We start from the raw sequence: 56746 nt of genomic DNA on the forward strand, positions 1-56746 counted from the left end.
GATGGAAGTTCATTGGTGCAGGTTCCCCCGTTGCAAGTTCCTGCCGCGGTGTGAGCGGGCGCCGCGGCAGGGCTGGATTGGCGCGGCCAGAAAGCCGCGCCAAAGCTCATTGGCCGGTGCGGACCTTTGACCAGGTGCGGGTGTACAGGCGCTCGGTCTTGCGGTCCTGCAGCACCGGGGTGGTCAGCATCTCCATCGTCGCCTCAGTCGGATAAACGGCGGGATTGCTGGTCAGCTCCGGGTCGATTTCTGCCTGGGCGCTCAGGTTGGCGCTGCCGTAGCGGATGAAGTTGGCGTTCTGCGCCGACACCGAGGGCTGCAGCAGGTAGTTCAGGAAGGCATGGGCTTCGTCGACGTTTTTGGCGCCTGCCAGGATGGCGAGACCATCAAAGTCGAGCAGCGTGCCTTCCTCCGGGATGATGTATTCCAGCGAGACCCCGTTGCCGGCCTCCTTGGCGCCATCCGCGGCCCAGTAGGCATCGCCGCTCCAGGTCAGGCCGAGGCAGGCATCGCCGTCGGACAGGGCGGCAATAATGCCATCGGTGGAAATCTGGGCGATGTTGTCCCGGATCGCGCCGATATGCGCCCCGGCGGCGGTGATCTGATCCTTGTCGCTGGTATTCGGGTCCTGCCCCATATCGATCAGCGCGGCACCGATCACGTCGATCGGGGAGTCCACGATCATCACGCTGCAATCGGCCAGCTTGCCGGAGATCTCCGGATCAAACAGCAGGTCCCAGGATTTGGGGTGGTTCGCACCCAGCCGCTCTGCCAGCTTGCCGGTGTTATAGGCGATGCCGAAGGTCCACCAGTTGTAAGGCACCAGGTATTCGTTGCCGGGATCGAAGGTTTCGATCAGCCCGGCGATCTTGGGCCAGACGTGCTGCAGGTTTGGGATCTTGGATTTGTCGATTTTCTGCAGCACGCCGGCCGAAATCAGCCGCGCGGTGCCGGTGGAGGAGGGAACGATGATGTCGTAGCCCGAGCTGCCCGCCAGCACCTTGGTTTCGAGCATCGCGTTGGAATCGTAGGTGTCATAGGTGACGTCGATGCCGGTTTCCGCTTCAAACGCCTCGATGATCGCGGGGTCCAGATAGTCGCTCCAGTTGTAGATCACCAGTTCGCCCTCTGCCGCCGCGGCGGCGCCCCAGATGGCGGCTGTTCCGGCCAGCAGGCTGGTTGTCAGCTTGGATTTCATGGTTCCCTCCCGTGTTGGGTTTCTGATTGCTTCTCTTTTGGGATGCGGGCCTCAGGCCCGCTCCTGTTCCAGTTCGAGTCCCTGTTCCAGCAACTCCCGGGTGGCGCGCTGGACGCCTTCGGTCAGCATGTCGAACATGTTGTCGATCTGCGCCTCGGTGATCACCAGCGGCGGCGAGAAGATCGCCATGTTGCCATAGGGGCGGACCATCAGGCCCAGTTCCTGGCAGCGGGCATCAATCACTGAACCGATGGTGGCGTCGATTTCGGGGCTGGGTTTGCCGTCGCGGGTCAGGGTGCATTCGATGCAGCCCACCAGTCCCATGCCGCGCACATCCACGATCAGCGGCAGGTCCAGCAACTGCTGCAGGCGTTTCTGGAAATGCGGGGTCACCTTGCGGACGTGTTCCAGGATGCCGTCGCGCTCGAAGATCTCGATGTTCTTGAGGCCCGCGGCGGCGCAGACCGGGTGGCCGGAATAGGTGTAGCCGCTGGTGAAATAGACGTCCTTGGAGACATCGCCCTCGATGTCCTCGAACAGCCGATCGGAGAAGATCGCGGCCCCCATCGGCGCATAGCCCGAAGTCAGACCCTTGGCGCAGGTGATGATGTCGGGGGTAATGCCGAACAGCTCCTCGGAGGCGAACCAGTGGCCGAGGCGGCCGAAGCCGGTAACGACCTCATCCGAGATGTAGAGCACGTCATGCTTGCGGCAGACCTCCAGGCAGCGCTTGTGATAGCCAGCGGGCGGCACGATAACACCGCCGGAGCCCAGCACCGGCTCTGCGATGAAGGCAGCGACATTGTCCGCGCCGAGGTCCAGAATGGCGTTTTCCAGATCCGCCACCTTTTCATCCAGGAAGGCTTCGATGCTCATGCCCTGGGGGCGGCGGAAGGCGTTCACATCTGGCAGGAAATGCGGGATGGACTGGTCGGTGTCGAACCACTGGCGCTCGCTTGGCTTGCCGCTGAGCGAGGCGGTCAAATAGGTGCCGCCGTGATAGGCATGCGCCCGGGTGATGATCCGCTTCTTGGACGGCTTGCCCAGCAGGTTGTTGCGGAAGTGGACAAAGCGGATGGCGGTATCCACCGCGGTGGAGCCGCCGGTGGTGAAATAGACCCGGTTCAGATCGCCCGGCGCCCGTTCGGCAATGGCGTGGGCAAACTCGGCGCTCACCGACGTGGCCTCGGAGAAGGGGGAGCAATAGGCCATCTTGCGGGCCTGCGCCGCCATCGCATCAGCGATTTCCGTGTTGCCATAGCCCAGCTGCATGCACCACATGCCGCCCGGCCCGTCGATCACCTTGTTGCCGTGCTCATCGTAGACATAGATGCCTTCGGCATACTCGCTGAACGTCCTGTCGGCTTTTCCGGCGCCCTGGACTTCCAGCCCTTCCCACGGATGGAAGTAGTTCTCCTTGTCCCAGGTTTTGAAGTTTTCGAAATCGTTTCCAAGTTTGGTCATCTCGCCCTCTGTCCGGGATTGTTGCTCTCGTGAATGAACGTTCATACATTAAAGGCATAAGTGAATGATCGTTCATTGTCGATGGAAATTTGGTGCAATCCCGGGCATGGTGCCGGAAAGGCGGCGGGCCTGTGGCAAACAAAAGAGGGGCGGGCAGATGGCAAGTGCTGAAGAAACAAAGAAAAAGCGGAAGGTCGACAAGGGCCTGCACCGGGAGGTGCTGCTGGAGGCGACCGCCAGCGTGATCCTGAAGCATGGCGTCAGCGGCACCACGATCAGCCGGATTCAGGAGGAATCCGGGCTGTCACGCGGCATGATCAACCTGCATTTCCAGTCCAAGGACAATCTGATTCGCGAGCTCGCCATCCATATGACGCAGGAATACAACGACGCCTGGCAGAGCTTTACCAGCCAGGCACCGCAAGCGGTCAGTACGCCCGAAGACGCGGCGGCCCGCCTGCAGGCGCTGTTTGCGACGGATTTTTCCGAAGCAGTCCTGAATGAGCGCAGCGCCCGGCTGACCTTCGCCTTCCGCGCCGAACCCGATTTGCAGGCACTAGGAACAGGCTACATCGAAACCCGCGGAACCGAACTGCACGACCATGTGCGCCGTTGCTGTCAGGTGCTGTGCGACGCCTGCGGCACCCAAGGCGATCCCGAAAAGGTCGCTATGGCCATCATGTCGCTTCTGGAAGGGCTGTGGACTGACTTTCACGCCCACCCCGGCGAATTCAGCAGAGAAAATGCGGTTGAAATCTGCCGGACCACCGCCCGCGCTTTCTTCCCCGGATACTTCTGAACGGCCCGTACAGGCAGGCCGCCATCTCTAGCCCGGAGGTGGTGCGATAAATGCACTTGGGGTGCAAAATGCCGGGCGGTTTTGGGGAGAATATGGTACGCCCGGGAAAGTCACCGGGCACTGGCCAATCCGCCGGCGCCGCAATCAGGCAGAGGAGCCGGGCCATGAAAACCGTAGACAAGGCGATGCTGCTGCTGCGCCAGTTTTCACTGGAGAGCCTGGAAATCGGCTTGAACGATTTGGCCCGCGCCACCGGGCAGGACAAGGCGGTGACGCGCAGGCTGCTGCTGGCTCTGAGCAAGCACGGGTTCATTGAACAGAACCCGGAGACCCGGAAATACCGGCTGGGGCACGAGTTCCTGGCGCTGGCGCGGCTGCGCGAGGCGACGGTGCCGATGGTCAAGGCCACCCAGGTGGTGACGCAGTGGCTGTCGGCGCAGGCAAACGAAACCGTGCATGTCGGCATCCCCGGTGAAACCGGCCTGGCGACGGCCTCCTTCACCCTGCCTGCGCGTGGCAACGTGATCAACCTGAGGCCTGCGGAAACCTATCCGTACCATTCTTCCTCCTCCGGGCTGGCGTTCCTGTCGTTCTGTTCTCCGGAAACCCGCGAACGGCTGCTGAAACTGAAACGGGAGAAGCTGACGCGGTTCACGGTGACCGATGAAGAGGAACTGAGGGATGTCATCCGTGAAACCCGCAGCCGCGGCTATGCCTGTGCCCGCAACACGGTCGAGATCGGGGTCGCCAGCGTTGCGATGCCGTTTTTCACCGGCGGCAAGGACCCGGCCGGCACCGTTGCCATCGCGGTTCCCGCCCTGAACCTGGACGAAGACCGGCAGGAGGAACTGGCAGGGCTGCTGAGAACGGCCATCGGGAAACTGGAGACCGCATTGACGGGTGCACCTTCCGGTCAAGTTGTTTAGAGTGGTGCAATAAACGCACCATTGGTGCGGAAAATTTTGGGAAACCGATTCTCTCTGTCACAAGATCTGCAGCTGAGCGGCTGAAACCTGCCCCCCGCAGTGCTTTCCTGCTTCCGGTCTGAAACCTGCGGATCGCCTGCACCGGCGGGCTGAAAGAGAGATTTGATGGCTCACAAACTCCCGGACCACGCCCCTGTGGTGATCATCGGCGGCGGTATCATCGGCGTTTCGACGCTGTACCACCTGGCGAAACGGGGTGTGCCGGCTGTTCTGATCGAACGGCGCAAGGTCGCCAGCGGCACCACCTGGCACGCGGCAGGGATTGTCGGCCAGCTGCGCGACAGCACCGCGCAGACCGAGCTGGGCAAATACACAGCCCGGCTGTTCCGCGAGCTGGAGGAGGAAACCGGCCAGGCCACCGGCTATAAGCCCAACGGCACCATCAACCTGGCCATCGGTGACGTCCGGCACGAGCAGCTGCTGCGCAGCCACGACCACGCCGTTCGCATGGGGATCGAAAGCTTCCTGCTGTCCCGCGGAGAGCTGCAGGAGAAATGGCCCTGGATCGAAACCGGAGACGTGAAATCCGCGTTCTTTGTGCCGTCCAACGGCCAGGTGAACCCGCTGGACGTGACCGTTGCCATGGTCAAGGGCGCCAAGGGCCTGGGCGCCCGGCTGTTCGAGGACACTAAGGTCAACCAGCTGGTTGTCCGAAACGGCAAGGTCGCAGGCGTTGAAACCGATCAGGGCGTGATCGCCACGGACAAGGTGCTTTTGGCCGGCGGCATGTGGAGCCACCTGTTTGCCAAGGCGCATGGCGTCACCGTGCCGCTGCACGCAACCGAGCATTTCTACATCGTGACCGAGCCGGTCGACGGGCTGCCGAAGGATCAGCCGATCCTGAATATCGCCGAGGAGCGGACTTATTGGAAGGAGGACACCGGCAAGCTTCTGATCGGTTCCTTCGAGAAACACGGCAAGCCCTATGGCGCTGACGGCATCCCCGAGGATTTCGAATTCGACGAGCTGCCTTTCGACATGGATCATGTGGAGCCGAACCTGGAGAAGATGTTTGAGCGGATGCCGGCGCTGGGCGGGATGGGTATCCAGACCTTCTTTAATGGTCCCGAAAGCTTCACCCCCGACGGCCGCCCCTACCTGGGGCCGGCCAGCGAGATCAAGGGGCTGTATGTGGCCGCCGGGATGAACTCCAACGGTATCCTCAATTCCGGCGGCGTCGGGCTGACGATGGCGGAATGGATGACCGGCGGCGAGCCGTCCCGCGGCATGGGGCCGATGCTGGCGCGGCGGGCGCATCCGTTCCAGCGCAACACGAAATACAACCACGACCGCAGCGCGGAATCGGTGGGCTTTCACTACGGTGTCTCCTGGGCGGGGCGCCAGGTCTACAGCGCCCGCGGCGTGCGCCGGGTGCCGCTGCATGACCGCCTGCAGGCCGCCGGCGCCACGTTTGCTGAACGGATCGGCTGGGAAATGCCAATGTATTACGATCCGGACCAGAAGGGCTGGAACGAAGAGCCGAACCTGTGGTGGAAGGACTGGTCGCCGCATGTCGAGGCGGAATGCCTGGCGGCGCGGGACGCGGCAGTGCTGATCGACCAGTCGATGTACGCCAAGATCCAGGTCCAAGGGCCCGATGCGGTGCGCGCTCTGAACCGGGTCTGCGGCGCCGAGATGGACGTGGATACCGGCACCTCTGTCTATACCCAGTTCCTGAACAGCCGCGGCGGTATTGAGGCCGATGTCACCATCACCCGCACTGCGCCGGAGAGCTTCATGGTGATCACCGGCCACCCCAGCCAGATCCGCGATCAGGCCTGGATCCGCGACCACGCCGACCCGGAGTGGCGGTTTGAGATCTTCGATGCCACCTCTGCTTATGGTCTGATCTCCATCCACGGGCCGAAGTCGCGTGAAATCCTGTCCGCGATTTCTGGCGACGACCTGTCGAACGCGGCGTTCCCCTTTGGCGCGGCGCAGGAGATCGACATGGGCTATGCCCGCGGCTGGGCCATCCGCCGGTCTTTCCTGGGCGAGCTGGGCTATGAGCTGATGATGCCGACCGAATTTGTGGCCGGCGTGTATGAGGCGCTGATGGAGGCGGGTGAACCGCTGGGCCTGCGGCACATGGGCATGTTTGCGATGAACGCCTGCCGGCTGGAAAAGGGCTTCCGCCACTTCGGGCACGACATCGGCGAGGACGACACCCCCTATGAAACCGGGCTCGGTTTTGCAGTGGCGCTTGGCAAGGACGACGATTTCCTCGGCAAAGCCAGTCTCGCCGCGCAGAAGGCAGCCGGCCCGGCAACGCCTTACCGGACCGTCTCCTGCATCGCCGAAGGTGTCGGCGCCAAGGACGGGCCCTATCTGATCCACAATGAACCTGTGTGGAAGGATGGCGGGATCGTGGGCCATGTTACCTCGGGCGACTGGGGGTTCCGTCTGCAGGCAATGGTTGGGCTGGCAAGCCTCCACCGTGAGGGAGGCGTCAGCAGGTCCTGGATCGACGAGGGTGGATTCGAGGTGCAGATCGCTGGCAGGATATACCCGCTGAAGGTGCAATTGGCGCCTTTCTATGACCCTGGGGGCGAGATTATGCGGGGCTGAGCCGCGACTGGGAGGGAAGACGACATGACCAACAAGACCATTCTGGTCATCGGCACTTATGATACCAAGAACGCCGAGCTGGAATTTCTGGCACAGAAGATCCGCGACCTAGGCGGCGGGGTTCTGACCCTGGATGTCAGCGTGCTGGGCGACCCGGAGCAGCCCACCGACTTCTCCAAACATGATGTGGCCAGGGCCGACGGCAGCTCTATCCAGGCAGCGATCGATAGCGGCAGCGAGCATGTGGCGATGAACATCATGTCGGCGGGCGCCTGCGCGCTGGCCCGGGAGCTGCACGGTGACGGCGGCATCGACGGGGTAATCATCCTGGGCGGCACCATGGGCACCGACCTGGCGCTGGATGTCTGCCAGGCGCTGCCGGTCGGGGTGCCGAAATATGTGGTTTCCACCGTCTCCTTCTCGGCGCTGATCCCGGCGGAACGGCTGTCGCCGGATATCCAGATGATCCTCTGGGCGGGCGGTCTCTACGGGCTGAACAGCATTTGCCGGTCCTCCCTTGCCCAGGCGGCGGGGGCCGTGCTGGGTGCTGCGCGGGCTGCCGAACCTGCGGTCAGCGGGCGGCCGGTGATCGGCGTCACTTCGCTTGGCACCTCCTGCCTGAAGTACATCAAGATCCTGAAACCGGAGCTGGAGCAGCGCGGCTACGAGGTGGCGGTGTTCCACGCCATGGGCATGGGCGGCATGGCGTTCGAGCAGATTGCGGCGCAGAACGGCTTTGTCTGCGTGATGGATTTTGCGGGCTGCGAGCTGGGCAACCTGATGGCCGGTTCGGTGGTCAACGCCGGCCGTGACCGGCACCTGTCGGCAGGCCGTGCAGGCATCCCGCAGATCGTTGCGCCGGGCTGCATGGATCTGATCGACTTTGCCGGCTGGCAGGAAATCCCGGCCCAGTTCGAGGGCCGCCCGATCCACACCCATAACAAGCTGGTCAAGAACACGTTTTACAATGCCGAAGAGCGCCGCGAGATCGCCCGCGAACTGAACCGCCGGCTGGGCGAAAGCAAATCCCCCACGCATCTGATCATCCCCAAGGGCGGGATCGAGGAATGGGACCGCCCCGGCGGCGACTGCCACGACCCTGAAGGGCTGGCAGCCTTCATCAGCGAGCTGAGCGCCACTGTGGCGCCCTCTGTTCAGGCAACCGGATTGGATGCCCACATCAACGACACCGCCTTCGCGCATACAGCGCTGGAGATCCTCGACCGCTGGGTGGCGGAAGGGACTGTCCCGCCGGGCAAGGCATAACCGGCCGAACAAAATAAACATCAAAAGGGAGGACCTAATGAAACTCAAACTAGCAGCCGCTGCGGCCTTACTCAGCGCTACCGCCGCTATGGCGGAGTATCCGGAAAAACCGGTTTCCTTCGTGGTGCCCTGGCCGCCGGGCGACCTTGAGGACGTGCTGACCCGGATGATCGCCGACAAGTTCCAGGAAATGTACGGCGTTCCTGCGGCGGTGGTGAACAAACCTGGCGGCGGCGGCGGCCCGTTCCCCGGCGCTGTCGAAGTGGCCAACGCACCGGCGGACGGCTATACGGTCGGCTCCTTCGTGATCGGGGTGCCCGTGGTCGGCCCTGAGATCGGCATTCCGGAGCTGAGCCCGAACCCCTTTGATCCGGTCGGCATCTTCCTGACCTATCCGTTTGTGGTCGCGACCCTGGCGGACAAACCCTATGACACCTGGGAAGAGCTGTCGGCCTACGGCGCGGAGAATGACGTCTCGCTGGGCCACTACGGCTCCTTCCTGGCACCGACCAAGGTAACCTTTGCCGCGGCCATCAAATCCGGCTTCGATTTCACCAGCGAAGCGGCCTACGACCTGTTGGACTGCAACGTGCTGGCCTCGGGCGACGTGGATGTGGTGAACGGCACCCTGCAGACCCTGCTGCCCTGTATGGACAGCATCAAGATCCTGGCCAGCATCGGTTCCGAGCGCACTGCGCTCACCCCGGATGTCCCGACCATGGCCGAGGTTGTTCCGGGCCTGGAGCTGTCGCTGTGGAACGGACTGTTCGTGCACAAGGACACCCCGGCGGACGCGCGCGAGAAAATCGCCGCCGCTGCCCAGGCTGCGCTGGAGACCGAAGCCGCGCAGAACCTGATGAAGGAAACCGGTGTGCTGCTCTACTGGAAGGACGCCGAGGCCTCTGCCAGCCAGATCGAGAAGGACATCACCGATCTGGCCGAGGTCAACGCGCTGGTCGGCGAATAACAGGGACCGGGGCGCCGCGCTGCGCCCCGGCATCCGCCGCGGCTTGAGGAGGGCGCTGCGATGACACGCATCAAGTATTTTCAGGAGCTGTTTCAGCGTTACCGGCGGCCCGGCGACCTGGTCTTTGCCGTGGTGTTCCTGCTGTTCGCGCTGTTCCTGCTGAGCCAGCTTGGCGAGCAGACCAAATGGGTGAAACGCACCAAATGGTTCGGACAGCCGTCGCTGTGGCCCAGCATAGCAGTCTGGGGCATGGTGATCTTCGGCGCCTTCCATCTGCTGGGCTCGATCGTTTCTCCGCGCATTTACGGCCGGCTGAAGGAAGTCGTGTTCTGGCTGAGATCGCTTGAGTACGTCCTGTACTTCCTGGCCTATGTCGCCATTGTCCCGCTTTGCGGCTACCTGCCATCAACGATCCTGTTTGCTCTGTTCCTGACGTTGCGTGCAGGCTTCCGCCGCCCGCAGCACCTGACGCTTGCTGCGCTGTTTGCTGTCTGCGTCGCGCTGATCTTCCGCGGGTTCCTGCAGGTGAAGATCCCCGCAGGCGAAATCTACCAGTATCTGCCCGAGGCGATCCGCGCCTTTGCGCTGACCTATTTGTGAGGCCGCCATGGACACGCTTCTTTCCGGTTTTCAGATCCTGGCCCAATGGGAAGTCCTGATGGCGCTGGCCATCGGCTCCATCGGCGGCGTCATCATCGGCGCGCTGCCGGGGGTCGGACCCGCAGTCGCCATCGCCATCCTGCTGCCCGCCACCTTTGCGTTCGAGCCCATCGTCGGGCTGACCCTGCTGCTGGGTATTTACGGCAGCTCGATGTACGGCGGTGCCATTCCCGCCATTCTGATCAATACCCCGGGCACGCCGGTCAATGCGCTGACCACCTATGACGGCTACCCGATGACCAGGCGCAAGGAGGGCCACAGGGCGCTGTCGCTGGCCTATACGGCGTCCTTCTTCGGCGGCATCTTCTCTGTCATCTGCCTGATCCTGCTGTCGCCGCTGCTGGCGGTTATTGCCCCGCATTTCGGCAGCCGCGAGATCTTTCTCGCCGCGTTCATGGGCATCCTGCTGGTGGTGGTTGCGCACCGCGGCCAGACCTTTGCCGCCGGCATGCTGGCCTGTTTCGGCATCTTCCTGAACACCGTCGGGCTGGAGCCGGTGAAATACACCAAACGCTTCACCTTCGACCAGTCCTGGCTGTCTTCCGGGTTTGACCTGATTGTCGTGGTGCTGGGTCTCTTTGCTCTCAGCCAGGCGTTCCTGCTGCTGATCGAAAAAGACCATGCCCCCGGCGATGCCCATGTGCAGGGCAGCATGCTTGCGGGCATGAAAGAGCTGCTGGGGATCAAGCGCATTGCCACCGTCTCCTCCTCCCTTGGTGTGCTGATGGGCATGATCCCCGGCGTCGGCGAGTTCACCGCGCAGTTCCTTTCCTACACCTACGCGCAGAAAACCTCGAAAAACCCGGACGCCTTCGGCAACGGCTCTCCCGAAGGCCTTGTCGCATCTGAGGCAGCAAACAACGCTGTTCCAGGTGCGGCAATGATCCCGCTTCTGGCGCTGGGCATCCCCGGCGAGGCACTGACCGCAATGATGCTGTCGGTGTTCTATGTGCACAACGTGATCCCGGGGCCGCAGCTGTTCGAAACCCAGCTGGATTTCGTGATGGCACTGTATCTAGCGCTCATCCTGCTCAATGTGATCGTGCTTGTGTTCCTGCTGTTCTCCACCAACCTTCTGCTGAAGATCATTCAGATCCCGACCCGTTTCCTGGGCATGATGATCCTGACGCTGTCCTTCATCGGCGTCTATTCGCTGCGCAATTCGATCACCGATTGCGCCATCGCCGCGGGCTTCGGCGTGTTCGGGCTGATCCTCAAGCGGCTGAACCTGCCGATCGTGCCGATCATCCTGGGCATGGTCCTGGGTGGCATCATGGAGGTCAAGCTGCGCGCCGCGATGGCGGCGGTGAAAACCCCCATCGATTTCATCAGCCGCCCCATCGCCGCGGTCATCTTTGTGATGATCATCGGGATCCTGGTGCTGCACGTCCGCACCCTGATCCGCGAGCAGAAGGCCAAGCAAAAGCCGGAGCCCGTCGGGCCTGACTACGAACATTCCAGCCAGCAAGGGTAACAGCATGCTGAACCAGAACGAAATCAACGCCCTCCGCCAGCTGGGGGTGCCGGCGCAGGGCCATTTCATCGATGGCGGGCCGCAGGCTTCTCTGACCGGCGGCACGCTGGAGGTGATTTCCCCGATCGACGGCCGGCCGCTGACCCGCCTGGCCGAAGGAACCCCTGCCGATATGGAGCGCGCCGTCGCCTCCGCCCGGGCGTCCTTTGAGGCGGGCCACTGGTCCCGCATGGCCCCTGCCGCCCGCAAGAAGGTGCTGATGAAGCTGGGCGACCTGATCGAGGACCGGGCGCTGGACCTGGCGGTTCTGGGGGTGCGCGACAACGGCACCGAAATCAGCATGGCGATCAAGGCCGAGGCGCTGTCGGCCGCTGCCACCTTCCGCTACTACGGCGAGGCAATCGACAAGGTCTATGGCCAGGTTGCCCCCACGGCGGAGAACGTGCTGGCCCTGGTGCATCACGCGCCGGTCGGGGTGGTGGGGGCCATCGTGCCCTGGAACTTTCCGCTGATGATCGGCGCGTGGAAAATCGCCCCGGCGCTGGCGGCGGGCAACTCGATTGTCCTGAAACCTGCTGAAAGCGCCTCGCTCAGCCTGTTGAAGATCGCCGAACTGGCGGTCGAGGCCGGCCTGCCGCCGGGCGTCTTCAATGTGGTCACAGGCAAGGGCAGCGTGGTTGGCGAAACCCTGGCGCTCAGCATGGACGTGGACATCATGGTCTTCACCGGCTCCGGCGCCACCGGGCGGCGGCTGCTGGAATACTCGGCCCGCTCCAACCTCAAGCGCTGCTATCTGGAGCTGGGCGGCAAATCCCCCAACATCGTCTTCAGCGATGCGCCGGACCTGGCCGAGGCGGCCAAGGTTTCGGCAGCGGGCATCTTCCGCAATTCTGGCCAGGTCTGCGTGGCCGGGTCGCGGCTGCTGGTGCAGGAGGACATTGCCGAGGATTTCATCGCAGAAATGGCCCGCCATGCCGAGGCTTTCCGCGTCGGCGACCCGCTCGATCTCGCCAGTCAGATCGGCGCGGTGCATTCGCTGGCGGAGCTGGAGGCCAACCTGGAGTTCGCCGCCCGCGCCGAGACTGAGGGGGCCGAATTGCGCAGCGGCGGCCAGCGCATCCTGGAAGAGACCGGCGGCTTCTACATGCAGCCCACCATCATGGCCGGGGTGAAACCGCAGGACAATCTGTTCCAGAATGAGGTGTTCGGCCCGGTGCTGGCCGTCACCACCTTCAAGGATGAAGAGGAAGCAGTCCGCCTCGCCAATGCCACCACCTACGGCCTCTCCGCCGGGGTCTGGACCGCCAACCTCAGCCGGGCGCACCGGATGGTTTCGGGCATCCGTGCCGGCATCGTGCATGTGAACACCTACGGCGGCTCTGACCTGACGGTGCCTTTGGGCGGGGTCAAGCAGTCCGGCAACGGCCATGACAAATCCCTGCACGCTCTGGAGAAATACTCCGACCGCAAGTCCGCCTGGATTCAGCTTTGACACGAGGAAACGCCATGACACTGTCCCCCAGATCCCAGGATCTCATTAACCGGCGCGCCCGGCTGCTGGGGCCGAATGTCTCCACCTTCTATGATGAGCCGCTGCATATCGTCAGGGGCGAGGGCGTCTGGCTGTGGGACGCTGGCGGGCACAAGTATCTGGACTGCTACAACAACGTGCCGCATGTGGGCCACTGCAACCCGCGGGTGGTGGAGGCGATCTGCCGCCAGGCAGCCACGCTCAACACCCACACGCGCTACCTGCACGATGGCATTCTCGACTACACAGAGAAGCTGACCGCCACCATGGATGCCTCGCTCGACACCGCCATCCTGACCTGCACCGGATCGGAGGCCAACGACATTGCCCTGCGCATGGCCGAGGCAATGACCGGCAAGCGCGGAATCGTGGCAACCGACGCGACATATCACGGAAACACTGCGCTGGTCAGCCAGCTCAGCTGCTCGAACACGCCAACGGTCGGGTTCGGGCTGGCGCAGTACTTCCGCTTTGCCGAGGCGCCGGACAGCTACCGGAACCCGGATCCGGACGGTACCAAATTCGCCGCCGCCGTGGCGGAACAGATCGCCGCGCACGAAGCGGCGGGCACCGGCTTTGCCGCGCTGGTGATCTGCCCCTTTTTCCTGAACGAGGGCTTCCCGAACCATCCCGGCGGATGGCTGAAGCCCACGGCAGAGGTGGTGCGCAAAGCGGGCGGCTTGCTGATCTGCGACGAGGTGCAGTCCGGCTTTGGCCGCACCGGCACCCATATGTGGGCGCATCAGAAGATGGGCGTGGTGCCGGATGTGATGACGCTGGGCAAGCCGATGGCCAATGGCCATCCGGTCGGCGGTGTCGTCACCCGCGGTGAAATCCTGGCAACCTTCCGCTCGGGCTACCGTTACTTCAACACCTTCGGCGGCAACCCGGTGTCCTGTGCCGCGGCGATGGCGGTGCTGGAGGAGATCGAGGACAAGAACCTGCTGGCCCATGCCGAGGCTGTCGGCGCCCATGCCCGCACCCGGCTTACAGCGTTGCAGGAAAAATATGATGTCATCGGCGATGTGCGCGGCTCCGGCATGGTGTTTGGCGCCGAAATGGTGCTGGACCGCGCCACAAAGGAGCCGGCCAGCGCCTTCACCGACCGGGTGATCAACGCCATGCGCCACCGTGGCATCATCCATTCCAAGCTGGGCCGCCACAAGAACACCCTGAAAATCCGCCCGCCGATGCCGTTCTCCAGGGAAAACGCCGACCTGCTGTTCGATACGCTGGATGAAGTTCTGGCCGAAATCCCGGTGCAGCCGTGACCGCCGCAGTGGAGAAATCCCTGGCGCTCTGGGGGATGGAGGGCGCGGCTGCCCGCCTGATTGCCACCCGCGAAAACCAGGTCTACCGGGTGGATCACGGCAGCCGGTCTTATGCGCTGCGCTTGCACCGCCCCGGCTACCGGACGGACGCAGAGCTGTGGTCGGAACTGCAGTGGATGAACGCCGCGGCGGAGGGCGGCCTGAATGTGCCCGCCCCAATCCCTTCGGCTTCGGGTGACTTCCTGCACGTGGCCGGCGGAGTCCAGGTCGATGTGCTGACCTGGCTCTCCGGCGCTCCGGTTGGCAAGACGGGCGAGGATCTGGCCGCGGCCGACCGCGCCGGGCTGCTGCACGGCATCGGCCGGGAGATGGCGCGGCTGCACGCGGTCTCCGACCGCTGGACGCCGCCAGAGGGCTTCAGCCGCTGGTCCTGGGACCGGGACGGCTTGCTTGGCGAAAACCCGGTCTGGGGCCGGTTCTGGGAAAACCCTTCTCTGACGGCAGAGGACCGCGCGCTGTTCCTTGCCCTGCGCAGGGAAGCCGGTGCCGAGCTGCAGCAGCTGGAGGGCAAACTTGATTATGGCCTGATTCACGCCGATCTGGTGCGCGAAAACGTGATGGCGGACGGCGACAAGCTGCAGCTGATCGACTTTGACGACAGCGGCTTCGGTTTCCGGCTGTTCGATCTGGCCACCACGCTGCTCAAGAACATGCGGGAGGCCGACTACCCGGCGCTGCGCGGCGCACTGATTGCCGGCTACCTGTCGGAACGGGCGATCGACCTGGCGGCACTCGATCTGTTCATCGTGCTGCGCTCGGCAACCTATGCGGGCTGGATCATTACCCGCATGGACGAACCCGGAGCCGCCGATCGCAATCAGCGGTTCATCAGGTCCACCCGGACGCTGGCGCAGGAATATCTGGCAAGAAAGGGTATCCAGCCATGACACGCTTTGAAGGCAAGGCCGCGATCATCACCGGCGCGGGCACAGGCATCGGTGCCGCCACGGCCCGCCGGATTGCGGCTGAGGGCGGCAATGTGATCCTGACCGGCCGTCGGCTGGAACCGATCGGAAAAGTGGCGGACAGCTGCGGCGGCATTGCCGTGGCAGGGGATGCCGCCAGTGCAGAGCATATGGAGTCTCTGGTGGAGCTGGCCCGCGACCGCTGGGGCGGGCTGGACGTGATGGTCTGCAATGCGGGCGGCTTTGGCTTCGGCACACTCACCGGGATCAGTGATGAAGACTGGGCCGCCGCGGTGCAGGCCAATTTGAACACGGCAATGGTTTCTGCCCGCGCCGCCATGCCGGCGCTGAGGGAACGGCGCGGCAGCATCCTGATGATGGCGTCGATAGCTGCCCTGGCGGCCGGGCCAGAGGCCTGCGGCTATGTCACCATGAAACACGGGCTGCTGGGGCTGACCCGGTCGATTGCCCGCGACTATGGCAGGCACGGCGTGCGCTGCAACGCGATCTGCCCCGGCTGGGTCCGCACCGAAATGGCCGATGCCGAGATGGCAGAGCTGGTGGAGCGCCGGGGGCTTGCTTCCATCGAGGACGCCTACAGCCTGGTCACCCGCGACGTGCCGCTGCGCCGCCCGGCCACGGGCGAAGAGGTTGCCGCCGCCGTTGCGTTCCTTTGCTCGCAGGAGGCTGCCATGATTACCGGGGCCGCTCTGACGGTCGATGGCGGTGCGGCGATTGTCGATGTCCCGACATTGGCGTTCTGATTTCACCTGCTTGCTTGCGGCTCACCGGATTGGATTTCCACCTCCAACCTGCCAGGAAACCCTTTCCGCCCGCTGGGGAAACAGCCCGGTCGCCGGTTGTTGCCTGACTTTCGCCTGATCACGCATCGAAACGGCGGAACAGCCTTAACATCGCGCGCCTTTTCCTTTGAACTTTAAGGAGGCCCAGCCAAAGAGTGACGGGTCACAAGCCTGGTGCTGATGCAGCTCGATCGGCCTTCCGATTTGCCTTCAACCATTGCCGTCAGTTCGCACGCCGCCTTGCGTCCCATTTCACGGTGCGGAACATGCACGGTTGTCAGGGCAGGGCTGACGATCTCTGCCAATTCGATGTCGTCAAACCCAGTCACAGAAACCTGCTCAGGCACCTGGATTCCCAGTCTGCGCGCCTCGCGCAGAGCACCGGCAGCCAGCACATCGTTGCCGCACATGACCACCGTCGGGCGCGGGGTCAGGGCCATCAGCTGCCCGAAGGCCTCAGCGCCCTTGTCAATCTCGTAAGCCGTTTCGATCAGTGTCAAAGCGCTGGCATCCAGCCCGTATTCGGCCATCGCCTGCTGCACGCCCTCCACCCGGCCTTGGGCCCGGTCGTTGCCCTGTGTGATGCCCGAGATCATGGCAATCCGCCGGTGGCCGGCGAAAATCACACTGCGCGCCAGTTCGCCCATGGCCTCTGCGTTGCTGAAACCGACAGACGGCCGCTGCGCCTCAGGGGCATAGGACCAGGCAACCACTGACGGGACCTGATGGCGCTCCAGATACTCGTAGATTTCTGCATCACGCGCATGCCCGATCAGCAGCAGGCCGTCGGCGCCTCGGGCCACCAGGGTGCGGATCTGTTCGCGCTCCACCTCGGGATCGTAGGCTGAACTGGATACCAGGAGCGTGTAGCCGTTCTCGTGCAACTGGTCCTGAAAGGCCTGCAGCCCGCGGGCGAAGATGGCGTTGTCCATGGTCGGAATTATGGCGCCGATGGTGAAGCTGCGCTTGGCCGCCATCACGCGGGCCGCAAAATTCGGCGTGTAGCCCAGTGATTCGACCGCCTGCATCACCCTCTGGCGGGTTGCCTCGATCACCCGGTCCGGAGAATTCAGGCAGCGCGACACTGTGGCGGTGGAAACGCCCGCCGCCTTAGCAACATCGTTAAGTGTCGGAGCTGAACGGGTTTTTCCCATGTGACGCCTGCCATTCCTTTGCCCCTCGTCATACCACAAAATGCAGCGCTTGCCATCCTTCTATGTAAGCGCTTGCATTTCAGATGTAAGCGCTTACAAATGGGGTTGGGATAATAATCGGGATCTTGCGATGTTTCTCTGGTCTGCTGCTGCCGTATTTGCCGTGTTCTTTGCCAATGTCGCCTTGGGCGCCTTTGGCGGCGGCGGCTTGCTGGGGGATGTCGGGGAGATGCTGGTGTTGTTTGCCGCCTCGATCCTGTTCGTGGCGGCAATTCTCAAGCGCGAGGCTGACCACAAGAACAAGAACGGCAGCTGACGGATTTCTAGGGAGGAAAACAATGACGAATGGCAAGGATGGCCTCAAATCTGCTGAGCGCCGCAATTTTCTGAAACTGGCCTCAACCGGCTCTTTCACCGCGGCGCTGGTGGCCGGTGCCGGCGGGGTGCTGTGGTCGTCTGAGGCCGCAGCGCAGACTGCCAAGGAAGAGAAAGAGCGCGAGCGCGCGGCGGAGCATATCATGACCGTGGCCACCGCCTATGTGCTGGGCGCGTCGCGCAGCTATCCGATCATGCAGCTGGATCTGAAGGAGAACATCCAGAACGCCACCAATGGCAAGATCTATGTCAAGCTGGCCCCCGGCGGCCAGCTGGGCGCGGGCGGCGCGCTGGTGCAAAAAGTTCAGGGCGGCACCATTCAGGCAGCGCAGCACTCGCTGTCGAATTTCGCCCCCTTCGCCTCCACCGTTGACCTGATCAACATGCCCTATCTCTGCGGCTCCAACCAGCGGTTCACCAATCTGGTCAACTCGGATTTCTGGAAGGCCGAGGTGCATCCCAAGGTGGAGGCCGCCGGCTTCAAGGCGCTGTTTTACGTGAACATCGACCCCCGCGTGGTAGCGGTGCGCAAAGGCGGCAACGCGGTGCTGTCACCCGGTGATATGGCAGGTGTGAAGTTCCGGGTGCCGGGATCCAAGATGCTGCAGCAGTATTACCGCATGGTCGGCGCCAACCCGACGCCGGTGGCCTGGGGCGAGACGCCCTCGGCCATCAAGCAGGGGGTCGCAGATGCGCTCGACCCCTCCGTCGGAGCGCTTTATGTCTTTGGTTTCAAGGACATTCTGAGCCATGTGACCTTCACCCAGGCGGTGCCGGACAGCCAGGTCTATTCCTGCAATCTGGAATGGTTCAACGCGCTGCCTGCCGACGTGCAGGAGGGCGTGATGTGGGGCTCGGAGATGACCGCGCATCAGAACCTGTCCAAAGTGCCCTCTGCCCGCGCCTATGCCATGGCCGAACTGACCAAGGCGGGTGTCGAATTCCACACCCTCAGCGGTGATCAGCTGGGTGAGTGGCAAGAAGCCGGCGGCTACCAGCGCAGCGAATGGGATTCCTTCAAGACCGAGCTGGCAGGCTCGATGGAGAGTTTTGCCAAGCTGGAAGAGGCCGCGGGCACCCAGGGCAAATACTACGTGCACGACGCCTGAGCCGCACCGGGCCGGAGCGCCGTGACACGGCGCCCGCCCATTACTCAACAGCCGCCCTTGCGACAGCCTGCCGGGCTGATTGCGGGGGTGCGCCTGAACCACGGGAACGGCAATGAATTTCCTGCGAACCATCGACAAGAACGCAGAGCGCTGGCTGCTCCTGGTGTTCTATGTGATGCTGGTCATCACTATGGCGATCGAGGTGATCCGGCGTGAGCTGTTTGCCTTTTCCTCGATCTGGGGCGAGGAGATCGTCCGCTATTCCTTCATCTATCTGGCCTGGATCGGCGCCGCGGCGGCGGTCAAGGAACGCGCCCATATCCGGATCGATGTGATCCTGCATTATCTGGGTCCGCGGCCCAAAGCGCTGATCTACATCTTCGGCGATCTGGTGATGTTCGTGGTCGCGCTTGTGGCGCTTTACTGGTCGTTCGAGACGGTGCTGGTTTCAGCCAAATTCGGTTCAGTCAGCCACGGGCTGCGGATCTCGATGGTCTGGTTCCTGATGGCGGTGCCCGCAGGCTTTGCCCTGATGATCTGGCGCCTGCTGCAATCCTTCCTGCGCGACTACCGCAGCCTTCGCGACGGCACCCCCGTCTTTGAAGGCGACAAGCTGTTTGATTGAGGGGCCTGAGCGATGCTGTGGAATTCACTTAATCAAACAGTCGAACTGGGCTGGGATTTCTACCTGCCGGTGATCATGTTCGTGGCGCTGATCGCGCTTGCGGTACCGGTCTGGGCTGCCATCGGCGCGGCGGCGATCACCATGCTGGTGATGTCGGGCGATCTGCCGCTCAGCGCCATCGGCGAGAGCCTGTTCACAGGCATCGACGCCTTTGCGCTGACCGCGGTGCCGCTGTTCATCCTGACCGGCGACGTGCTGGTACGGACCGGACTCAGCAAGAAATTCCTCGATGTGGCGGAGGCGCTGACCTGCTGGACGCGCGGCGGCTTCGGGTCGGCCACGGTGCTGGTCTGCGGCATGTTCGCGGCGATTTCCGGCTCTGACGCGGCCGGCGCCGCAGCGGTCGGGCGGATGACCATCAACCGGCTGGTCGAAAGCGGTTATCCGCGCCCCTATGCCTGCGCGCTGGTGGCGGCGGGCGCCTGTACCGGCATCCTGATCCCGCCCTCTATCGCCTATATCATCATCGGTCTGGTGCTGGGCATTTCCGCCTCCACCCTGTTCCTGGCCGCGCTGATCCCGGGCCTGGCGATCCTGGTGTCGATCCTGATCACCAATATTATCATGAACCGGCTCTATACCTACGAGACCGGCGGCAACATGGGCCTGGTGGAGTGGCTGGGCAACCTGGGCCACGCGCTGAAGTCCGGCTGGTATGCCTTCATCGTGCCGGGCATCATCTTCTACGGCATTTTCTCCGGCCGCCTGACCCCGACCGAGGCCGGCGCCACCGCGGTTGTCGTCACCATCCTGATGGGCTTCATTCTGGGCACGCTGAAACTGTCGGATTTCCCGGCGATGCTGGTCAGCTCTGCTAAGGTGAACGGGGTGATCCTGCCGATCATCGCCTTCTCCGCCCCGCTGGCAGAGGCGCTGGCGATCATGGGCGTGCCGCAGGGCTTTGTCACCGCGGTGACCGGGCTGACCGATGATCCGTCGCTGCTGATCCTCTTGATGATCTGCATCCTGATCGCTGCGGGCTGCGTGATGGAGACCACCCCCAACATCGTGATCCTGGCGCCGATCCTGAAGCCGCTCGCCGACAACATCGGCATGAACGAGATCCAGTTCTGCATCATGATGATCACCGCGCTGGGAGTGGGCTTCATCACCCCGCCGCTGGGGCTGAACCTGTTCGTCGTCTCCGGCATCACCGGCGAGTCCATCCTGAAGATCGCCGCCCGCGCCGTGCCCTTCGTGCTGACCATGCTGATCGTGGTGCTGCTGATCGCCTACGTTCCGCCGATTTCGACCACTCTGCTTCCCGATATCTACAAGTAGGACCCCCTGGAAATGACCCGAGAATACCTGAAAAAGGCTGCCCTGACCCCCAAATCGGATGCCTCCGAGACACACAAGATCGTGCAGGGCATCCTGGACGACATCGAGGCAGGCGGCGACGCCAAAGCGCTGGAATATGCCGCCAAGTTCGACCGTTACGAAGGCAACGTGCTGCTGACAACCGAGGAGATCGAGGCAGCCTGCGCCCAGGTGCCGGAGAAGCTGAAGGCTGATATCCAGTTCGCCCACGACAACGTGCGCCGCTTTGCCGAGCTGCAGAAAAGCACGATGCGGGATGTGGAAACCGAAATCTCCCCCGGCTTCGTCACCGGGCAAAAGGTAATACCGGTGGATGCGGCGGGCTGCTACGTGCCCGGCGGGCGCTACAGCCATATCGCCAGCGCCATCATGACCGTGACCACCGCCAAGGTGGCCGGCTGCAAGCACATCACCGCCTGCTCGCCGCCGCGCCCCGGCGTGGGTGTGGCCCCTGCGATTGTCTATGCCGCCCATATCTGCGGCGCCGACAAGATCATGGCGATGGGCGGCGTGCAGGGCGTTGCGGCGATGACCTTTGGGCTCTTTGGCCTGCCCAAGGCCAACATCCTGGTCGGCCCCGGCAACCAGTTCGTGGCAGAGGCCAAGCGGATCCTGTTCGGCCGCGTCGGCATCGACATGATTGCAGGCCCGACCGACAGCCTGATCCTGGCCGACGGCACGGCGGATGCCCAAATCGTCGCCACTGATCTGGTGAGCCAGGCAGAGCATGGCTACAACTCGCCGGTCTGGCTGGTCACGGATGACCGCACCCTGGCCGAGGAAGTGATGAGGCTGGTCCCCGGCTACATCGACGATCTGCCAGAGGTGAACCGCGAGAACGCCACTGCGGCCTGGCGCGACTATGCCGAGGTGATCCTGTGTGCAGACCGAGAGGACATGGCGGCCTGTTCCGACGAATACGCGCCCGAGCACCTGACCGTGCAGGCAGAGGACCTGGACTGGTGGCTGGAGCAACTGACCTGCTACGGCTCGTTGTTCCTGGGCGAGGAGACCACAGTCTCCTATGGCGACAAGGCGGCGGGCACCAACCACGTGCTGCCGACCTCGCGCGCGGCCAGCTATACCGGTGGTCTCAGTGTCCACAAATACATGAAGATCGTGACCTGGCAGCGCGCCACCCGCGAGGGCTCCAAGCCGGTGGCGGAGGCCACGGCCCGGATTGCCCGGCTGGAGGGGATGGAGGGCCACGCCCGTGCTGCCGACGTACGGCTGGCCAAGTATTTCCCGGACGAAACCTTCGACCTGACCGCCAATGGCTGACTCGCGAACCCTGTTCGATCTGGCAGGCCGGACCGCCTGCATCACTGGCGCCAGTTCCGGCCTGGGACGGCGGGCGGCCATCGCGCTGGCCGCTGCCGGGGCGCAGGTGGTCGCAGTGGCCCGCCGGGCGGAGGCCTTGGAAAGTCTCTGCGCAGAGATCGGCCCGGCTGCCGCATATGCGGCAGCGGATGTGGCGGACCGCAGCGGGCTGGAAGCGCTGCGGCAGGCGGTCTCCGCCCCCTTCGGGGCGCCGGACATCCTGGTGCATGCGGCAGGCGTCAACACGCGGCAGACCGCGGATGACGTCACGGCGGAGGGCTGGGACCAGACCCTGGCGCTGAACCTTTCGGCGCCCTTCTTCCTGAGCCAGGCGCTGGTGCCGGCGATGAAGGAGCGGGGCTGGGGGCGGATCGTCAATTTTGCCTCCCTCCAGACCGCCCGCGCCTTTCCCGGCGGCATCGCCTATGGCGCCAGCAAGGGCGGGATCGGCCAGCTGACCCGTGCCATGGCAGAGGCCTGGTCGCCCCATGGCATCACCGCCAACGCGATCGGGCCGGGGTTCTTCCCGACCGAGCTGACCCAGGCGGTGTTCGGGGATGAGGCCCGCGCCGCCCGCAACGCGGCGCAGACCTGTATCGGCCGCAACGGCCGCCTGGAGGATATCGACGGGCCGCTGCTGTTCCTGTGCTCGGAGGCGTCGGCCTATGTGACCGGGCAAATCCTGATGGTTGACGGGGGGTTCACCGCGAAATGAAAGCCTTGGTTTATGAAGGGGTTGAGACGCTGGCGCTGCGCGAAGTGCCAATGGCAGCGGGCCGGGACGGCGAACATCTGATCCGCATCCGCGCCTCCGGCATCTGCGGCTCGGACATGCACGCCTATCTGGGCCACGACAACCGCAGGCCTGCGCCGCTGATCCTGGGGCATGAGGCCGCCGGCGTGATCGAGGACGGACCGCAAGCGGGCCGGCGGGTGACGATCAATCCGCTGGTGACCTGCGGCGGCTGCGCTGCCTGCGCATCGGGGCGCGAAAACCTATGCGCCAGCCGCCAGATCATCTCGATGCCGCCGCGCGAGGGCGCTTTTGCCCAGTTCGTGGCAATGCCGGAAAGCAACCTGGTGACCGTCCCGCACGAGGTGCCTCTGGAAAAGGCCGCGCTGGCCGAGCCGCTGGCAGTCAGCTGGCACGCCGCCCGGCTGGCGCTGGAGGCGCTGCATCCAAGCACAGAGCGCCGCGCGCTGGTGATAGGCGGCGGCGCCATCGGCCTGGCGGCGGCATTGGCGCTGAGGGCGATGGGGGTGGCGGAGGTGACCATCCAGGAACCCAATGCTGCGCGCCGTGCCTTCCTGACGGACCGCTGCGGCCAGCAGGCTGTCGCAGAGTTTCAGGGTATGGTGCCGCTGGTGGTGGACGCCGTCGGCTATGCCGCCACCCGTGCCGCGGCCTCAGCAACTGCCGCGCCCGGCGGGGTGATTGCCCATGTCGGACTGGGTGAGGACACCGGAGGCTTGGATATCCGCCGCATGACGCTGCAGGAGATCACCTTCATCGGCACCTACACCTATACCGCGCAGGACTTCCGCGACACCGCGCAGGCGATCTTCGACGGCCGCCTTGGCCCGCTGGACTGGCCTGAACAGCGGCCGCTGTCGGACGGCGCCGCCGCCTTTCGCGACCTGCGGTCCGGCGCGGTGGCGGCACCCAAAATCATCCTCGACCCTTGGGCATGAGCCTGCGCACGGAGCAAACGGAGAGCAACCATGTATGACAAAATCCTGGTTCCCATGGCCCTGGATCACGGGGTTTCCGGAACGACGCTGAAGGCCGCCGCCACCCTGTGCAATCCGGGCGGGCAGATCACTGCACTGCATGTCTATGAGGCGGTGCACAGTTCAGTCACTGCCTACCTGGACGAAGACACCGTGCGCGAAGGCTACGACAAGGCCCGCCAGCTGCTCGCCGCAAAGACCGCAGGCCACGGCAATGTGACTGCAGAGATCGTCAAGGGCCGGTCCTACCGCGCCATTGTCGAATACGCGGAGAAACACGGCATGGACTGCATCGTCGTCGGCTCGCACAAACCGGGCCTCAGCGACTTTTTCCTTGGTTCGACAGCTGCCCGCGTGGTTCGCCACGCCCCGTGTGCAGTCCACGTCTGCCGGACCGCCTGACCCAGAACACGACACCCGAAGCAAAGGCTACCGACCATGAACATAGACAAGAGGATCGCTGACGATCTGGCCGCCAACGGCGTCTCCTTCGTCACGACCGTGCCCTGCAAGCAGCTGGCCGGCGTGATCGAGGAGATCGACCAGCGCGACGACATCTTCCACATCCCCTCCAATAAGGAGGACGAGGGCATGGGGCTCTGCGCCGGCGCCTGGATGGGCGGCAAGCGCCCGGCCATCATCATGCAAAACACCGCCATCGGAGTGACGATCAACACGCTGGCGACGCTGATCCAATACTACCGGATGCCGCTGCCGATGCTGATCTCCTACCGCGGCGAACTGCGCGAGCCGGTGGCCTGCCAGGTGGAAATGGCGGTGCATACCAAGGCGCTGCTGGCCCAGCTCAACATCCCGACCTACCACTTCCACTGGCAGAAAGATGTCGAGGAGCTGGACAACATCCTGAAATACACCTTCATGTGCAACAAGCCCGTTGCCATCCTGACCGACGCCAACTTCTGGGGAGGCTATGGCGACCAATGATCCGTTCTGAAATCCTGAAAGAGATCGCGCCCATCCTGCGGGACCAGCTGGTTGTCTGCAACATCGGCATTCCGTCACAGGAGCTGCACGCGATCGACGACCAGCCCACCAATTTCTACATGCTGGGCACCATGGGGCTTGCCTCCTCCATCGGGCTGGGGCTGGCGCTGGCGCAGCCGAAACCGGTGATCGTGATCGACGGTGACGGCTCGATCCTCACCAACCTCGGCACCCTGCCCACCATCGGCAACAACGCACCCTCCAACTACATCCTGATGATCGTCGACAACGGCTCCTATGGCTCCACCGGTGACCAGCCGACCTATACCAGCCAGCGCACCGACCTGGCCGCCATGGCCCGCGCCGCCGGCTGCGTCCGGGTGGTGGAGGTGCAGGACAAGGACACCGGCCCGGCGCTGGAGGAAGCGCTGGCCAGCGGTGAGGCGACGGTGCTGGTGGTCAAATGTGACAGCGGCAACGCCAAGATGCCGGTGATCACGATGGACCCGGTGGTGATCCGCGACCGCTTCATGAAGGCCGTGGCCGGCTGATGGGCGCAGGCGCCATCCATTCCGCCGAGGATGCCCGCCGCCTGGCCCGGCGGCGGCTGCCCTGGATGGTGTTTGACTACATCGACGGCGCCGCCGGGCAGGAAACCGGGGCGGTGCGCAACCGCGCTGCCCTGGACGCCATCACCCTGCGGCCCCGTATCCTGCGCGATGTCAGCCAGCGCTCGCTGGCCACCCGGGTATTCGGCGCCGAAGCAGACCGGCCCTTCGGGATTGCCCCGATGGGCATGTGCAACCTTGCGGCCCCAGGTGCCGACCTGATGCTGGCGCGGCTGGCGGCGCGCTACCGGGTGCCGCACGGGGTCTCCACCGTCGCCTCGACCCCCTTGGAAACCATCCTGGAGGCGTCAGAGGGCTATGCCTGGTTCCAGCTCTATTTCAGCGGCGACGGCACTGGCACCTTCAAGCTGGCCGAGCGCGCCCGCGCGGCCGGCTATCAGACGCTGGTGCTGACGGTCGATGTGCCCGAGGTCGGCCGCCGCCCGCGCGAGCTGCGCCACGGCTTCAAGATGCCGTTCCGCATCGGCCCGCGGCAGTTCCTCGACTTTGCCCTGCACCCGCGGTGGTCGCTGGCGGCCCTGTTAAAGGGCAAGCCGGTGATGGCAAATTTCGAGATGGAGGGCTATGACTTCGACCGCACCGAAAGCCGGGCGCGCGCCACCTGGGACACCCTGGCCCGGCTGCGCGATCTCTGGCCCGGCAAACTGGTGGTGAAGGGCGTGCTGGACGCCGAAGACGCCGGCGCGCTGGTTGCTGCGGGGGTGGATGCCATTCAGGTCTCCAGCCACGGCGCCCGCCAGCTGGAGGCAGCCCCGGCCCCGATAGAAATGCTGGCAGAAATCCGTGCGGATCTTGGGCCGGAATACCCGGTTTTTTACGACAGCGGCATCCGTTCCGGCGAGGATGTTCTTAAAGCCCTGTCCGTAGGTGCAGACTTCGTCTTTATCGGAAGAATTCTGCAATATGCAATCGCGGCTGCTGGTGAGCAGGGACTGGAACAGCTGTGGGATGCCCTTAGTGAAGAATTGAGTATTGCTTTGGCACAGACCGGGCTGACTCGCTTGACTGATGGCAGTTTGCGGGGGTAGCTCCGGCACGCTTTAAGCGGATACCCGTCCCGGCGGCGGCCGGCAGGCACTTGGCCTGCTGCAGGGCTCAAACATTGCGAAGCCTATCCCGATAAGTTCAACAGGACAGGCGCCGGGGAAATCCTCCGGGCGGCCGACCGTGCGTACTTCCCCGGATACTTCTGAACGGAACACACGGGGAATGGCCTGCCACTCCGCTTACTCATTTTTTTACCGTGTCTCTCGTTCGGCCTGGATACCTTTGGCAAACTCCATGAAGGCGCGGATCACCCGGACGTCGCGGCGCTGGGTGAGGTAGATGATGCTTTCGCTCATCGTGAGCTCTGCATCGCGCAAGCTGTATCTGACCAGGCGGTCGTCGTGGCCAAACTCGGCCTCGGAGACGAAGCCGATGCCCGCGCCGGAGGCAACAAGCTCGCGCACGGCCTCCCGGCCCTCGGCGACAATCGCGGGCTTCAGCCGGATGCCCTGCTCGCGGGCGGCCGTCTCCACCTTCTCGCGGGTCTTGGAGCCTTCCTCGCGGAACACCAGCGGCAGTTGTGACAGTTCCCGGAACGACAGGGTCTTCTGAGAGGTCATCAGCAACCCGCGCGCGGCGAAGGCAACGATGCCGGTGGCACCGAGGTTCAGCACGCTCATGTCCTTGCCGGGAGACAAGCTGCCCGCCACGCCGATTTCGGCGTTATAGTCGCGCAGCTCATCGATGATTTCGCCGGTGTTTCCCGCGCGCAGCGAGATGACGACATTCGGATAGCGTTTCTGGAACGGTCCCAGGAAACCGGTCATGTGCTGGGCCGAATCCGCGATGATGCGCAATTCGCCCTCAATCGCGGCGCGGGTTGCCGACAGGAAATCCCCTATCTGGGTTTCCACCTCGAAATACTGCTTGGTCAGATGCAGCAGTTCCTCACCCGCCTCTGTCAGGAACACCCGTTTCTTTTCGCGCCGGAACAGCAGCACGTCGTGGTCCTGCTCCAGTTTGCGCACCTGCTCGGAGATCGCGGGCTGGGTCAGATGCAGGGCTTCTGCGGCGCGGGAAAAGCCGCCCAGAAGAGCCACATGGTGAAAGGCCTTTAGCTGCGAATGGCGCATGATCCGTTCCCCGCGGATTTCTATAGGTCTGGCCTATCATTGAATTGTTTTTTGCAATTTTACATATGAAAGGGGCTGGCGCAATCATGCTCTCGAACCATGCTTTGGAGACAGGCAATGACCGCTTCCGCACCGCAGATCGAGCCGCCCTTTTTAGGCGAGCCATATCTTCTGACACCCGGGCCGCTGACCACATCCTATGAGGTGAAACAAGCCATGCTGCGGGACTGGGGCAGCTGGGACGACGACTTCCGCGCCATGACCCACGACATGCGCAACCGCCTGCTGGCGCTCTTGGGTGAGGGCGCCGGGGAGTTCGACTGCGTGCCGATGCAGGGCTCCGGCAGCTTTGCGGTGGAGGCGATGCTGGCATCCTTCATTCCGCGTGACGGCAAGGCGCTAGTGCTGGCCAATGGCGCCTACGGGTTGCGCTCGGCGCAGACGCTGCAATACCTGGGCCGCACCTATCAGCTGCTGGACAAGGGCGACTACCTGCCGCCGCGCGGTGATGAGGTCGCGCAGATCCTGGCGGAGGATCCCTCGATTACCCATGTGGTGGCGATCCACTGCGAAACCTCCTCGGGCATCCTGAACCCGGTGGAGGAGATTTCCGAGGCCGTCTATGCCGCGGGCCGCAAACTGCTGATCGACTCGATGTCGGCCTTTGGCGCCATTGAACTGCAGCCGTCGCAGATCCGCTACGAGGCGATGGTGTCCTCGGCCAACAAATGCATAGAGGGCGTGCCGGGCTTTGGTTTTGTCATTGCCCGCAAGGCGGAGCTGGAGGCCGCAAAGGGCAACAGCCATTCGCTGTCGCTGGATGTGCATGCGCAATGGGCGCATATGGAAAAGACCGGCCAGTGGCGGTTCACGCCGCCGACCCATGTGGTCGCGGCCTTCCTGGAAGCGCTGAAGGCGCATGAGGCCGAAGGCGGAGTGGAGGGGCGCGGCGGCCGCTACACCCGCAACCGCGACGTGATGGTTGCAGGCATGCGCGAGCTGGGGTTCGAGACCCTGCTGCAGAACCGATGGCTGTCGCCGATCATCGTCACATTCTTTTGCCCTGCGGATGCGAATTTCGTCTTCGGCCGCTTCTACGATTTGATGAAGGAGAAGGGCTTTATCATCTACCCTGGCAAACTGACGGTTGTGGACAGTTTCCGCGTCGGCTGCATCGGGCAGATGGATGAACACGTGATGCGGCAGGTCGTGTCTGCCGCCAAGGAAACACTTGCCGAAATGGGCGTCGCCAGCGCGGCCCCGCCCGCCGCGGCGCTGGAAGAACGCGCCAAACTGGCTGCCTGAGACACAGAGGACTTAAAGATATGACCATTCAATCCCCCGTCGTTGCAAACGGCCGCGCCTATGACGTGCCCAAGACCTGCGCGATTGCCATTTGCTTGGACGGCTGCGAGCCGGAGTATCTGGACAAGGCGATTGCCGACGGTCTGATGCCGACGCTCAAGCGGATGCGCGCGGAAGGCACCGACCGGCTGGCGCATTCGGTGGTGCCCTCCTTCACTAACCCCAACAACCTGTCGATTGCGACCGGCCGTCCGCCGGTGGTGCACGGGATCTGCGGCAACTACCTGATCGATCCGGAGACCGGCGAAGAAGTGATGATGAACGACGTGCGCTTTTTGCGGGCGCCCACGGTGTTCAAGGCGTTCTATGATGCGGGCGCGCGAGTGGCCGTGGTCACCGCCAAGGACAAGCTGCGGGCGCTTCTGGGGGCAGGTCTGGCGTTCGGCGATGACCGTGCCAAGTGCTTCTCGGCGGAGAAATCGGATACCTCGACCGCGGCCGAGCATGGTCAGGAGAAGGCCAGTGAGTGGCTGGGCATGGCGCAGCCAGAGGTCTATTCGGCTGAACTGAGCGAGTTTGTCTTTGCCGCCGGGGTGAAGCTGCTGAAGGAATGGGCGCCGGATGTGATGTATCTAACCACCACCGACTATGTGCAGCACAAGTACAGCCCCGATCAGACCGAGGCCAAGGCCTTCTACGAGATGTTCGACAAGTACCTGACGGAGCTCGACGCGCTGGGCGCTGCCATCGTGGTGACCGCCGATCATGGCATGAAGCCCAAGCACCACGCCGATGGCTCCCCCAGCGTGATCTATGTGCAGGACCTGATGGACGACTGGCTGGGCGAGGGGCAGGCGCGGGTGATCCTGCCGATCACCGACCCCTATGTGGTCCACCATGGCGCGCTCGGTTCCTTTGCCACCTGCTACTTGCCCGAAGGCGCGAACCGTTCGGAAATCATGGAACGGCTCGCGGGTTATGACGCGATCACCGATGTGCTGACCCGAGAGGAGGCGGTGGCGCGGTTCGAACTGCCTGCCGACCGGATTGGCGACATCATTCTGGTGTCCGGCGAAAACATCTGCATAGGCACGTCTGAGCACCGCCACGATCTGGCGGCGCTCAATGAGCCGCTGCGCAGCCATGGCGGGCTGACCGAACAGGAGGTACCCTTCATCTGCAACCGTGTCCTGCCGCTGCCGGAGCGCCCGGTGCTGCGCAACTTTGATGCGTTTTTCTATGCCGCGCAGGCGGCGGCGCTGTAACCATGAAGGATCAGGCGATGAGCGATATCGAAATCCGCAACGAGGGCATGCGCATGGGCGGCGAGGTGGTCTTTACCGAGGAAACCGTGCCGGTTCTCTACCCCTATACCAACGAGGTGGTGGGCCATGTGCCCGCAGGCCAGGCCGAGCACGCCCGCCAGGCGTTTGAGATTGCTGCGAACTATACGCCCAAGCTGACCCGCTATGAGCGCAGCCAGATCCTGCAGCGGGCAGGGGAGCTGATCGGCGAGAAGCGCGAGTGGCTGGCCAAATGGCTGACGCTGGAGCTGGGCATCTGCCACCAGCACGCGATCTATGAGACCAAGCGTGCGCAGGACGTCTATCAGTTTGCCGCTGCCGAGGCGCTGAAGGACGATGGCGAGATTTTCTCTTGCGATCTGACCCACAACGGCAAGGCGCGCAAGATTTTCACCAAACGCGAACCAGTGAAGGCGATCTCGGCGATCACCCCGTTCAACCATCCTTTGAACATGGTGAGCCACAAGATCGCGCCTGCCATTGCCACCAACAACTGCATGGTTTGCAAGCCGACGGAACTGACGCCGCTGACCTGCATTGCGCTGGCCGATATCCTCTATGAGGCGGGTCTGCCGCCGGAGATGTTCCAGGTGGTTACCGGCTGGCCCAAGGACATTGGCGACGAGATGATCACCAATGAAAACATCGACATCATCACCTTCACCGGCGGCGTGCCGGTGGGCAAGATGATCGCGGAGAAAGGTGTCTACAAGCGGCAGGCGCTGGAACTGGGTGGCAACGACCCGCTGATCGTGCTGAATGATCTCAGCGACGCCGATCTTGAGAAGGCGGCCACTATTGCCGTGGCGGGCGCCACCGGTAACTCGGGTCAACGCTGCACCGCGATCAAGCGCATCCTGGTGCAGGAAAGCGTTGCTGACCGCTTTGTGCCGCTGGTTCTGGCGAAGGCGCAGAAGATCAAATTCGGCGACCCGCAGGACCCGGAAACCGAGCTCGGCTGCGTGATCCACGACAAGGCGGCGGAGCTGTTTGAAAACCGCGTGCTGCAGGCGGCGGAGGAAGGTGCGGAGATCCTGTATCACCCTGGCCGCCAGGGGGCGTTGCTGCCGCCCATCGTGGTCGACAAGGTGCCGCACAACAGCGAACTGGTGATGGAGGAGACCTTTGGCCCGATCGTGCCCATCGTCCGGGTTCCGGATGATGATGCCGAAGTAATGCGGATCTCCAACTCGACCGAGTTCGGCTTGTCCTCTGGCGTCTGCACCAACGACCTGAACCGCGCGATTGCCTATATCAACGGTCTGGACGTGGGCACCTGCAACATCTGGGAACAACCCGGCTACCGGATCGAGATGTCCCCCTTCGGCGGCATCAAGGACTCGGGCAATGGCGTCAAGGAAGGTGTGATCGAGGCGATGAAATTCTTCACCAACGTCAAGACCTACTCCCTCCCTTGGCCGGAATAACACCGGCCCGCCGGGGCTGGCTCCACGCGGCCCCGGCCTTTTTCATCAATCCTTTTTGACCCCCTGCACGGAGGCGGCACATGCTCGTCCATACGGAAGGTGAATCCAATACGTCCGAGGCCCGCAAGGCTTGGCTGAAGACATCCATCGGACCCAATTCCGCACCGTTGCTGGAGCGGGACGCGGAGGCCTTTCTGCACCAGAGCCTGTCCAGCCCCTGCGTCAGCACCATTGCCAAGGCCGAAGGCATCTGGATCGAGGATATGGACGGCCGCCGCTACATGGATTTCCATGGCAACTCGGTTCATCACCTGGGCTATGGCCACCCCAAACTGGTCGCCGCGATCAAGCAGCAGCTGGATGATCTGCCGTTCGCGCCGCGCCGCTTCACCAATGAACCGGCAGTGGAACTGGCCGAGAAACTGGCAGGGATCACTCCCGGCGATCTGGGCAAGACACTGTTCACCACCGGCGGTTCCGATGCCAATGAGGTGGCGCTGAAGATCGCCCGCGCCGCCACCGGGCGGTTCAAGACCCTCAGCTTCTGGGATGCGTTTCACGGCGCGGGCTTTGGCGCCGCTTCGGTCGGGGGAGAGGCCACTTTCCGCAGCCATATCGCCGGGCCGCTACTGCCGGGAACGGAGCATGTGGCCCCCTTCACCCCGTCGAACTGCGCCTATGGCCACAAGTCGCTGGAGGCCAGCGCTGAGGCCTGCGCGCGGATGATCGATTATGTGCTGGGCCGCGACGGCGACTATTGCGCCTTCATCGCCGAGGCGATGCGCGCGGTCCCGAACGTGCCGCCGCCGGGGTTCTGGAAATCGGTGCGCGAGATCTGCGACAAGCACGGGGTGCTGCTGATCCTGGATGAGATCCCCACCGGGCTGGGCAAAACCGGGCAGATGTTCTCCTTCCAGCATGACGGAATCGTGCCGGACATCCTGACGCTGGGCAAATCGCTGGGCGGCGGCATTCTGCCCATTGCTGCCTGCGTGGCGCGGCGCGATCTGGATGTCTGCGGCGATTTTGCCATCGGCCACTATACTCATGAGAAAAACCCTGTGACTGCCCGCGCTGCCCTGACCACGCTGCAGATCCTCGAGGAGGAGGGGCTGGTGGAACGTGCTGCCGAGCTGGGACGCCATGCGCTGGAGCGGCTGCGCGATGCGCTGGGCCAGGTGTCCATCGTCGGCGACATCCGCGGCCGTGGGCTGATGTTCGGGGTGGAGATTGTCGAGGACCGCCAGACCATGGCGCCTGGTATCGCCAGGGCTGAGCAGATCTACTACGCCTGCCTGGAGGCCGGTCTCAGCTACAAGATCAGCCAGGGCAGCGTGCTGACCCTGTCGCCGCCGCTGACGATCTCCCGCGAAGACCTGGACCGGGCGCTGGATATCGTGATTGCTGCGGTCAAGGCCGCTGCCTGATCCGGCACTCCAGCGCACGTGGAAAGCCCCGCCGCTGGCGGGGCTTTCCTTTGACAAGGTATACCGGCGATCAGTCCAGGAACCGCTTGGCAGCCGGCAGATGCTGCATTAGCAGGTAGTAGGAGACACCGGCGGGCAGCAGGCTGGCGTACCAGGAGATACCGGAGAAGATCAGCGCTGCTGCAACCCCGATGCCCATGGCAATCACCGCGGCCCAGTTCACGCCCTGATAGGGGCCGGTCTCGTCATAGAGTTTGTCCAGATCCAGCTCCTGCTTGCGCAGAATAAAGTAGTCCACCACCAGGATCGCGAAGATCGGGCCAAGGAAGGCGGAATAGGTCTGGATGAACAGGCTGAGGCCGGCAGCGGATTCATCCTTGACCAGTTCCCACGGGAAGGTGGCGAAGGCCAGCAGGCCGACGATCACAGCCGAGGTTCTGAACTTGATCTTGAAGATATCCATCAGCGCATAGGCCGGCGGCACCACGTTGTTCAGGATGTTGGTGGTGACCTGCGCGAAGGCGATGAACAGCAGGGTGATAACCAGCAGCGGCTTGTTGTCGACGGCACTGGAGAACACCTTGATCGGGTCCACTTCGCCGGTGGCGCCGGAGACCATCAGGCCGATCAGACCCATGAACAGCGTCGCGGGCAGGATCGAGTTGGCATAGATTGCCACCTGGCGGAACGGGCCGACATTCTGGCGCAGCTCGCGCGAGTAGTCCGAGACGTTCAGCATCATGGTGCTGTAGATGCCCAGGAATAGCATGGTGGCTCCCCAGAAAGGCGCGCCCCAGGTGCCTTCGACATTGACCAGGTTGGCGGAGATCTCGTCGCCGTATTTGCTGATCACGCTGAAGAACATGTAGATCAGCGAGCCGATGATGAAGACGGACCCGATGTTCTCCAGCCATTTGATGCCGTGGAAGCCCAGAACCGACAGGCCGATCTGCAAGAGCTGGAAGCCGATGAAGAACGCCACCATGTTGTCATAGCCGAACAGCGTGTCGGAGACGAGGTTCAGCGCCCCGGCGCCGATCCAGCTCTGGAAGCCGAACCAGACGATGGCGGGAACGGAACGCACCAGCGCAGGCAGACGGGTGCCGGCAAAGCCGAAGGCGGAGCGCGCCTGCACCATGAAGGGGATGCCGTATTTGTGGCCGGCCTGGCCGTTGATCATCAGCGCGATGCCGATCACGGTGCAGCCGATGGCGATGGCGACAAAGGTCTGCAGCAGGTTCAGCGTGCCCACCAGGCCGGAGCCGATGGTGAACGTGCCGATCGACACGCAGCCGCCCAGCCAGGCAAACAGGTAGGACCACGGATCCATGATCCGCGTTTCCTGCGGTGCAAGGCTCTCCTCCCCGATCCCCTTGCTGCTGTGCTCCTCTATGCCGCCGCCTTCGACGACGGCTTCCAGTTCTGCGTTCATGGTCATGTCTTCCTCCCTGACGATACCACTATTTCCGGTTGGGGTGCGCATAGGCGTTGATCTTGCTGGTTTGCAGGCCGCAGCCTGCCAGCGCCTCGATCATCCGCGTTGCCGCACTGACCCCGTCGACGACGGGAATGCCTGTCTCCTGGCTCAGCCAGGTTGTGAGGTCGGCCATGCCGGCACAGCCCAGCACCACTGCTTCGCACTGGTCCTCCTCGATGGCGCGCAGGATCTCGGCGCGGATCTTCTGGCGCGCGTCCGATCCTTCCTCCTCCAGCGCCAGCACCGGAATCGCGGCAGAGCGAACCCGGCGGCACTGGTGGCTGAGGCCGTAGCCATGGATCAGATGCTCGATCACCGGCACTGCGCGGGGCAGGGTGGTGACCACGGAAAAGGAGGTTGCCAGCATGCTGGCGGCCTTCACCGCCGCTTCGCAGATGCCCAGCACCGGGCCGGTTGCCAGCTCGCGGCAGGCGCCGATGCCGGGGTCGTCGAAACAGGCGACGACAATGCCGTCCACACCTTGTTCCTCGCCCGCGGCGACCTGCGCCAGCAGGCCGGGCAGGGACATCGCCTCGTCGAAATGGCCCTCGATACTGGGCGGGGCGCCAGCAGCGGTCGCGCCCAGGATAGTCACACCGGGGCTGGCAGCGGCCTCAGCGGCCTCAACGATCTTCCGCGTCATCGACTCGGTCGAGTTGGGATTGACGACCAGGATTTTCATACGCTCCTCCTTTGTTGTCATTTATTGTTAACAATATTTGATAACACGTCAAGCCGGCCGCGCCTCGGTGCCATTGCCAAGCGTCCTGACGGCCCTTAAGTTGCGGCGGCGCAGGAAAACTTTTTTGAGGCTTCATGAAGGATTCTCCCGAAGATCAAATCGTGAATGCGATTCTCGACGCGATTGCCGAACAGCGGCTGCCGGCGGGCACCAAGCTGGGCGAGCAGGCGCTGAGCGATCTGTTTTCCTGCAACCGCGCCAATGTGCGCCGGGCGCTTGCCTCCTTGGCGGCGCAGCAGGTGGTGGAGCTGCGCCCGAACCGCGGCGCCTTTGTGATGACGCCTTCGCCCAAGGAGGCGCGCGACATTTTCCAGGCCCGCCGCGCGATCGAACGCACCATTGCGCGCCACGCCTCGGGGCAGGCCTCAGCCGAGGACATCGCCTTTCTGCGGGGCAACATCCTTGAGGAAGCTGCGGCGCGCAAAGCGGGCGATAAACCGGCAGAGCTGCGCGCCTCGCGCCAGTTCCACATGCGGATAGCGCAGATTGCCGGCAATCTGGTGCTGGAGCGGTTCCTGTCGGAGCTGACCATGCGCAGCACGCTGATCCTGGGGCTTTATTCGCCTACCGGCAGCTCCTCCTGCGCCGAGGATGAGCATGACCGGATCGTCGATGTGCTGGAGTCCGGCGACACTGACGAGCTGGTCCGGCTGGCGGACGAGCACTTGCGCCATCTGGAGGCGGGGTTGAATTTCGACGAGCCGCCTGCCGCCCCGATGAGCCTGAAGGAACAGCTGATGGCCCCGCGCAGCAGGTCTCAGGCCAAGTAAGGCAGGTGCTGCAGCGCGCCAAACGGCCTCCTCCTCCCTGACCCATCCTGCTCGGTTCGTTCGCGGGAATTAATACATCCTTAACGTGTGATTCTGGCCTTCCGGGCCGATGCGCCGCGCCTCCGGCAACCGGTAGGGTCAATGCAGGCCGGTGCTATTCGGCGCCGCGTCCGCATGAACCGCCGGCGTGCCGGCGCTTAACTGATGGGAGACTGAAATGACTGCATATCTGAAAATGATGCTGTCCAAGCTGCGCCGCGATGAGCGCGGTGTGACTCTGGTGGAATACGGCATCGCCATTGCCCTGGCCGTGGCTTTGGGCACCGCGGCGCTGACCGACCTGAGCGGCGAGATCGAAGACGGTATGGTCGCAGCAGGTGCCGAAATGCCCAATTCGACCCCCTGATCCCGATTAGGAGGTTTGGCGGCACAGGCTTCGCAAAGGGGGAGCAGAGCCTGTGCGCCTGAAAGCCGCACCAGACGATGGCGGCAGCAAGCATGGCAGGAAGCAGAAGCCTGCGGACTCTTCAGTCAACGAACAGCCGGGACCGTCCTTCTGCTGCGCACGCCAGCGACGAAAGGATGTTTGGCATGAATATTTCATCACTTCTCAGCATGATTTCCGGGCTGGCCCTGGCCGGCGGCTCCGCCTATGTCGCCAAGGATTACATCGACGGCCAGACCGTTGCGGGCAATTCCCAGGGCCCCGCTCTGGTCGAAGTTGTGGTCGCCTCGCAGGATATCGCCTTCGGGACGGCGCTGACAGCGCAATCCCTGACCACCATTGCCTGGCCGGCCGAGGCGCGGCCCGCGGGCACATTCACCAGTTATGACGTGCTCTTGCCGGAACCCGGCAAGCCGCCGCGCCGCGCCCGCCGCGCGATTGCGCAGGGGGAGCCGATCCGCGACTCGAAGATTTCCAATTTTGGCGAGAAGGTCACCATCGTGCAGACGCTCAGCCCGGATCACCGGGCGATGGCCATCAAGGTCAGCGCAGAGACTGCAGTAGGCGGATTCGTGACACCTGGCGACAGTGTCGATGTCCTGCTGACCCAAGGCCGCGGCGCCGATCTGAAGACGGTGACCATCCTGCAGAACGCCCGCGTGATCGGAGTGGACCAGGATGCCAACCAGGAAACCGACACGCCGGGGGTGGCCCGCACCGTGACGGTGGAAGTGACACCGGAAGAAGGCCAGCGCCTGGCGCTGGCGCAACGGGCCGGCACGCTGAGCCTGACCTTGCGCAACGTGGACACGCCCGAAGAAGAGGTGCCGCTGGACTCGATCAGCCTGAACGACGTGCTGCGCAATCTGCAGCCGCAGCAGGAGGGGGCCCCGCAGCGGGTGCGCAAAACCGTTCTGATCCGCCGCGGCACCGAAGTGTCGGAAACTGAAATCCGCTGACCGCAGCAGCCCCGGGGAGGCAAGACAGCCATGCGCCTGACCGCCCGCATAAGACAGTTCAAGACGGATGAGCGCGGCACCATGCTGATCATCTGGGGGCTGACCTTCGTGGTGCTTTTGGGGATTGCGGCGATGTCCTTTGACCTGGGCCGCACCGGCATCACCCGCAGTGAGCTGCAGACGTTCACCGACAATGTGGCGCTGGCAGCCGCCGGGGAACTGGACGGCAAGGATGATGCCATTACCCGCGCCCGCGCCGCGGCCGCCGATCTGATAAGCGACCGCAAGACTTTCGGCACCGGCGGCAGCGTGCTGAGCGGCGATACAGATTACACGCTGACGTTCTTTTCCGAACTGCCCGCTGACGACTCCGTCGCCCTGACTGCCGTCACCACTGACCCGGCAGAGGCGGTCTTCGTCCGCGCCGTGGCAACACCCAGCACGGTTGGCGCCTACTACGGCGCTGCCTTTGCCGCGCTAACCGGAACAACCCGCCCGAATGAGCAGGCGCGGGCCTCATCGGTGGCAGGCTTCACCCAATACGCCTGCGACATCACCCCGCTGATGTTCTGCGTCCCTCCCGGCTTTTCGGCGGATGCCAGCATCGGCGAGATGATCCTGCTGCGCTCCGGCGGCAACGGGTCTGCCTGGGGGCCGGGGGATTTCGGCTTTCTCGACCCGGCCAAGGTGCTGGTTGATGACGAGGGCCCTTGCGCCGGCCTCAGCGGCGCGCAGCTGGATGCCTGCCTGCTGGGGGCCGAGGGCAGCATCACCCAGTGCTTCAGCCAGCGCGGCGTCGATATCGAGCCGGGCCAGAAGGTCGGCATCCGCGATGCCATCTTCAATGTGCGCTTTGACATCTACAAGTCGATCATGAACGGCATGCGCAACAATCCCAACTACCCGCCCGCACCCAATGTCATCAAGGGCATCGTGCCCAACGGCGGCGGCAGCTGCATCGGCGGCAACGAGGATCCATCCAATAGCATGGGACTTCCGAGAGACGACTGTTTCGGTGCCGGCGGATGCTCCCGCTTTGGTGATGGCAGCTGGGTTGCCGGGCGAAACGAGTACGTCACCAAAAATTATGGCGGTGCGGATCCGCATCCCACAGCCGTGACGCGGTTTGAGTACTACCTGGCAGAAATCCATGCGGCTGGCGGACCAGGGACCAGCACGCCCATTCTCACCGGGGTGGATGAATTCGGCGAGCCTTTGCAAGAAACCGGCCGCCCGATGTGCTCGTCCAATCAAAGCGTGGATGTCAACCGCCGGGTGGTGATCGCGGCCGGTGTCGACTGCACCGCCAATCCGATCAACGGCTCCACCACTGACGTGCCTGTCGAGGAGTTCGTGAAGATTTTCCTGACCGAGCCGGTGGGCGATGACGGGGCCTCGCCGCCGACCCTGGACATCTGGGGCGAGGTGGTCGGCAGCGCCGGCGGCGGCGCCGGGGGCACCGGCAATGCGGGCATCTTCCGTGATGTTGTTCAATTGTACAGGTGAGCGGGATGGCTGGGATGAAACATACCGCAGCGGGGTGGGCTGCCTTCCGCAGGGGGGAAAAGGGCGCGGTGCTGGCGGAGTTTGCCCTGATGCTGCCGCTGATGCTGCTGGTCTTTGCGGTGATCATCGAAGGCGGGCGGATGATGTGGTCTTATCAGGCCGCAATCTCCGGCGTTCGCGATGCGGCCCGCTATCTGGCGCGGGTGGCACCGCAGGACATCTGTTCTTCCGGCGGCTCGGTCACCGCGCATCAGCCGCAGCTGCTGGATATCGTGCGCGAAAGCATTGATGGCGACGCGCTGTTTCCGGCCAGCCTCTCGGTGACATCGGTCACCCCCAGCCTGACCTGCCAGGCGGGCAGCTACCGGATTTCGCCGGCGCCGGTGGTGCAGGTGCAGGCCAATCTGACCATGACCTTCCCGTTTGCCGGGGTCTTTGCGCTGAACGGCGGCAGCCTGAACACCATCAATACGGTCATCACCGATCAAAGCCGGGTGTTCGGAACATGACGGGGCTGCGGCGGGCATATGCAGCCCTGCGCCGGTTCCGCCGGAATCAGGATGGCGCCGCGCTGGTGGAGCTGGGCCTTGCCATCCCGCTGTTCCTGCTGCTGTTCATGGGCATCATCGATTTCGGCCGCATGGCGTTTCACTATGTGGTGGCGGAGCGGGCGATGAATGTGGCCGCGCGGGTCGCGGCGGTGCGCCCGCCGGCCTGCGCCGGGGTGCCGGCAATCCACCGGCGCGATCCTTCGGCCAGCGGCCCGCCGCCCAGTTTCGGCACATCCTGCCGGGCCGGGCCGGATATCTGCCTGGATACGGGCACCGTGACCTGCGCAGGCTCCGCTGCCAACGCTACCGCCAACGAAATCTGGGCCCTGGTGCGCGGCGCCATGCCGCCCGATGCCACCATCGCCGCGCTGTCGTTCAGCTACAGCTACGACGGCAGCCTCGGCTTTCTGGGCGGGCCTTATGTTCCCGTGGTCACGGTGGAGCTGCAGAACCAGACGTTTGAATTCGTATCGCCGCTGGGGCAGCTGGCGGCGCTGGCCGGTTCCGCGGGGGGATCAGGCCTGGGGGCCGCGGTGCCGTTCCCGCCGATGAGCGTCTCATTACCGGGCGAGGACCTGGCGCTGGGCGAGAGCGGCTGAAGCGATTGAGAAAGGAGAGGCCGATGCAGGCTGAGACACAATCCATCGTGGTAATTTCCAAGGACCCGGCTGTCTGTGCGCTGGTTGCCAGCGTGGCGCAGTTCCAGCCCGGAACCGGGGTCCAGAAATGCGCCTCTGCGCTGGCCGAAATCAACGGCACCGCGCTGCAGCTGGCCAAGGACAACGACCTGATCATCTTCCGCGCCGGGGCAGATGCGGCCCGCGATGCCGCTGCTGTAAAGGAGATGCTGCGCGACACCGGCGGCGCGGCACGGATCCTGGCGCTGGCGGATGCCAGCATGCCCTTTGCCGATCTGCGGCTGCTGACAGAAGCCGGGGTGCAGGATGTGCTGCCCGACACCGCCTCCGCTGATGAGCTGTCGGCGGCGATCCGCAATTGCCTGAAAACAAAGGAGCCGCAGCAAGGCGCGGCGGGAGCCCGCGGCAGCCGCGAGGGGATGGTGATTGCGGTCAGCCAGTCGTGCGGCGGCTCCGGGGCGACGACGCTGGCGGTGAACCTGGCGGATTGCCTGACCCGCCGCCGCGGCCTGCGGCGGCGGGAGGCGGAGTTCCGGGTCGCCCTTCTCGACCTTGACCTGCAGTTCGGCGCCATCGGCAGCTTCCTCGATCTGCCGCCGAACCGCTGCCTCTATGAGCTGGCAAGCGAGGGGTTCGTGCCCGACCATGTTTTTGCCGAACAATCGCTGAGCGAGGCGGCGCCCGGCCTGTGGGTGCTGGCCTCCCCGGCCGAGATCGCACCGCTGCATGCGCTGAAACCGGAACAGGTGCAGGCATTGATCGCGCATCTGCGCCTGCAGTTCGATTTCGTGGTGATCGGCCTGCCGCGGGCCCTGGCCGAATGGCTGACGCCGGTTCTGGAAGCCAGCGAGCGGCTGCTGATGGTGACCGGCAGTTCGGTGCCAGCGATCTGCCAGGCGCGGCGGCTGCTGGACTTCTATGCCGAGACCAGCATGAGCCTGCAGACTGACATCGTGATCAGCCGCGAACGCAAGCCGCTGATCGCTGCCAGCCATCACAAGGAGGCCGCCAAGCTGCTGCAGAAGCCGTTCAAGTACTGGCTGCCCAATGACCCGTCGGCGGCTGCAGCCGCCGCGGACCAGGGGGTGCCGCTGTCGGCGGCGGCCGGACGCTCGGGCCTCGCCAAGGCAATCCGGCGGCTATCCTGCGATCTGATCGAAACAAGAAATGCCCGCGCCGTCGCGGCGCAGCCCCAGCACGGAAAGGCGGTTTGAGATGTTCAGGAATTTTGGCAAGCGAACAGAAAACGCAACCGCCGCGGACAGGGTGGTGCCGCTGTGGCCGGAGACCGGCGGCGATATGCCCATGGCAGAGCCGGACACCAGCGAGGAAGCCCGCAAACTGACGGCCTTTCTGGAGCTGAAGAGCCGGATGCATGAGGCGGTGATCGACCGGCTGAACCTGGCGGTGATCGACAAGGTCGAGCCGGAGGAGCTGCGCCGCGAGGTGGCGGCGCTGGTCAGCGATGTGCTGGCCGAGGAGAACAACCCGCTGCGCGCCGATGAATTCCGCCGCCTGGTGGATGACCTGATCGACGAGGTGCTGGGGCTTGGCCCGCTGGAGCCCTTGCTGGCCGATCCCGGCATCAACGATATTCTCGTGAACGGCCACAAGACGGTCTTTGTCGAACGCAGCGGCGTTCTGGAACAGACCGGCGTGCGGTTCCGCGATGAAAAGCACCTGTTGCGGATCATCGACAAGGTCGTCTCGCGCGTCGGGCGCCGGGTGGATGAGAGCAACCCCTGGGTGGATGCGCGGCTGGAGGACGGCAGCCGGGTCAACGCGATTATCCGGCCCTGCGCCATCGACGGCCCGTCGCTGTCGATCCGCAAATTCGCCCGCGATCCGCTGACGCTGGAGAAGCTGGTGGCCGGCAATGCGCTGAACGGCCGTGCCGCGGCCTTTCTGCAGGCGCTGGTCGAGGCGCGGATGAATATCCTGATCTCCGGCGGCACCGGCTCCGGCAAGACCACGATGCTGAATGCGATTTCGGCTGGCATCGACCCGCGCGCGCGGATCGTCACCATCGAGGATGCGGCGGAACTGCAGTTGCAGCAGGCCCATGTGGTGCGGCTGGAAACCCGCCCGCCGAACCCCTCTGGCGGCGGCGCCGTCAGCCAGCGCGACCTGGTGCGCAACGCCCTGCGGATGCGCCCGGACCGGATCATCGTCGGCGAGGTGCGCGGAGCCGAGACCTTTGACATGCTGCAGGCGATGAACACCGGCCACGACGGCTCGATGACCACGGTGCACGCCAATTCCGCCCGCGACGCGCTGGGCCGGATTGAGCAGATGGTCTCGATGATGGGGATGGAGCTGCCCTTGCAGGCAATCCGGGCTCAGATCGCCTCGGGCCTGCAGATCATCGTGCAGCTGGCCCGCCTGTCGGACGGACAGCGGCGGGTGATCAGCATTTCGGAACTCACCGGCCTGGAGGGCGAGGTGATCACCATGCAGGACATCTTCGTGTTCCGCCGGATGGGCAAGACCGCCGATGGCGGCATCGCCGGCGAATTCATCCCGACCGGCATCCGGCCGCAATGCGCCGCCCTGCTGGACGCGGCGGGCGTGGGGTTCGACCAGGGCCTGTTCCAGCCGGAGGGCGCGTGATGCTGAACGATCTGCTGAAGGAGTTGCATGGCTGGAACGGCCAGCTGGGCGGATATGCGGTGTACTGCGGCCTTGCGGTGGGCGTGCTGCTGCTGCTGTCCGGTGTGCGGCAGCTGACCAGCCGCAAGAGCCGCTCCGCGGTTTTCCGCAGCCGCCGGATGCGGATGATCAGCAAGGGGCGCAGCGGCAGCGAACGGCTTGCCATCCTGAAGCCGCCGCCGCGCCGCACCGGCTGGCAGCGCATTCCCGTGGCCGGCGCGCTGCCGCAGACCCTGCGCCGCGCCGATGTGCCGCTGACGCCGGGCATGTTCTGGGCCGGCTGCGGTGCGCTGGCCGTGCTGATCTTCCTTGCCGCGGCGGCATTCGCAGGGGCGTTGCAGGCCGCTGCATTCGCGCTCCTGGGCGGCTTTGGCGTGCCATTCGCCCTGCTGCATGCCCGCCAGCGCAAACAGATGGACATACTGGTGCACCAGCTCCCGGATGCGCTGGAAATGCTGGCGCGCGGCCTCAAGGTGGGCCACCCGCTGAACAACTCCATCGGCATAGCGGCGCGTGAGATGCCGGACCCGGCGGGCACCGAGCTGGGCATCATCTACGATCAGGTGACCTATGGCGACGACCTGCCGGATGCGGTTCAGGAATTCGCGGACAGGACCGGCCTGGAGGACGCGCAGTATCTGGCCGCCAGCATCAGCATCCAGCACGGCACCGGCAGCGATCTGTCGGTGATGCTGGAAACCCTGTCGCGGGTCATCCGCAACCGGATTGCCCTGCGCCGCAAGGTGCATGCGCTGGCTTCCGAAGGGCGGCTGACCGCCTGGCTGCTGTCAGCGCTGCCGCCGCTGATCTTTGTCACCGTGTCGGTGCTGACGCCGAGCTACTTCGCCGGGGTGGCCGATGACCCGATGTTCCGGCCGATGATGGGCGCGATCATCCTGCTCACGGTGCTGAACGCGTTGACGCTGCGCAAGCTTGTCAATTTCCGGATCTGATCAGGGAGGTTCGCTATGGAAGAGATCGTCACACGCCTCCTTACCCAAATCGGGCTGCCGCCCGGCGCGTTTGCAGCTGCCGTGGCCGCCGCCGCCGTGCTGCTCCTGTATTTCGGCGCCGCTGCCAGCCTGGCACGGAAATCGCCCGCCGCGGCGCGGCTGTCGTCGCTGGGCGAGGCCCGGCGCCGCCACTCCCGCGACCTGGCGCTGCTGAAGGCGCCCGCGGCCCAGCCCGGCGGGCTGATGAAGGCCTTTGTGCCTGCCAGCCTGGCGGAACGGTCGGAGCTGGAAAACAAGCTGTCCCAGGCCGGGTTTTCCCAGGCCGGAGCGTTGCGCAGCTTCACGCTGATCAGGGTGTTCCTGGGGCTGTTGGTGCCGGGGCTTCTGCTGCTGGTCATTGCCGCCGCCAAAACGCCAGGTGTGCTGCCGCCCAACCCGTTCACGGCGCAAGTGGCGGGCTGGACCAATCTGCAAGTCTTTCAGGCCCTCAGCGGGCTGGTCGGGGCAGGCTTTTTCGGCCCGGTCTACGTGCTGAACGCCCGCGCCGCCGCCCGCCGCCGCCGGATCGAAGAGGCCTTTCCCAACGCACTGGATCTGATGCGTATTTCCGTCGACTCCGGGCTGGGTTTCGACGCCGCGATGACCCGCGTCGGCAACGAGCTGGCACAGGTCTCGCCGGATCTGGCCTTCGAGCTGCTCAGCGTGCAGCGGCAGATCCAGGCCGGGCGCGCCCGCGGCGATGCGCTGCTGGACATGGCCGGGCGCACAGGCGTGGACACTGTCCGGTCGTTTGCAAATGTCGCCCTGCAGTCGATGCAGTTCGGCACCAGCATGGCCTCGGCGCTGGCCACTTATTCCGAGGATCTGCGCAGCCAGCGGGAAATGCGGGCGCAGGAAATGGCCAGCAAGCTGCCGGTCAAGATGTCGGCGGTTCTGGCCTCGCTGATGCTGCCTGCGTTGGTCATGATTACCATCGGCCCGGTGGTAATCCGCTACATCCGCTTTATCGCAAGCTGATTCGGAACCCGCTTGGACAATTGCCGCAATCGGCGGCAATTGGTTCGGCGGAACAGTGCCGGAGCACTGAAAAAATCGCCCTTTGGTTGCAAATTTGCACGGTTGCCTGCATTTTTCGTCAAATTCTTGACGCAATTGAATGAACCGGCCAGCATGGGGGGACGCAATAAGGAGTTGATTGGTACGGGCGCTTGCTAAGTTACTAAAAGCGCTATGTTAAAAGTTAATACTGCTGTGGGGGGACGCGCGTTATGGGGACCAATGCGCTTTTTGACACCCACACCATTCGGGCTGCTGAAGCCGGAATGATTGCGCCAATTGCGCGCTGGTGTGAGTGTTTGCACGGCTGTGCGCCTTTCAGGGACGCGTTGAGCGGACTGGCGGCGGCCATTAAGGGGGAAGCAGCTGCAATTTGCAGGGTATCGGCTGGCAAGGGCCGGGCTTCAGGATCGGTGATCTTTGACAGGGGTGCGGGCAGCGGAAACAGCCCGCCGTTGGAACGCTCCTTTGCCTGCTCGGTGCTGGGCAGCTATCTGGACAAGGCCAAGCCAGGGGCGATCTGGTATAAATCCATGAGCGGAGAGTCGGCGGATCCGGCATTGGACCGGTTCCACAGCGACCGAAAACTGGTGGAGCTGGCGGTGATCCCGCTGTGCTCGGGCAAGCAGCACACAGATTTCCTGGAGGTTCATTTTGCAACCCGGCCCGGTGCTGTTCAGCAGGCGCTTTTGAACATCATTTCCGGCACCCTGGTGCGGACCTGGACCAACCGCTCTCCCGGGCTTTACGCCGAGGCCTGCCTGAAGGAGCGGCGCGCGGCCCGTGACGCCGGGGTTCAGGCGCATCTGCTGAGCATGGACAACCCGGCCCAGCTGAGCCGCGCCGAATACCGGGTCTGTGTGCTCTTGAGCAAAGGCCAGCCTGCCAAGCGGGTGCAGTCGGACCTGGGAATCTCGAAATCGACGCTGCGCACCCATCTGCGCAACATCTACGCCAAGACACACACCCGCAACATGAGCGAGCTGGTCTATCAGCTGGTCTCGGTTGACACCTTCGCCGGGCAAACGCCGCGACGGAACTCAGCCGCATGACGGGTGTCGCGGATCTGCTGCCGCTGGCTGCGGCCAGCCCGCTGCTGATCTATGCCGGGCTGGGCGACCTGCGGCACCTGCGGCTGTCCAACTGGACAATGCTGGGGCTGGCGGCAGTCTTCCTGCTGACCGCGCCGCTGCTGCCGCTGGCGGAAACCGGGCTGCGGCTGCTGGCGGCAGGCATCGTCTTCGCGCTGTGCTTTGCGCTGTTCTGCGGGCGGGTGCTGGCAGGCGGCGACGTCAAGATGATGGCGCTGGCCATGCTGTTTGTGCCGTCCTCTGCGCTGGCTTCCTTCGGCTGGAGCTTCAGCGCCGCAATGCTCACCGTGCCCTTGGCTTTGACGCTGCTGGGCCGGACAGAGGCCGCCGCCGGCTGGCGGCAGTGGGCCTCGCTTCAGACGCCGGGGAAAATGCCGATGGGGGCGGCAATTTCCCTGGCGCAGATGCTCTTGCTGATTGTCCAGGCTGGCAGGTTCTGATCCTGAATGGCGGCTGGCAATTTAGCGGGCAGGCGGAAACACCGCCGTCCGCTTGACCGTTCCATACACAAAACTGGTGTCGATTGAGGCAATGCCGCCGACCGGGTGGATTCGGGTGCGGATGAACTCCTCATAGGCTTCCAGATCCGGCACCAGCACCCGCAGCTGGTAATCCATCGCACCGGTCAGCACATGGCATTCCAGCACCTCGTCGATCAGCTGCACCTTGCCCTCGAAATTCTTCACGTCCGCTTCGCCGTGCCTCTCCAGCTTGATGCGGACAAAGACGGTGATCGGCAACCCGTAGGATTTGGCATCGACCACTGCGCTGTAGCCCTGGATCACCCCCTGGGCCTCAAGGTTGCGCACGCGGCGCAGGCAGGGGGAGGGGGAAAGGTTCACTGCTTCTGCCAGGTCCTGGTTGGTCATCCGCCCGTCACGTTGCAGGGCGCGGATGATCTGGCGGTCCTTGCTGTCCATTTTTCGCTCCAAATTGGCAGAATCTGCCAATATAGATACCCACTTGGAAATACTTCGCAATCCATTGCCGGTGAAACAGTTGGATGATGCCTGTAACAACAGACAGGAGCATCCCATGAAAACCTCCGGCGGCTTTGCCACCCGTGCCATCCACCACGCCTATGACCCGCAGGACAACGAAGGCGCGCTGACGCCGCCGCTGCACCTGACCTCGACCTTCACATTTGAGACCGCCGAGGCCGGCGGCGAGATGTTCGCAGGCGAACGCCAGGGCCACATCTACAGCCGCATTTCCAACCCGACCTGCGACCTGCTGGAGCAGCGCATCGCCACGCTGGAAGGCGCCGAGGCCGGACTCGCACTCAGCAGCGGCATGGGCGCCATCACCGCGGTTCTGTGGACGCTGCTTTCACCCGGTGACGAGGTGATCGTGGACAAGACGCTTTATGGCTGCACCTTTGCCTTCATGCGTCACGGGCTGGCGAAATGGGGCGTTACCATCACCCATGTCGACATGACCGACATGGAAAACCTGCGCGCCGCTGTCTCGGACAAGACCCGCGTTGTGTATTTCGAGACCCCGGCCAACCCGAACATGCGCCTGGTGGATATCGCGGCGGCATCTGAAATTGCCCATGCCGCAGGCGCGCAGGTGGTGGTCGACAACACCTATGCCACCCCCTACCTGACCCGCCCGATTGAGCTGGGCGCCGATATCGTGCTGCATTCGGCCACCAAATACCTGGGCGGCCACGGCGATGTGGTGGCAGGCCTGGTCGTCGGCACCGCCGAGCAGATCGGTGAAATCCGCCTGGTCGGCATGAAGGACATGACCGGCGCGGTGATGGCACCGTTCAACGCCATGCTGATCCTGCGCGGCCTCAAGACCCTGGCGCTGCGGATGGACCGCCATTGCGCCTCCGCCGTGACCGTGGCCGATTTCCTGGCCGCCCACCCGGCAGTGAAGTCGGTGTCCTTCCCGGGGCACGACAGCTTTGCCCAGGCCGATGTCGCCAAGCGCCAGATGGCGCAGCCCGGCGCCATGATCGCCTTTGAGGTCGAGGGCGGCCTGCAGGGTGGCATTGCCTTCATGAATGGTCTGCAGATGATCCAGCGGGCGGTATCGCTGGGCGATGCGGAAACGCTGATCCAGCATCCGGCCTCGATGACCCACTCGACCTACACCCCGGAAGAGCGCGCCGAGCACGGCATCAGCGACGGGCTGATCCGTCTGTCGGTGGGGCTGGAGGACGTAGCCGACATCCTGGCCGACCTGGAGCAGGCCTTGCCCGCGCCCGTTCAGCACGCCGCCGAGTAAGGAGAGAGCCATGCGCCCCGATCTGACCCGCCTCAAGACCATCGAACAGCGGCTGTTGTGGCTGTCGCATTGGATGATCCACAACGCGAACCACATCCGCCCCAAGGCGGACGGGATCAAGATCGGGGGGCATCAGGCCTCTTCGGCGTCGATGGTGTCGATCATGACGGCACTCTATTTCTCGGCGCTGAAGCCTGGCGACCGGGTGGCGGTGAAACCGCATGCCTCGCCCGTCTTTCACGCGATGCAGTACCTGATGGGCAATCAGACCCGCGAGAAGATGGAGAATTTCCGCGGCTTCGGCGGGGTGCAAAGCTATCCCAGCCGCACCAAGGACGTGGATGACGTGGATTTCTCCACCGGCTCTGTCGGCCTGGGCGTCGGCATCACCGCGCTGGCCTCGATGGTGCAGGACTTCATCACAGCCAAGGACTGGGGCAAGGACGCCCGCGCCGGCCGCATGGTGGCGCTGGCAGGTGACGCGGAACTGGACGAGGGCAACATCTACGAGGTGCTGCAGGAAGGCTGGAAAAACGATCTGCGCAATTGCTGGTGGATCATCGACTATAACCGCCAGTCGCTGGACGGCATCGTCCGCGAAGGTCTGTTTGAGCGGATCGAGAAGATCTTTGACGCCTTCGGCTGGGACGTGGTGCGGGTGAAATACGGCGCCCTGCAGCGGGCCGCATTTGAGGAGCCGGGCGGCGAAGCTTTGCGCGCCTGGATCGACGCCTGCCCGAACCAGCAGTATTCCGCGCTCACCTACATGGGCGGCGCGGTCTGGCGGCAGCACCTGATGGACGACCTCGGCGACCAGGGCGACGTCAGCGCGCTGATTGAGAAGCGCAGCGATGATGAACTGGCCCAGTTGATGGAAAACCTCGGCGGCAACTGCGTCGAGACGATGGCGGATACGTTCGCCGCAATAGACCACGACCGCCCGGTCTGCTTCCTGGCTTATACGGTCAAGGGCTGGGGCACCCCGATTGCCGGCCACAAGGATAACCACGGCGGGCTGATGACCAAGGCACAGATGGCGGAGTGGCAGGCCCATATGGGTGTCGCCGCAGGAGAAGAATGGGAGCCCTTTGCCACCGTAACCGACCCTGCCGCGCTGCAAGATTTCCTGCGCCAGGTGCCTTTTTTTGCCGAAGGCCCGCGCCGCCATTTCGACGCGCCGCTGCCGGTGCCGGCGATTGCCATCGACAGCTCCCGCGAAATCTCGACCCAGATGGCGTTCGGCAAGATCCTCGACGATCTGTCCAAGGGCGGCAGCGAACTGGCGGCACGGATCCTCACCACCTCGCCCGATGTGACCGGCACCACCGGCTTGGGGCCGTGGGTCAACCGGCGCAAGCTGTTTGCCCGCGAGGTGCAGCAGGATGCCTTCATCGAACACCGCATTCCCTCCATCGCGAAATGGAACTTCGCTCCCGAAGGCCAGCACCTGGAACTGGGCATTGCCGAGATGAACTTGTTCCTGCTCTTGGGCGCCGCAGGCCTGTCGCATTCACTGTTCGGCAAGCGGCTGATCCCCATCGGAACGGTCTACGATCCCTTTGTCTGCCGCGGCCTCGATGCGCTGAACTATGCCTGCTACCAGGATGCACGGTTCATGATCGTCGGCACCCCGTCGGGTGTGACGCTGGCACCCGAAGGCGGCGCGCATCAGTCGATCGGCACGCCCCTCATCGGGATGTCTCAGGACGGGCTGGCGGCTTTCGAGCCGGCCTTCGCCGACGAGCTGGCGCTGATCATGGAATGGGCCTTTGACTACTTGCAGCGTGATGGCGAGGGCGACCCGGATGAGCGCACCTGGCTGCGTGATGAGACCGGCGGCTCGGTCTACCTGCGCCTCACCACCAGCCCGATGGAGCAACCGGGCAAGCGCGCCGATGAGGACTTCCGCCAGGGCGCCATCGACGGCGGTTACTGGCTGCGCAAGCCGGGGCCGAATTGCGATGTGGTGATCGCCTACCAGGGCGCGGTGGCGCCTGAGGCAATCAAGGCTGCGGGCATCATCGGCGAAAGCCGCCGCGACGTGGGGGTGCTGGCTGTGACCTCAGCCGACCGGCTGAACGCGGGCTGGACCGCGGCGCAGCGGGCGCGCTCGCGCGGCAATGCCGCCGCGCAATCCCATATCGAGACACTGATGACCGGCTTGCCGCCGCACTGCAAGATCATCACCGTGATTGACGGCCACCCGGCGACGCTTGCCTGGCTGGGCGGGGTTGCGGGCCACCAGACCGTGCCCTTGGGGGTAGAGCATTTCGGCCAGACCGGCACAATCGGCGATCTCTACCGCCACCACGGGCTGGACGCTGCCGCCATCGTGGCCAAGGTGAACGGGCTGACCGCCGGCAAACGCGTCAGCAACGCCGTGCCGGCCGGGTAATCACCCGGCAGAGCTTGCAAGATCAGATAGAAGTACAGAGGCGGCCGTGCGGAAACGCGGCCGCCTGCTGCATTATTCCGCCACGCAATCGGCGAAGTAATGGGTCAGCCCGTCGGGGCCGACCTCCTGCACCAGCCCGTGAATGTCGGTCTCGAACCCCGGGCACTCCCGCCCGAAGGCGCGATTGAACTTCAGGTATTCCACGATCTTCTTGTTGAACACCTCGCCCGGAATCAGCAGCGGAATGCCAGGCGGGTAGGGGGTCACCAGGCTGGTGGTGATGCGCCCCTCCAGCTCGTCAATCGGCACCCGCTGGGTGGTGCGCCGGGCGATATGGCTGAAGGCATCGCTTGGCTTCATCGCCGGGGTCAGGTCGCTCAGGTAGATCTCTGTCGACAGCCGCGCCACATTATTGCGGGCATAAAGCGCATGCACATGCTCGCACAGGTCGCGCAGGCCCATCTGCTCATACCGCGGCTGGCTGGCGCAAAACTCCGGCATTGCGCGCGGCACGGCCAAGTTGCGGGCAAAGTCGTCCTTGAACTGCTGCAGCGCGCTCAGCAGCGAATTCCAGCGGCCCTTGGTGATGCCGATGGTGAACATGATGAAGAAGGAATAGAGCCCGGTCTTTTCCACCACCACGCCGTGCTCGGCCAGGTATTTGGTCACGATCGAAGCCGGGATTCCCCAGTCCTCGAACCGGCCGTCCAGGTTGAGGCCCGGGGTGATGATGGTGGCCTTGATCGGGTCCAGCATGTTGAAGCCCGGCGCCATGTCGCCAAACCCGTGCCAGCTGTCTTCGCCGCCCGCCTCCACACCGTCGGCATCGGTCTTCTTCAGCACCCAGTCCCGGGTGCTGCCGATGCCTTCCTCGGCCAGATCCTCCGGCCCCCAGACCTGGAACCACCAGTCATCGGCGCCGTATTCCTCATCGACCTTGCGCATAGCGCGGCGGAAATCCAGCGCCTCCATGATGCTTTCCTCGACCAGCGCGGTGCCGCCCGGCGGCTCCATCATCGCCGCCGCCACATCGCAGCTGGCGATGATCGAATACTGCGGGCTGGTAGAGGTGTGCATCAGGTACGCCTCGTTGAACAGATGCCGGTCCAGCTTGGTCTCCTCGCTGTCCTGCACCAGCACATGGCTGGCCTGGCTGATGCCTGCCAGCAGCTTGTGGATCGACTGGGTGGCATAGGTCACCGAATGCTTGGTGCGCGCCCGCTTGCGGCCCATCGCGTGATAGCTGCCATAGAACGGGTGAAAGGCCGCATGCGGCAGCCAGGCCTCGTCGAAATGCAGGTTCTCGGTATAGCCGTCTAGCTGCCCCTTTATCACCTCGGTGTTATAGAGCACCCCGTCATAGGTGGACTGTGTGAGCGTCAGGATCCGCGGCTTCACCGCATCGGCATCGACATCCTCCAGCAGCGGATTGGCGCGGATCTTGGCCTTGATGCTGTCAATTTCGAACTCCGAATGCGGGATCGGGCCGATGATGCCCCAGTGGTTGCGGGTCGGCTTCAGGAAAACCGGGATGGCACCGGTCATGATGATCGAATGCAGGATCGACTTGTGGCAGTTTCGGTCCACCACCACCACGTCACCCGGCGCCACGGTGTGATGCCAAACCATCTTGTTGGAGGTCGAGGTGCCGTTGGTCACGAAATAGCAGTGATCGGCGTTGAAGATCCGTGCCGCATTGCGCTCTGACGCTCCGATCGCACCGTTATGGTCCAAGAGCTGCCCCAGCTCCTCCACCGCATTGCAGACGTCTGCGCGTAGCATGTTTTCGCCGTAGAACTGGTGGTACATCTGCCCGACCGGGCTTTTCAGGAACGCCACGCCGCCGGAATGCCCCGGGCAGTGCCAGGAGTAGGAGCCGTCCTCGGCATAATCCAACAGCTTCCTGAAAAACGGTGGCTGGATGCTTTCCAGGTAACTTTTCGCCTCGCGGATGATGTGGCGGGCGACAAACTCCGGCGTGTCCTCGAACATGTGTATGAAGCCGTGCAGCTCGCGCAGGATGTCATTGGGCAGGTGGCGGCTGGTCTTGGTCTCGCCGTAGATATAGATCGGCACATCGGCGTTCTTCCAGCGCACCTCCTCGATAAACGTGCGCAGGGCGACCACCGCCGGGTCAAGATCGGGGCCGGGGGTGAACTCCTCGTCGTCGATCGACAGCACAAAGGCGCTGGCGCGGGACTGCTGCTGCGCATATTGCGACAGGTCGCCATAGCCGGTGACGCCCTGCACTTCGAATCCTTCGTCTTCGATGGCCTGGGCCAGCGCCCGGATACCGGAGCCTGAGGAGTTTTCGGAGCGGAAATCTTCGTCAATGATGACAATGGGAAAGCGGAATTTCATGCTGTTCTCCTAGCGGGTGTCCAGCCCTGTTTTCGAGGATACAGGCTGCCCGCAATGATGCAACGCCCGCGGCAGGGCGCAGTTCGCGTTACGCCTATCCGTAAAGGCCGCCAAGAGGGCATGTGCAGAATCTGCTGGCTTTTGCGGGGCATATAGTTGACATTGTCAATTATCATGACTCAGCACCGCTTTCACCTGCACCAATCCCTTGGCTATCAGATCACCATGCTGGCGCGCGTGAACGAGCGCCGCTTCGAACAGCGCATCGCCGAATACGGGTTGAGCCGCGTCACCTGGTGCGTGCTGCTGGCGGCGGGGGAGGAAGGGCTGGCGACCCCGTCGGAGATCGCGGACTTCATCGGCATCGACCGCACCGCCATCTCCCGCGCCCTGCGGCAGATGGAGGCACGCGGCCTGATCACCCGCAGCAGCGGCAGCGGCGACGGCCGTTCGATCCGGGTCGAACTGGCCGCGCCGGGGCAGGCGGCGCTGCAGGCAGTGCTGCCCATCGCGCAGGAAAACGCCGCCTATTTTGAGGCCAAGCTGACCGGCGAAGAACTGGCAGAGCTGCGCCGGTCCATCGCCAAGCTGCTGCAGGGCGAGCCGCGCATCGTCGCCAAGCTGTAAATCACCGGGGGCCACACTTCATGGGCAAACTGTTTTCCTACCGCAACCGGCCTGTGCACCTGGGGCCCTATCCGATGGAGACGCTGGCGCGGCAGGCAGAGCCGGACGGGATGGCCGCGCTGCCGCCGCTGGCGCAGGTCAGCTTCCTGCGCCCCGACGCGCCGCTCTCCATCGTCAACGCGATGCGCGACTATCAGGCCATGCTGGACGCCACCCGCGAAGGGCTGGTGAAAAAGGAACGCGCAGAAATCCCTTCGGACCCGCAGGAGCGTACGGATCACCTGAAGGCCTTCGGCTACTTCTGCGACGCCTCGCTGGCGGGCGCCTGCGCGGTGCCGTCGGCTGCCTGGCTGGATGCGCCGCTGGTGAACCCGGATGTGGCGGCGCTGGCGGACACACTGCGCAGCAAGCAGACCAAGACCTTTGCCTCTGGCATCGACGTGGTGATGGCAAACTTGCGCGAGGCGATGCAGGCCCCGCCCGCGGACTGCCGCCACCACACGCACGCGCTGGTCTATGTCTACGAGTTCCCCCGCGACCCCCAAACCGGGGAAAGTGGCACCGATTGGCTGGCGGATGCACAGGATCAGCGCGCCTGCCTGCGGGCAGCGGAAACCGTGGTGACGCTGGCCAACTACATCCGTCTTCTGGGCTGGGAGGCGCGCGCCCACACCGGCGCCGCCACGGATGCGCATCTGGGCAAGCTGGCGGTGCAGGCAGGCCTTGCCACCTATGAGGACGGCGTGCTGACAAACCCCTTTCTTGGCGCCCGTTTCGGCATCGCCGCCGTGACCACCACGCTGGAACTGGCTGCCGACCTGCCGCTGGTGCCGGGGCAGGCGCTTGGCCTGAAATACCGTTTGGGCCTCGGCACCCACGCCAAAAGCGCCGCCACCCGCGACCCCTACGCCAAGCGCCGTTTCACGGACGGCCCGCACCCGTTTGAGACCCTGAAACGGGTTGCAGACCCCACCACCTATATCGACGAAGTGAACGTCGCCCGGGTGCCGAAACGCGCCGACATGTTCGCACGCTCCCTGTTCGGCGACCTTGGCAAAGGCCCGCAGGAAGCGGCGAAGAACGGCAACTATGTCCGCAAGTCCTCCTCCGCCTTTGCCTTCCGATCCTCGCTTGCGGCCTTCGTGCTGCTGCAGGACGGCGACCCTGCGCCGCAAGTTGACCCCAGCGCCGCGGATGCCGCCCGCAACGCCGCGAATATCAAGGCCGCGGCCTATTTCCTCGGCTGCGACGCGGTGGGCATCTCTCGCTGCCCGGATTGGGCTTACTATTCCCACGATGCGGCCGGCGAACCTCTGGCACCGTATCACGAAAACGCCATCAGCATAATCATCGACCAGGGCCATGAGACGATGGAGGGCGCCTCCGGCGACGACTGGATCGCCTGCGCCCAGTCGATGCGCGCCTACTTGCGGTTCTCGCTTCTGGGCGGGGTGATCGCGCAGCAGATCCGCAACCTCGGCTATACCGCCCGGGTGCATTCGGTGATGGACGGCGAGGTGCTGCAGCCGCCGCTGCTGCTGCTCTCCGGCCTCGGCGAGGTCTCCCGCATCGGCGAAGTGATCCTCAATCCCTTCCTCGGCCCCCGCCTGAAATCCGGTGCCGTGACCACCAACCTGCCAATGGCCCATGACAAGCCGGTCGACTTCGGCCTGCAGCGCTTCTGCGAGGCCTGCAACAAATGCGCCCGCGAATGCCCCTCCGGCGCCATCACCGCAGGCCCCAAGCTGATGTTCAACGGCTACGAGATCTGGAAATCCGACAGCCAGAAATGCACCACTTACCGGGTCACCGTGCCTGGAGGCGCGATGTGCGGGCGCTGCATGAAGACCTGCCCCTGGAACCTCGAAGGACTGTTTGCCGAGGCGCCGTTCCGCTGGGCCGCGATGAACCTGCCGGGCAGCGCGCCGCTGCTTGCAAAACTCGACGACGCGCTGGGCAATGGCGAGGTGAACGGCACTAAGAAATGGTGGTGGGACCTGGAGATGGTGGAGGAGGGGCCGTATGCCCCCTCCCAGCATCCTGTGAACGCCCGCAAGCTGTCCAAGGACCTGGACCTGAAGCTCGAAGACCAGACCCTGGCGGTCTACCCGGCGCCACTGGCACCGCCGCCCTATGCCTGGCCCGCGCCGATGGACCGCGAGGCCGGGATTGCCGCCTATCAGGCCATGATCCCGGCCGCCGAGCATAAGCGCCGCCGCGCCGCAGGCCTGCCGCCGGAGCATGTCTATTCAGCCGGTCAGGGCGACGCCCCGGTGATGCGGGTGCGTCTGTCGAAGGTTGAGCACATGACGGATGCGGTCACCAAGTTCGAGTTCTCCCTGCCGGATGGAGCCCTTCTGCCCCCGGCCTCTGCAGGCGCCCATATCGACGTGGTGGTGGCCCCGGAGTTTTTCCGCCAGTACTCGCTGTCCGGCGACCCGGCGGACCGCTCGAAATACCAGATCGCGGTGCTGCGCGAGGACGAAGGCCGCGGCGGTTCCAAGCTGCTGCACCGGATCTTCGAGGAAGGCCGGATGGTCTTCATCTCCAAGCCCATCAACCACTTCCCGCTGGTCGAGGATGCTGCCAAGTCCTACCTGATGGGCGGCGGCATCGGGGTGACGCCGATGATCGCCATGGCCCACCGTCTGCACGCGCTGGGCCGGGATTTCGAATTTCGCTACTCCTGTTCGAAAAGGACAAGCGCTGGGTTCCTGGAGGATCTCCGGAACGTTCCCTGGGTTGAAAAAGTGCATCTGCATTTCTCGGACCAGGGCACCCGCGCAGACCTGGACGAAGTACTGCAATACGCGCCGGGCAGCCATGTCTACACCTGCGGACCGGAGGCATACATGCAGGCCGTGCTTGAGGCAGCAGAAGCCAATGGCTTCCCGGAAGAGGCCCGCCGCATGGAATACTTCTCGGTTCCCGAACAGCCCGAATACGAAAACCACCCCTTCACCCTGAAGCTGGCGAAATCGGGTCGCGAGATCCTGGTGTCGGCGGAGAAAACCGCCACAGATGCGCTGGCCGAAAGCGGCATCCATGTGGACGTGAAATGCTCCGACGGCATCTGCGGCGTTTGCAAGTGCGGGCTGATCTCCGGCGACGCCGAGCACCGCGACTTCGTGCTCTCGAACAAGCAGCGCGAGGGTTCCATCATTCTTTGCCAGTCCCGTGCATCGGAACCGGAAGGTGTGCTGGAAATCGACCTCTAGGCGGCAGCTCAGAACGGCTGCCGCTCTCCCAGCAGATAGCGCGCCGCATCCGCGTAATCGAAAACCAGAGAGACCACGATCACCGTGCATACCGTCAGAATGATCCGCCGTGGCCAGACGGGCATATCCGGGCGCGCCTGCTGGCGCCACAGCCAGAAAACCAGCGGTGTCCAGAAAAGGATATGCGGCAGGCCCAGCAGCCGCACATAGCCGAGCTGCCCGTAGATCCAGTAGACCCCGCCAGCCGCCAGCACACTGGCCGCCACC

Annotated in this window: 52 protein-coding genes (2 of these 52 only partly in view); 42 read left to right on the forward strand and 10 right to left on the reverse strand. The window is 64.1% G+C overall.

All coding sequences use genetic code 11. The features are described 5' to 3' along the window. From AB1A62_RS14470 to AB1A62_RS14480, 3 genes are all read right to left on the reverse strand, one after another. Window positions 1–13, reverse strand: partial view of an ABC transporter ATP-binding protein gene (locus tag AB1A62_RS14470; RefSeq protein ID WP_366662159.1) — the start only. It extends 1151 nt beyond the left edge of the window; only the first 13 of its 1164 coding nucleotides appear in the window; it begins with the start codon at window positions 11–13; the stop codon falls past the left edge of the window. A gap of 93 nt (window positions 14–106) precedes the next feature. Then, window positions 107–1198 carry an extracellular solute-binding protein gene (locus tag AB1A62_RS14475; protein ID WP_366662160.1) on the reverse strand — a complete coding sequence of 364 codons (1092 nt, stop codon included), beginning with the start codon at window positions 1196–1198 and terminating at the stop codon, window positions 107–109. A gap of 51 nt (window positions 1199–1249) precedes the next feature. Then, complete coding sequence (locus AB1A62_RS14480) at window positions 1250–2662, reverse strand: aminotransferase (protein WP_366662161.1); 1413 nt, start codon at window positions 2660–2662, stop codon at window positions 1250–1252. Window positions 2663–2819: 157 nt separating this feature from the next. On the opposite strand from AB1A62_RS14480, the gene AB1A62_RS14485 reads away from it, so the two are divergent. From AB1A62_RS14485 to AB1A62_RS14535, 11 genes are all read left to right on the forward strand, one after another. Beyond that, window positions 2820–3461: a TetR/AcrR family transcriptional regulator gene (locus tag AB1A62_RS14485; protein ID WP_366662162.1), complete on the forward strand. Its 642-nt coding sequence runs from the start codon at window positions 2820–2822 to the stop codon at window positions 3459–3461. Window positions 3462–3625: 164 nt separating this feature from the next. Then, complete coding sequence (locus tag AB1A62_RS14490; protein ID WP_366662163.1) at window positions 3626–4387, forward strand: IclR family transcriptional regulator; 762 nt, start codon at window positions 3626–3628, stop codon at window positions 4385–4387. 165 nt (window positions 4388–4552) lie between these two features. Continuing rightward, window positions 4553–7015, forward strand: a complete 2463-nt coding sequence (locus AB1A62_RS14495; protein WP_366662164.1) for an FAD-dependent oxidoreductase — start codon at window positions 4553–4555, stop codon at window positions 7013–7015. Window positions 7016–7039: 24 nt separating this feature from the next. Next, entirely contained in the window at window positions 7040–8281 is a 1242-nt protein-coding gene (locus AB1A62_RS14500; RefSeq protein WP_366662165.1) for a Tm-1-like ATP-binding domain-containing protein, read from the forward strand. A gap of 37 nt (window positions 8282–8318) precedes the next feature. Further along, window positions 8319–9248, forward strand: a complete 930-nt coding sequence (locus AB1A62_RS14505; RefSeq protein ID WP_174145780.1) for a tripartite tricarboxylate transporter substrate-binding protein — start codon at window positions 8319–8321, stop codon at window positions 9246–9248. A 60-nt stretch (window positions 9249–9308) separates the two neighbouring features. Continuing rightward, window positions 9309–9848, forward strand: coding sequence for a tripartite tricarboxylate transporter TctB family protein (locus AB1A62_RS14510; RefSeq protein WP_366662166.1), 540 nt, complete (start codon window positions 9309–9311; stop codon window positions 9846–9848). A 7-nt stretch (window positions 9849–9855) separates the two neighbouring features. Beyond that, window positions 9856–11382, forward strand: coding sequence for a tripartite tricarboxylate transporter permease (locus AB1A62_RS14515; RefSeq protein ID WP_366662167.1), 1527 nt, complete (start codon window positions 9856–9858; stop codon window positions 11380–11382). Window positions 11383–11386: 4 nt separating this feature from the next. Then, the gene (locus AB1A62_RS14520; protein WP_366662168.1) at window positions 11387–12874 is read left to right on the forward strand and encodes an aldehyde dehydrogenase; all 1488 of its coding nucleotides are present in this window, start codon (window positions 11387–11389) and stop codon (window positions 12872–12874) included. Window positions 12875–12888: 14 nt separating this feature from the next. Continuing rightward, complete coding sequence (locus tag AB1A62_RS14525) at window positions 12889–14184, forward strand: aspartate aminotransferase family protein (RefSeq protein ID WP_366662169.1); 1296 nt, start codon at window positions 12889–12891, stop codon at window positions 14182–14184. Next, on the forward strand, window positions 14181–15131 hold the full coding sequence (locus AB1A62_RS14530; protein WP_366662170.1) for a phosphotransferase: 951 nt from the start codon (window positions 14181–14183) through the stop codon (window positions 15129–15131). The genes AB1A62_RS14525 and AB1A62_RS14530 overlap by 4 nt, the downstream gene beginning before the upstream one ends. Then, window positions 15128–15913, forward strand: a complete 786-nt coding sequence (locus tag AB1A62_RS14535; protein WP_366662171.1) for an SDR family oxidoreductase — start codon at window positions 15128–15130, stop codon at window positions 15911–15913. The genes AB1A62_RS14530 and AB1A62_RS14535 overlap by 4 nt, the downstream gene beginning before the upstream one ends. Window positions 15914–16086: 173 nt before the next feature. Here AB1A62_RS14535 and AB1A62_RS14540 read toward each other — a convergent pair whose 3' ends face one another. Further along, entirely contained in the window at window positions 16087–17106 is a 1020-nt protein-coding gene (locus tag AB1A62_RS14540) for a LacI family DNA-binding transcriptional regulator (protein ID WP_366662172.1), read from the reverse strand. A gap of 130 nt (window positions 17107–17236) precedes the next feature. On the opposite strand from AB1A62_RS14540, the gene AB1A62_RS14545 reads away from it, so the two are divergent. From AB1A62_RS14545 to AB1A62_RS14595, 11 genes are all read left to right on the forward strand, one after another. Continuing rightward, complete coding sequence (locus tag AB1A62_RS14545; protein ID WP_366662173.1) at window positions 17237–17422, forward strand: hypothetical protein; 186 nt, start codon at window positions 17237–17239, stop codon at window positions 17420–17422. Between the two features lie 22 nt (window positions 17423–17444). Continuing rightward, complete coding sequence (locus tag AB1A62_RS14550) at window positions 17445–18590, forward strand: TRAP transporter substrate-binding protein (protein WP_366662174.1); 1146 nt, start codon at window positions 17445–17447, stop codon at window positions 18588–18590. Window positions 18591–18702: 112 nt separating this feature from the next. After that, entirely contained in the window at window positions 18703–19215 is a 513-nt protein-coding gene (locus tag AB1A62_RS14555; protein WP_366662175.1) for a TRAP transporter small permease, read from the forward strand. 12 nt (window positions 19216–19227) lie between these two features. Then, window positions 19228–20556, forward strand: a complete 1329-nt coding sequence (locus AB1A62_RS14560; RefSeq protein ID WP_366662176.1) for a TRAP transporter large permease — start codon at window positions 19228–19230, stop codon at window positions 20554–20556. Between the two features lie 12 nt (window positions 20557–20568). Further along, window positions 20569–21876: a histidinol dehydrogenase gene (gene hisD, locus AB1A62_RS14565; protein WP_366662177.1), complete on the forward strand. Its 1308-nt coding sequence runs from the start codon at window positions 20569–20571 to the stop codon at window positions 21874–21876. Then, window positions 21869–22630: an SDR family oxidoreductase gene (locus AB1A62_RS14570; RefSeq protein ID WP_366662178.1), complete on the forward strand. Its 762-nt coding sequence runs from the start codon at window positions 21869–21871 to the stop codon at window positions 22628–22630. The genes hisD and AB1A62_RS14570 overlap by 8 nt, the downstream gene beginning before the upstream one ends. After that, window positions 22627–23607: an alcohol dehydrogenase catalytic domain-containing protein gene (locus AB1A62_RS14575; RefSeq protein ID WP_366662179.1), complete on the forward strand. Its 981-nt coding sequence runs from the start codon at window positions 22627–22629 to the stop codon at window positions 23605–23607. The genes AB1A62_RS14570 and AB1A62_RS14575 overlap by 4 nt, the downstream gene beginning before the upstream one ends. Before the next feature lie 30 nt (window positions 23608–23637). After that, window positions 23638–24048, forward strand: coding sequence for a universal stress protein (locus AB1A62_RS14580; RefSeq protein ID WP_366662180.1), 411 nt, complete (start codon window positions 23638–23640; stop codon window positions 24046–24048). Between the two features lie 36 nt (window positions 24049–24084). Beyond that, a complete protein-coding gene (comD, locus tag AB1A62_RS14585; protein WP_027256510.1) occupies window positions 24085–24591 on the forward strand; it encodes a sulfopyruvate decarboxylase subunit alpha in 507 nt (168 codons plus the stop codon). Further along, entirely contained in the window at window positions 24588–25142 is a 555-nt protein-coding gene (comE, locus tag AB1A62_RS14590) for a sulfopyruvate decarboxylase subunit beta (protein ID WP_366662181.1), read from the forward strand. The genes comD and comE overlap by 4 nt, the downstream gene beginning before the upstream one ends. Beyond that, the gene (locus tag AB1A62_RS14595) at window positions 25142–26248 is read left to right on the forward strand and encodes an alpha-hydroxy acid oxidase (RefSeq protein WP_366662182.1); all 1107 of its coding nucleotides are present in this window, start codon (window positions 25142–25144) and stop codon (window positions 26246–26248) included. Before comE ends, AB1A62_RS14595 begins: the two co-directional genes overlap by 1 nt. Window positions 26249–26458: 210 nt before the next feature. Here the strand turns inward: AB1A62_RS14595 and AB1A62_RS14600 are convergent, their stop codons facing one another. Further along, a complete protein-coding gene (locus AB1A62_RS14600) occupies window positions 26459–27340 on the reverse strand; it encodes a LysR substrate-binding domain-containing protein (RefSeq protein ID WP_366662183.1) in 882 nt (293 codons plus the stop codon). Between the two features lie 117 nt (window positions 27341–27457). Between AB1A62_RS14600 and AB1A62_RS14605 the strand changes: the two genes are divergently transcribed. The 4 genes from AB1A62_RS14605 to AB1A62_RS14620 all read left to right on the forward strand — a co-directional run bounded on the left by AB1A62_RS14605 (window position 27458) and on the right by AB1A62_RS14620 (window position 32803). Continuing rightward, window positions 27458–28645 carry a 2-aminoethylphosphonate--pyruvate transaminase gene (locus AB1A62_RS14605; protein ID WP_366662184.1) on the forward strand — a complete coding sequence of 396 codons (1188 nt, stop codon included), beginning with the start codon at window positions 27458–27460 and terminating at the stop codon, window positions 28643–28645. Between the two features lie 20 nt (window positions 28646–28665). Beyond that, on the forward strand, window positions 28666–29910 hold the full coding sequence (gene phnA / locus AB1A62_RS14610) for a phosphonoacetate hydrolase (protein WP_366662185.1): 1245 nt from the start codon (window positions 28666–28668) through the stop codon (window positions 29908–29910). Between the two features lie 17 nt (window positions 29911–29927). Beyond that, a complete protein-coding gene (gene phnY / locus AB1A62_RS14615) occupies window positions 29928–31376 on the forward strand; it encodes a phosphonoacetaldehyde dehydrogenase (protein WP_366662186.1) in 1449 nt (482 codons plus the stop codon). An 80-nt stretch (window positions 31377–31456) separates the two neighbouring features. Next, window positions 31457–32803, forward strand: a complete 1347-nt coding sequence (locus AB1A62_RS14620) for an aspartate aminotransferase family protein (RefSeq protein WP_366662187.1) — start codon at window positions 31457–31459, stop codon at window positions 32801–32803. Window positions 32804–32873: 70 nt separating this feature from the next. Here the strand turns inward: AB1A62_RS14620 and AB1A62_RS14625 are convergent, their stop codons facing one another. Both AB1A62_RS14625 and AB1A62_RS14630 read right to left on the reverse strand, forming a co-directional pair. After that, complete coding sequence (locus tag AB1A62_RS14625) at window positions 32874–34241, reverse strand: NCS1 family transporter (RefSeq protein WP_366662188.1); 1368 nt, start codon at window positions 34239–34241, stop codon at window positions 32874–32876. 22 nt (window positions 34242–34263) lie between these two features. Further along, window positions 34264–34962, reverse strand: coding sequence for an aspartate/glutamate racemase family protein (locus tag AB1A62_RS14630; protein ID WP_366662189.1), 699 nt, complete (start codon window positions 34960–34962; stop codon window positions 34264–34266). A gap of 134 nt (window positions 34963–35096) precedes the next feature. Between AB1A62_RS14630 and AB1A62_RS14635 the strand changes: the two genes are divergently transcribed. From AB1A62_RS14635 to AB1A62_RS14690, 12 genes are all read left to right on the forward strand, one after another. Beyond that, window positions 35097–35792 (forward strand): GntR family transcriptional regulator, encoded by a 696-nt coding sequence (locus AB1A62_RS14635; RefSeq protein WP_366662190.1) that lies wholly within the window; start codon window positions 35097–35099, stop codon window positions 35790–35792. A gap of 217 nt (window positions 35793–36009) precedes the next feature. After that, window positions 36010–36198 (forward strand): hypothetical protein, encoded by a 189-nt coding sequence (locus AB1A62_RS14640; protein WP_366662191.1) that lies wholly within the window; start codon window positions 36010–36012, stop codon window positions 36196–36198. A gap of 185 nt (window positions 36199–36383) precedes the next feature. Continuing rightward, a complete protein-coding gene (gene cpaB / locus AB1A62_RS14645; RefSeq protein WP_366662192.1) occupies window positions 36384–37196 on the forward strand; it encodes a Flp pilus assembly protein CpaB in 813 nt (270 codons plus the stop codon). A 30-nt stretch (window positions 37197–37226) separates the two neighbouring features. Continuing rightward, complete coding sequence (locus tag AB1A62_RS14650) at window positions 37227–38702, forward strand: Tad domain-containing protein (RefSeq protein WP_366662193.1); 1476 nt, start codon at window positions 37227–37229, stop codon at window positions 38700–38702. Between the two features lie 14 nt (window positions 38703–38716). Continuing rightward, window positions 38717–39211, forward strand: coding sequence for a TadE/TadG family type IV pilus assembly protein (locus tag AB1A62_RS14655; protein ID WP_366662194.1), 495 nt, complete (start codon window positions 38717–38719; stop codon window positions 39209–39211). Further along, window positions 39208–39852, forward strand: coding sequence for a TadE/TadG family type IV pilus assembly protein (locus AB1A62_RS14660; protein WP_366662195.1), 645 nt, complete (start codon window positions 39208–39210; stop codon window positions 39850–39852). The genes AB1A62_RS14655 and AB1A62_RS14660 overlap by 4 nt, the downstream gene beginning before the upstream one ends. 23 nt (window positions 39853–39875) lie before the next feature. Next, the gene (locus AB1A62_RS14665; RefSeq protein ID WP_366662196.1) at window positions 39876–41105 is read left to right on the forward strand and encodes an AAA family ATPase; all 1230 of its coding nucleotides are present in this window, start codon (window positions 39876–39878) and stop codon (window positions 41103–41105) included. Between the two features lies 1 nt (window position 41106). After that, the gene (locus tag AB1A62_RS14670; protein ID WP_366662197.1) at window positions 41107–42501 is read left to right on the forward strand and encodes a CpaF family protein; all 1395 of its coding nucleotides are present in this window, start codon (window positions 41107–41109) and stop codon (window positions 42499–42501) included. Beyond that, complete coding sequence (locus AB1A62_RS14675) at window positions 42501–43493, forward strand: type II secretion system F family protein (RefSeq protein WP_366662198.1); 993 nt, start codon at window positions 42501–42503, stop codon at window positions 43491–43493. Before AB1A62_RS14670 ends, AB1A62_RS14675 begins: the two co-directional genes overlap by 1 nt. A 15-nt stretch (window positions 43494–43508) precedes the next feature. Continuing rightward, the gene (locus AB1A62_RS14680; RefSeq protein ID WP_366662199.1) at window positions 43509–44510 is read left to right on the forward strand and encodes a type II secretion system F family protein; all 1002 of its coding nucleotides are present in this window, start codon (window positions 43509–43511) and stop codon (window positions 44508–44510) included. Between the two features lie 494 nt (window positions 44511–45004). Then, window positions 45005–45601, forward strand: coding sequence for a helix-turn-helix transcriptional regulator (locus tag AB1A62_RS14685; protein ID WP_366662200.1), 597 nt, complete (start codon window positions 45005–45007; stop codon window positions 45599–45601). Then, window positions 45598–46080 (forward strand): prepilin peptidase, encoded by a 483-nt coding sequence (locus AB1A62_RS14690; RefSeq protein WP_366662201.1) that lies wholly within the window; start codon window positions 45598–45600, stop codon window positions 46078–46080. Before AB1A62_RS14685 ends, AB1A62_RS14690 begins: the two co-directional genes overlap by 4 nt. Window positions 46081–46101: 21 nt before the next feature. Here AB1A62_RS14690 and AB1A62_RS14695 read toward each other — a convergent pair whose 3' ends face one another. Continuing rightward, a complete protein-coding gene (locus AB1A62_RS14695) occupies window positions 46102–46560 on the reverse strand; it encodes an Lrp/AsnC family transcriptional regulator (RefSeq protein ID WP_366662202.1) in 459 nt (152 codons plus the stop codon). A gap of 115 nt (window positions 46561–46675) precedes the next feature. On the opposite strand from AB1A62_RS14695, the gene AB1A62_RS14700 reads away from it, so the two are divergent. Together AB1A62_RS14700 and AB1A62_RS14705 are read left to right on the forward strand one after the other, a co-directional pair. Next, window positions 46676–47878: a methionine gamma-lyase gene (locus AB1A62_RS14700; RefSeq protein ID WP_366662204.1), complete on the forward strand. Its 1203-nt coding sequence runs from the start codon at window positions 46676–46678 to the stop codon at window positions 47876–47878. Window positions 47879–47888: 10 nt separating this feature from the next. Further along, complete coding sequence (locus AB1A62_RS14705) at window positions 47889–50273, forward strand: transketolase (protein ID WP_366662205.1); 2385 nt, start codon at window positions 47889–47891, stop codon at window positions 50271–50273. A 72-nt stretch (window positions 50274–50345) separates the two neighbouring features. Here the strand turns inward: AB1A62_RS14705 and AB1A62_RS14710 are convergent, their stop codons facing one another. Continuing rightward, window positions 50346–52634: an arginine/lysine/ornithine decarboxylase gene (locus AB1A62_RS14710; RefSeq protein WP_366662206.1), complete on the reverse strand. Its 2289-nt coding sequence runs from the start codon at window positions 52632–52634 to the stop codon at window positions 50346–50348. A 174-nt stretch (window positions 52635–52808) separates the two neighbouring features. On the opposite strand from AB1A62_RS14710, the gene AB1A62_RS14715 reads away from it, so the two are divergent. Next, window positions 52809–53261: a MarR family transcriptional regulator gene (locus AB1A62_RS14715; RefSeq protein ID WP_366662207.1), complete on the forward strand. Its 453-nt coding sequence runs from the start codon at window positions 52809–52811 to the stop codon at window positions 53259–53261. A gap of 20 nt (window positions 53262–53281) precedes the next feature. After that, window positions 53282–56479: a reductive dehalogenase domain-containing protein gene (locus AB1A62_RS14720; RefSeq protein ID WP_366662208.1), complete on the forward strand. Its 3198-nt coding sequence runs from the start codon at window positions 53282–53284 to the stop codon at window positions 56477–56479. An 8-nt stretch (window positions 56480–56487) separates the two neighbouring features. Here AB1A62_RS14720 and AB1A62_RS14725 read toward each other — a convergent pair whose 3' ends face one another. Continuing rightward, window positions 56488–56746 carry the 3' portion of a hypothetical protein gene (locus tag AB1A62_RS14725; RefSeq protein ID WP_366662209.1) on the reverse strand. It continues 134 nt past the right edge of the window, so 259 of the gene's 393 nt are visible here — the last part of the coding sequence; the start codon falls outside the window, past its right edge — the gene reads right to left on this strand; the stop codon is at window positions 56488–56490.

The organism is Leisingera sp. JC11 (assembly GCF_040704725.1).
In the GTDB taxonomy this organism is placed as follows: domain Bacteria; phylum Pseudomonadota; class Alphaproteobacteria; order Rhodobacterales; family Rhodobacteraceae; genus Leisingera.

Excerpts from the sequence above, each read along its gene's own strand:
- AB1A62_RS14595 (WP_366662182.1), top strand. The coding sequence starts at position 25,142 with ATGGGCGCAGGCGCCATCCATTCCGCCGAGGATGCCCGCCGCCTGGCC.
- AB1A62_RS14545 (WP_366662173.1), top strand. The coding sequence starts at position 17,237 with ATGTTTCTCTGGTCTGCTGCTGCCGTATTTGCCGTGTTCTTTGCCAAT.
- AB1A62_RS14510 (WP_366662166.1), top strand. The coding sequence starts at position 9,309 with ATGACACGCATCAAGTATTTTCAGGAGCTGTTTCAGCGTTACCGGCGG.
- AB1A62_RS14695 (WP_366662202.1), bottom strand. The coding sequence starts at position 46,560 with ATGGACAGCAAGGACCGCCAGATCATCCGCGCCCTGCAACGTGACGGG.
- AB1A62_RS14515 (WP_366662167.1), top strand. The coding sequence starts at position 9,856 with ATGGACACGCTTCTTTCCGGTTTTCAGATCCTGGCCCAATGGGAAGTC.
- AB1A62_RS14665 (WP_366662196.1), top strand. The coding sequence starts at position 39,876 with ATGCAGGCTGAGACACAATCCATCGTGGTAATTTCCAAGGACCCGGCT.
- AB1A62_RS14620 (WP_366662187.1), top strand. The coding sequence starts at position 31,457 with ATGCTCGTCCATACGGAAGGTGAATCCAATACGTCCGAGGCCCGCAAG.
- AB1A62_RS14660 (WP_366662195.1), top strand. The coding sequence starts at position 39,208 with ATGACGGGGCTGCGGCGGGCATATGCAGCCCTGCGCCGGTTCCGCCGG.
- AB1A62_RS14505 (WP_174145780.1), top strand. The coding sequence starts at position 8,319 with ATGAAACTCAAACTAGCAGCCGCTGCGGCCTTACTCAGCGCTACCGCC.
- AB1A62_RS14640 (WP_366662191.1), top strand. The coding sequence starts at position 36,010 with ATGACTGCATATCTGAAAATGATGCTGTCCAAGCTGCGCCGCGATGAG.
- AB1A62_RS14700 (WP_366662204.1), top strand. The coding sequence starts at position 46,676 with ATGAAAACCTCCGGCGGCTTTGCCACCCGTGCCATCCACCACGCCTAT.
- AB1A62_RS14575 (WP_366662179.1), top strand. The coding sequence starts at position 22,627 with ATGAAAGCCTTGGTTTATGAAGGGGTTGAGACGCTGGCGCTGCGCGAA.
- AB1A62_RS14490 (WP_366662163.1), top strand. The coding sequence starts at position 3,626 with ATGAAAACCGTAGACAAGGCGATGCTGCTGCTGCGCCAGTTTTCACTG.
- AB1A62_RS14680 (WP_366662199.1), top strand. The coding sequence starts at position 43,509 with ATGGAAGAGATCGTCACACGCCTCCTTACCCAAATCGGGCTGCCGCCC.
- AB1A62_RS14485 (WP_366662162.1), top strand. The coding sequence starts at position 2,820 with ATGGCAAGTGCTGAAGAAACAAAGAAAAAGCGGAAGGTCGACAAGGGC.
- AB1A62_RS14560 (WP_366662176.1), top strand. The coding sequence starts at position 19,228 with ATGCTGTGGAATTCACTTAATCAAACAGTCGAACTGGGCTGGGATTTC.
- AB1A62_RS14535 (WP_366662171.1), top strand. The coding sequence starts at position 15,128 with ATGACACGCTTTGAAGGCAAGGCCGCGATCATCACCGGCGCGGGCACA.
- AB1A62_RS14630 (WP_366662189.1), bottom strand. The coding sequence starts at position 34,962 with ATGAAAATCCTGGTCGTCAATCCCAACTCGACCGAGTCGATGACGCGG.
- hisD (WP_366662177.1), top strand. The coding sequence starts at position 20,569 with ATGACCCGAGAATACCTGAAAAAGGCTGCCCTGACCCCCAAATCGGAT.
- AB1A62_RS14475 (WP_366662160.1), bottom strand. The coding sequence starts at position 1,198 with ATGAAATCCAAGCTGACAACCAGCCTGCTGGCCGGAACAGCCGCCATC.
- AB1A62_RS14495 (WP_366662164.1), top strand. The coding sequence starts at position 4,553 with ATGGCTCACAAACTCCCGGACCACGCCCCTGTGGTGATCATCGGCGGC.
- AB1A62_RS14480 (WP_366662161.1), bottom strand. The coding sequence starts at position 2,662 with ATGACCAAACTTGGAAACGATTTCGAAAACTTCAAAACCTGGGACAAG.
- AB1A62_RS14555 (WP_366662175.1), top strand. The coding sequence starts at position 18,703 with ATGAATTTCCTGCGAACCATCGACAAGAACGCAGAGCGCTGGCTGCTC.
- AB1A62_RS14715 (WP_366662207.1), top strand. The coding sequence starts at position 52,809 with ATGACTCAGCACCGCTTTCACCTGCACCAATCCCTTGGCTATCAGATC.
- AB1A62_RS14605 (WP_366662184.1), top strand. The coding sequence starts at position 27,458 with ATGACCGCTTCCGCACCGCAGATCGAGCCGCCCTTTTTAGGCGAGCCA.
- AB1A62_RS14550 (WP_366662174.1), top strand. The coding sequence starts at position 17,445 with ATGACGAATGGCAAGGATGGCCTCAAATCTGCTGAGCGCCGCAATTTT.
- AB1A62_RS14600 (WP_366662183.1), bottom strand. The coding sequence starts at position 27,340 with ATGCGCCATTCGCAGCTAAAGGCCTTTCACCATGTGGCTCTTCTGGGC.
- phnA (WP_366662185.1), top strand. The coding sequence starts at position 28,666 with ATGACCATTCAATCCCCCGTCGTTGCAAACGGCCGCGCCTATGACGTG.
- AB1A62_RS14520 (WP_366662168.1), top strand. The coding sequence starts at position 11,387 with ATGCTGAACCAGAACGAAATCAACGCCCTCCGCCAGCTGGGGGTGCCG.
- AB1A62_RS14690 (WP_366662201.1), top strand. The coding sequence starts at position 45,598 with ATGACGGGTGTCGCGGATCTGCTGCCGCTGGCTGCGGCCAGCCCGCTG.
- cpaB (WP_366662192.1), top strand. The coding sequence starts at position 36,384 with ATGAATATTTCATCACTTCTCAGCATGATTTCCGGGCTGGCCCTGGCC.
- AB1A62_RS14655 (WP_366662194.1), top strand. The coding sequence starts at position 38,717 with ATGAAACATACCGCAGCGGGGTGGGCTGCCTTCCGCAGGGGGGAAAAG.
- AB1A62_RS14625 (WP_366662188.1), bottom strand. The coding sequence starts at position 34,241 with ATGACCATGAACGCAGAACTGGAAGCCGTCGTCGAAGGCGGCGGCATA.
- AB1A62_RS14670 (WP_366662197.1), top strand. The coding sequence starts at position 41,107 with ATGTTCAGGAATTTTGGCAAGCGAACAGAAAACGCAACCGCCGCGGAC.
- AB1A62_RS14635 (WP_366662190.1), top strand. The coding sequence starts at position 35,097 with ATGAAGGATTCTCCCGAAGATCAAATCGTGAATGCGATTCTCGACGCG.
- AB1A62_RS14710 (WP_366662206.1), bottom strand. The coding sequence starts at position 52,634 with ATGAAATTCCGCTTTCCCATTGTCATCATTGACGAAGATTTCCGCTCC.
- AB1A62_RS14525 (WP_366662169.1), top strand. The coding sequence starts at position 12,889 with ATGACACTGTCCCCCAGATCCCAGGATCTCATTAACCGGCGCGCCCGG.
- AB1A62_RS14720 (WP_366662208.1), top strand. The coding sequence starts at position 53,282 with ATGGGCAAACTGTTTTCCTACCGCAACCGGCCTGTGCACCTGGGGCCC.
- AB1A62_RS14675 (WP_366662198.1), top strand. The coding sequence starts at position 42,501 with ATGCTGAACGATCTGCTGAAGGAGTTGCATGGCTGGAACGGCCAGCTG.
- AB1A62_RS14500 (WP_366662165.1), top strand. The coding sequence starts at position 7,040 with ATGACCAACAAGACCATTCTGGTCATCGGCACTTATGATACCAAGAAC.
- phnY (WP_366662186.1), top strand. The coding sequence starts at position 29,928 with ATGAGCGATATCGAAATCCGCAACGAGGGCATGCGCATGGGCGGCGAG.
- AB1A62_RS14570 (WP_366662178.1), top strand. The coding sequence starts at position 21,869 with ATGGCTGACTCGCGAACCCTGTTCGATCTGGCAGGCCGGACCGCCTGC.
- AB1A62_RS14705 (WP_366662205.1), top strand. The coding sequence starts at position 47,889 with ATGCGCCCCGATCTGACCCGCCTCAAGACCATCGAACAGCGGCTGTTG.
- AB1A62_RS14540 (WP_366662172.1), bottom strand. The coding sequence starts at position 17,106 with ATGGGAAAAACCCGTTCAGCTCCGACACTTAACGATGTTGCTAAGGCG.
- comD (WP_027256510.1), top strand. The coding sequence starts at position 24,085 with ATGAACATAGACAAGAGGATCGCTGACGATCTGGCCGCCAACGGCGTC.
- AB1A62_RS14650 (WP_366662193.1), top strand. The coding sequence starts at position 37,227 with ATGCGCCTGACCGCCCGCATAAGACAGTTCAAGACGGATGAGCGCGGC.
- AB1A62_RS14580 (WP_366662180.1), top strand. The coding sequence starts at position 23,638 with ATGTATGACAAAATCCTGGTTCCCATGGCCCTGGATCACGGGGTTTCC.
- comE (WP_366662181.1), top strand. The coding sequence starts at position 24,588 with ATGATCCGTTCTGAAATCCTGAAAGAGATCGCGCCCATCCTGCGGGAC.